This is a genomic window from Paraburkholderia sp. 31.1, from assembly GCF_014397645.1.
GTDB lineage: Bacteria > Pseudomonadota > Gammaproteobacteria > Burkholderiales > Burkholderiaceae > Paraburkholderia > Paraburkholderia tuberum.
Map to the genome: position 1 here is coordinate 57,672 of NZ_VZQN01000022.1, position 54,266 is coordinate 111,937.

At 61.2% G+C, this 54,266-nt stretch carries 59 protein-coding genes and 6 pseudogenes (2 of these 65 cut by a window edge); 32 read left to right on the top strand and 33 right to left on the bottom strand.

The genetic code is table 11. The features are described from left to right. The 4 genes in view from tssF to F6X37_RS18400 are tightly spaced (at most 1 nt apart) and all read right to left on the bottom strand, a layout consistent with a single transcriptional unit that may run on beyond the window. Positions 1-174: the 5' portion of a type VI secretion system baseplate subunit TssF gene (tssF, locus tag F6X37_RS18385; protein WP_090810718.1), read on the bottom strand. It extends 1,707 nt beyond the left edge of the window; the window shows 174 of its 1,881 coding nt (coding positions 1-174); it begins with the start codon at positions 172-174; the stop codon falls past the left edge of the window. Between the two features lies 1 nt (position 175). Next, positions 176-694 carry a type VI secretion system baseplate subunit TssE gene (gene tssE / locus F6X37_RS18390; protein ID WP_187612303.1) on the bottom strand — a complete coding sequence of 173 codons (519 nt, stop codon included), beginning with the start codon at positions 692-694 and terminating at the stop codon, positions 176-178. Next, positions 691-1,527, bottom strand: coding sequence for a type VI secretion system accessory protein TagJ (locus tag F6X37_RS18395; protein WP_187612304.1), 837 nt, complete (start codon positions 1,525-1,527; stop codon positions 691-693). Before F6X37_RS18395 ends, tssE begins: the two co-directional genes overlap by 4 nt. Next, positions 1,511-2,092 carry a TagK domain-containing protein gene (locus F6X37_RS18400; protein ID WP_262419960.1) on the bottom strand — a complete coding sequence of 194 codons (582 nt, stop codon included), beginning with the start codon at positions 2,090-2,092 and terminating at the stop codon, positions 1,511-1,513. Before F6X37_RS18400 ends, F6X37_RS18395 begins: the two co-directional genes overlap by 17 nt. A gap of 654 nt (positions 2,093-2,746) precedes the next feature. Here F6X37_RS18400 and tssH point away from each other — a divergent pair. After that, on the top strand, positions 2,747-5,440 hold the full coding sequence (gene tssH / locus F6X37_RS18405) for a type VI secretion system ATPase TssH (protein WP_187612306.1): 2,694 nt from the start codon (positions 2,747-2,749) through the stop codon (positions 5,438-5,440). 82 nt (positions 5,441-5,522) lie between these two features. Here tssH and F6X37_RS18410 read toward each other — a convergent pair whose 3' ends face one another. Then, positions 5,523-5,741, bottom strand: coding sequence for a hypothetical protein (locus tag F6X37_RS18410; RefSeq protein ID WP_143037291.1), 219 nt, complete (start codon positions 5,739-5,741; stop codon positions 5,523-5,525). Between the two features lie 245 nt (positions 5,742-5,986). On the opposite strand from F6X37_RS18410, the gene F6X37_RS18415 reads away from it, so the two are divergent. Further along, a complete protein-coding gene (locus F6X37_RS18415) occupies positions 5,987-6,370 on the top strand; it encodes an SHOCT domain-containing protein (RefSeq protein ID WP_018422661.1) in 384 nt (127 codons plus the stop codon). Between the two features lie 106 nt (positions 6,371-6,476). Beyond that, the gene (locus F6X37_RS18420) at positions 6,477-7,031 is read left to right on the top strand and encodes a hypothetical protein (RefSeq protein WP_410451380.1); all 555 of its coding nucleotides are present in this window, start codon (positions 6,477-6,479) and stop codon (positions 7,029-7,031) included. An 8-nt stretch (positions 7,032-7,039) separates the two neighbouring features. Here the strand turns inward: F6X37_RS18420 and F6X37_RS18425 are convergent, their stop codons facing one another. Beyond that, the gene (locus tag F6X37_RS18425; protein ID WP_187612307.1) at positions 7,040-8,626 is read right to left on the bottom strand and encodes a phospholipase D family protein; all 1,587 of its coding nucleotides are present in this window, start codon (positions 8,624-8,626) and stop codon (positions 7,040-7,042) included. A 380-nt stretch (positions 8,627-9,006) separates the two neighbouring features. Between F6X37_RS18425 and F6X37_RS18430 the strand changes: the two genes are divergently transcribed. After that, complete coding sequence (locus F6X37_RS18430) at positions 9,007-9,795, top strand: hypothetical protein (protein ID WP_316251984.1); 789 nt, start codon at positions 9,007-9,009, stop codon at positions 9,793-9,795. Positions 9,796-9,834: 39 nt separating this feature from the next. Here the strand turns inward: F6X37_RS18430 and F6X37_RS36950 are convergent, their stop codons facing one another. Further along, entirely contained in the window at positions 9,835-9,966 is a 132-nt protein-coding gene (locus F6X37_RS36950; protein ID WP_262419967.1) for a hypothetical protein, read from the bottom strand. Positions 9,967-10,351: 385 nt separating this feature from the next. Here F6X37_RS36950 and F6X37_RS18435 point away from each other — a divergent pair, with 385 nt between their 5' ends. Further along, positions 10,352-11,425: an AI-2E family transporter gene (locus F6X37_RS18435; protein ID WP_187612309.1), complete on the top strand. Its 1,074-nt coding sequence runs from the start codon at positions 10,352-10,354 to the stop codon at positions 11,423-11,425. Between the two features lie 145 nt (positions 11,426-11,570). On the opposite strand, the gene F6X37_RS18440 is transcribed toward F6X37_RS18435, so the two are convergent. After that, positions 11,571-11,789 (bottom strand): hypothetical protein, encoded by a 219-nt coding sequence (locus tag F6X37_RS18440; protein ID WP_187612361.1) that lies wholly within the window; start codon positions 11,787-11,789, stop codon positions 11,571-11,573. A gap of 243 nt (positions 11,790-12,032) precedes the next feature. Here F6X37_RS18440 and F6X37_RS18445 point away from each other — a divergent pair, with 243 nt between their 5' ends. The 3 genes and pseudogenes from F6X37_RS18445 (at position 12,033) to F6X37_RS18450 (ending at position 13,288) form a co-directional block, all read left to right on the top strand. Next, complete coding sequence (locus F6X37_RS18445; protein ID WP_187612310.1) at positions 12,033-12,566, top strand: helix-turn-helix domain-containing protein; 534 nt, start codon at positions 12,033-12,035, stop codon at positions 12,564-12,566. Between the two features lie 8 nt (positions 12,567-12,574). Next, positions 12,575-12,763 (top strand): annotated as a pseudogene (locus F6X37_RS36400) (amidohydrolase family protein); the annotation flags it as partial. Between the two features lie 111 nt (positions 12,764-12,874). Beyond that, entirely contained in the window at positions 12,875-13,288 is a 414-nt protein-coding gene (locus tag F6X37_RS18450) for a VOC family protein (RefSeq protein WP_090810736.1), read from the top strand. A 115-nt stretch (positions 13,289-13,403) separates the two neighbouring features. On the opposite strand, the gene F6X37_RS18455 is transcribed toward F6X37_RS18450, so the two are convergent. The 6 genes from F6X37_RS18455 to F6X37_RS18480 all read right to left on the bottom strand — a co-directional run bounded on the left by F6X37_RS18455 (position 13,404) and on the right by F6X37_RS18480 (position 20,593). After that, complete coding sequence (locus tag F6X37_RS18455; protein WP_187612311.1) at positions 13,404-13,802, bottom strand: 2-oxoglutarate dehydrogenase; 399 nt, start codon at positions 13,800-13,802, stop codon at positions 13,404-13,406. 51 nt (positions 13,803-13,853) lie between these two features. Continuing rightward, positions 13,854-15,689, bottom strand: a complete 1,836-nt coding sequence (locus tag F6X37_RS18460; protein ID WP_187612312.1) for a S10 family serine carboxypeptidase-like protein — start codon at positions 15,687-15,689, stop codon at positions 13,854-13,856. A 548-nt stretch (positions 15,690-16,237) separates the two neighbouring features. Further along, on the bottom strand, positions 16,238-16,606 hold the full coding sequence (locus F6X37_RS18465) for a DUF2784 domain-containing protein (RefSeq protein WP_187612313.1): 369 nt from the start codon (positions 16,604-16,606) through the stop codon (positions 16,238-16,240). 54 nt (positions 16,607-16,660) lie between these two features. Continuing rightward, complete coding sequence (gene treA, locus F6X37_RS18470; RefSeq protein WP_187612314.1) at positions 16,661-18,334, bottom strand: alpha,alpha-trehalase TreA; 1,674 nt, start codon at positions 18,332-18,334, stop codon at positions 16,661-16,663. 361 nt (positions 18,335-18,695) lie between these two features. Beyond that, positions 18,696-19,496: a transporter substrate-binding domain-containing protein gene (locus tag F6X37_RS18475; protein WP_018422645.1), complete on the bottom strand. Its 801-nt coding sequence runs from the start codon at positions 19,494-19,496 to the stop codon at positions 18,696-18,698. A 341-nt stretch (positions 19,497-19,837) separates the two neighbouring features. Continuing rightward, positions 19,838-20,593, bottom strand: a complete 756-nt coding sequence (locus F6X37_RS18480; protein WP_184045063.1) for a DeoR/GlpR family DNA-binding transcription regulator — start codon at positions 20,591-20,593, stop codon at positions 19,838-19,840. A 79-nt stretch (positions 20,594-20,672) separates the two neighbouring features. Here F6X37_RS18480 and F6X37_RS18485 point away from each other — a divergent pair, with 79 nt between their 5' ends. Continuing rightward, complete coding sequence (locus tag F6X37_RS18485) at positions 20,673-21,272, top strand: NUDIX domain-containing protein (protein WP_187612315.1); 600 nt, start codon at positions 20,673-20,675, stop codon at positions 21,270-21,272. Here F6X37_RS18485 and F6X37_RS18490 read toward each other — a convergent pair. After that, the gene (locus F6X37_RS18490) at positions 21,255-21,989 is read right to left on the bottom strand and encodes a haloacid dehalogenase type II (RefSeq protein ID WP_187612316.1); all 735 of its coding nucleotides are present in this window, start codon (positions 21,987-21,989) and stop codon (positions 21,255-21,257) included. The genes F6X37_RS18485 and F6X37_RS18490 overlap by 18 nt on opposite strands. Before the next feature lie 83 nt (positions 21,990-22,072). Between F6X37_RS18490 and F6X37_RS18495 the strand changes: the two are divergent. Further along, positions 22,073-22,192, top strand: a pseudogene (locus F6X37_RS18495) (IS5/IS1182 family transposase); the annotation flags it as partial. A gap of 36 nt (positions 22,193-22,228) precedes the next feature. Here F6X37_RS18495 and F6X37_RS18500 read toward each other — a convergent pair. Both F6X37_RS18500 and F6X37_RS18505 read right to left on the bottom strand, forming a co-directional pair. Then, complete coding sequence (locus F6X37_RS18500; RefSeq protein ID WP_187612317.1) at positions 22,229-23,383, bottom strand: acyltransferase family protein; 1,155 nt, start codon at positions 23,381-23,383, stop codon at positions 22,229-22,231. Further along, entirely contained in the window at positions 23,383-24,324 is a 942-nt protein-coding gene (locus tag F6X37_RS18505) for a sterol desaturase family protein (protein WP_262419961.1), read from the bottom strand. Before F6X37_RS18505 ends, F6X37_RS18500 begins: the two co-directional genes overlap by 1 nt. A gap of 206 nt (positions 24,325-24,530) precedes the next feature. Between F6X37_RS18505 and F6X37_RS18510 the strand changes: the two are divergent. From F6X37_RS18510 to F6X37_RS18525, 4 genes and pseudogenes are all read left to right on the top strand, one after another. After that, a pseudogene (locus tag F6X37_RS18510) lies at positions 24,531-24,895 on the top strand (transposase); the annotation flags it as partial. A 349-nt stretch (positions 24,896-25,244) separates the two neighbouring features. Beyond that, positions 25,245-25,691 carry an SRPBCC family protein gene (locus F6X37_RS18515; RefSeq protein WP_018422638.1) on the top strand — a complete coding sequence of 149 codons (447 nt, stop codon included), beginning with the start codon at positions 25,245-25,247 and terminating at the stop codon, positions 25,689-25,691. 317 nt (positions 25,692-26,008) lie between these two features. Next, positions 26,009-26,185, top strand: coding sequence for a hypothetical protein (locus F6X37_RS18520; RefSeq protein WP_187612318.1), 177 nt, complete (start codon positions 26,009-26,011; stop codon positions 26,183-26,185). A gap of 10 nt (positions 26,186-26,195) precedes the next feature. Next, positions 26,196-26,357, top strand: a complete 162-nt coding sequence (locus F6X37_RS18525; RefSeq protein ID WP_184061799.1) for a hypothetical protein — start codon at positions 26,196-26,198, stop codon at positions 26,355-26,357. A 162-nt stretch (positions 26,358-26,519) separates the two neighbouring features. Here the strand turns inward: F6X37_RS18525 and F6X37_RS18530 are convergent, their stop codons facing one another. Next, positions 26,520-28,154, bottom strand: coding sequence for an NADP-dependent glyceraldehyde-3-phosphate dehydrogenase (locus F6X37_RS18530; RefSeq protein ID WP_316251985.1), 1,635 nt, complete (start codon positions 28,152-28,154; stop codon positions 26,520-26,522). Between the two features lie 1,014 nt (positions 28,155-29,168). Between F6X37_RS18530 and F6X37_RS18535 the strand changes: the two genes are divergently transcribed. The 3 genes from F6X37_RS18535 to F6X37_RS18545 all read left to right on the top strand — a co-directional run bounded on the left by F6X37_RS18535 (position 29,169) and on the right by F6X37_RS18545 (position 31,135). Further along, positions 29,169-29,609, top strand: a complete 441-nt coding sequence (locus tag F6X37_RS18535; protein ID WP_187612319.1) for a hypothetical protein — start codon at positions 29,169-29,171, stop codon at positions 29,607-29,609. Positions 29,610-29,631: 22 nt separating this feature from the next. After that, entirely contained in the window at positions 29,632-30,720 is a 1,089-nt protein-coding gene (locus F6X37_RS18540) for a hypothetical protein (RefSeq protein WP_187612320.1), read from the top strand. Positions 30,721-30,829: 109 nt separating this feature from the next. After that, complete coding sequence (locus F6X37_RS18545) at positions 30,830-31,135, top strand: acylphosphatase (protein WP_187612321.1); 306 nt, start codon at positions 30,830-30,832, stop codon at positions 31,133-31,135. Between the two features lie 24 nt (positions 31,136-31,159). On the opposite strand, the gene F6X37_RS18550 is transcribed toward F6X37_RS18545, so the two are convergent. Then, a complete protein-coding gene (locus tag F6X37_RS18550; protein ID WP_187612322.1) occupies positions 31,160-31,975 on the bottom strand; it encodes a class I SAM-dependent methyltransferase in 816 nt (271 codons plus the stop codon). Between the two features lie 302 nt (positions 31,976-32,277). Here F6X37_RS18550 and F6X37_RS18555 point away from each other — a divergent pair, with 302 nt between their 5' ends. Next, positions 32,278-32,550, top strand: coding sequence for a hypothetical protein (locus tag F6X37_RS18555; RefSeq protein ID WP_184045046.1), 273 nt, complete (start codon positions 32,278-32,280; stop codon positions 32,548-32,550). A gap of 9 nt (positions 32,551-32,559) precedes the next feature. On the opposite strand, the gene F6X37_RS18560 is transcribed toward F6X37_RS18555, so the two are convergent. Genes F6X37_RS18560 through F6X37_RS18570 form a run of 3 tightly spaced genes read right to left on the bottom strand, consistent with a single transcriptional unit; the run spans position 32,560 to position 34,976 of the window. Beyond that, positions 32,560-33,165, bottom strand: a complete 606-nt coding sequence (locus F6X37_RS18560) for a cation transporter (RefSeq protein ID WP_262419962.1) — start codon at positions 33,163-33,165, stop codon at positions 32,560-32,562. A gap of 16 nt (positions 33,166-33,181) precedes the next feature. Continuing rightward, complete coding sequence (locus tag F6X37_RS18565) at positions 33,182-33,628, bottom strand: type II 3-dehydroquinate dehydratase (RefSeq protein ID WP_090810774.1); 447 nt, start codon at positions 33,626-33,628, stop codon at positions 33,182-33,184. Between the two features lie 4 nt (positions 33,629-33,632). Beyond that, complete coding sequence (locus F6X37_RS18570; protein WP_410451381.1) at positions 33,633-34,976, bottom strand: MFS transporter; 1,344 nt, start codon at positions 34,974-34,976, stop codon at positions 33,633-33,635. A 126-nt stretch (positions 34,977-35,102) separates the two neighbouring features. On the opposite strand from F6X37_RS18570, the gene F6X37_RS18575 reads away from it, so the two are divergent. Next, positions 35,103-35,888, top strand: coding sequence for an IclR family transcriptional regulator (locus F6X37_RS18575; protein WP_187612323.1), 786 nt, complete (start codon positions 35,103-35,105; stop codon positions 35,886-35,888). Here the strand turns inward: F6X37_RS18575 and F6X37_RS37990 are convergent. Both F6X37_RS37990 and F6X37_RS18580 read right to left on the bottom strand, forming a co-directional pair. Continuing rightward, positions 35,789-36,322, bottom strand: a pseudogene (locus F6X37_RS37990) (hypothetical protein); the annotation flags it as partial. The gene F6X37_RS18575 and the pseudogene F6X37_RS37990 overlap by 100 nt on opposite strands. A 304-nt stretch (positions 36,323-36,626) precedes the next feature. Then, positions 36,627-37,595, bottom strand: coding sequence for a PDR/VanB family oxidoreductase (locus tag F6X37_RS18580; protein ID WP_187612324.1), 969 nt, complete (start codon positions 37,593-37,595; stop codon positions 36,627-36,629). 238 nt (positions 37,596-37,833) lie between these two features. Between F6X37_RS18580 and F6X37_RS18585 the strand changes: the two genes are divergently transcribed. The 5 genes from F6X37_RS18585 to F6X37_RS18605 all read left to right on the top strand — a co-directional run bounded on the left by F6X37_RS18585 (position 37,834) and on the right by F6X37_RS18605 (position 42,550). After that, a complete protein-coding gene (locus F6X37_RS18585) occupies positions 37,834-39,180 on the top strand; it encodes an MFS transporter (RefSeq protein ID WP_187612325.1) in 1,347 nt (448 codons plus the stop codon). Between the two features lie 46 nt (positions 39,181-39,226). After that, positions 39,227-40,219: an ABC transporter substrate-binding protein gene (locus F6X37_RS18590; RefSeq protein WP_187612326.1), complete on the top strand. Its 993-nt coding sequence runs from the start codon at positions 39,227-39,229 to the stop codon at positions 40,217-40,219. A gap of 109 nt (positions 40,220-40,328) precedes the next feature. After that, a complete protein-coding gene (locus F6X37_RS18595) occupies positions 40,329-41,399 on the top strand; it encodes a porin (RefSeq protein ID WP_187612327.1) in 1,071 nt (356 codons plus the stop codon). Between the two features lie 89 nt (positions 41,400-41,488). Then, complete coding sequence (locus tag F6X37_RS18600; RefSeq protein WP_187612328.1) at positions 41,489-42,079, top strand: MarR family winged helix-turn-helix transcriptional regulator; 591 nt, start codon at positions 41,489-41,491, stop codon at positions 42,077-42,079. A gap of 69 nt (positions 42,080-42,148) precedes the next feature. Then, entirely contained in the window at positions 42,149-42,550 is a 402-nt protein-coding gene (locus F6X37_RS18605) for a hypothetical protein (RefSeq protein WP_316251986.1), read from the top strand. Between the two features lie 123 nt (positions 42,551-42,673). On the opposite strand, the gene F6X37_RS18610 is transcribed toward F6X37_RS18605, so the two are convergent. Both F6X37_RS18610 and F6X37_RS18615 read right to left on the bottom strand, forming a co-directional pair. Further along, positions 42,674-43,849, bottom strand: coding sequence for a Gfo/Idh/MocA family protein (locus F6X37_RS18610; RefSeq protein ID WP_187612329.1), 1,176 nt, complete (start codon positions 43,847-43,849; stop codon positions 42,674-42,676). Positions 43,850-43,865: 16 nt separating this feature from the next. Further along, a complete protein-coding gene (locus tag F6X37_RS18615; RefSeq protein ID WP_187612330.1) occupies positions 43,866-45,197 on the bottom strand; it encodes a Rieske 2Fe-2S domain-containing protein in 1,332 nt (443 codons plus the stop codon). A gap of 478 nt (positions 45,198-45,675) precedes the next feature. Here F6X37_RS18615 and F6X37_RS18620 point away from each other — a divergent pair, with 478 nt between their 5' ends. The 3 genes from F6X37_RS18620 (at position 45,676) to F6X37_RS18630 (ending at position 46,995) form a co-directional block, all read left to right on the top strand. Then, complete coding sequence (locus tag F6X37_RS18620) at positions 45,676-46,152, top strand: bacteriohemerythrin (RefSeq protein WP_187612331.1); 477 nt, start codon at positions 45,676-45,678, stop codon at positions 46,150-46,152. Positions 46,153-46,299: 147 nt separating this feature from the next. Next, complete coding sequence (locus tag F6X37_RS18625) at positions 46,300-46,599, top strand: hypothetical protein (RefSeq protein WP_187612332.1); 300 nt, start codon at positions 46,300-46,302, stop codon at positions 46,597-46,599. Positions 46,600-46,698: 99 nt separating this feature from the next. After that, the gene (locus tag F6X37_RS18630; RefSeq protein WP_222944876.1) at positions 46,699-46,995 is read left to right on the top strand and encodes an aldehyde dehydrogenase family protein; all 297 of its coding nucleotides are present in this window, start codon (positions 46,699-46,701) and stop codon (positions 46,993-46,995) included. Between the two features lie 178 nt (positions 46,996-47,173). Here the strand turns inward: F6X37_RS18630 and F6X37_RS18635 are convergent, their stop codons facing one another. Both F6X37_RS18635 and F6X37_RS18640 read right to left on the bottom strand, forming a co-directional pair. After that, on the bottom strand, positions 47,174-47,461 hold the full coding sequence (locus F6X37_RS18635) for a high-potential iron-sulfur protein (protein WP_221309201.1): 288 nt from the start codon (positions 47,459-47,461) through the stop codon (positions 47,174-47,176). A 444-nt stretch (positions 47,462-47,905) separates the two neighbouring features. Next, positions 47,906-48,256, bottom strand: coding sequence for a BON domain-containing protein (locus F6X37_RS18640; RefSeq protein WP_187612334.1), 351 nt, complete (start codon positions 48,254-48,256; stop codon positions 47,906-47,908). A 41-nt stretch (positions 48,257-48,297) separates the two neighbouring features. On the opposite strand from F6X37_RS18640, the pseudogene F6X37_RS18645 reads away from it, so the two are divergent. The 5 genes and pseudogenes from F6X37_RS18645 to F6X37_RS18665 all read left to right on the top strand — a co-directional run. Beyond that, positions 48,298-48,426, top strand: a pseudogene (locus F6X37_RS18645) (IS110 family transposase); the annotation flags it as partial. A gap of 38 nt (positions 48,427-48,464) precedes the next feature. After that, positions 48,465-48,734: pseudogene (locus F6X37_RS18650) on the top strand (maleylacetate reductase); the annotation flags it as partial. 45 nt (positions 48,735-48,779) lie between these two features. Next, on the top strand, positions 48,780-49,652 hold the full coding sequence (locus tag F6X37_RS18655) for an intradiol ring-cleavage dioxygenase (RefSeq protein ID WP_090810797.1): 873 nt from the start codon (positions 48,780-48,782) through the stop codon (positions 49,650-49,652). Between the two features lie 5 nt (positions 49,653-49,657). Then, on the top strand, positions 49,658-49,969 hold the full coding sequence (locus F6X37_RS18660) for a YciI family protein (protein WP_187612335.1): 312 nt from the start codon (positions 49,658-49,660) through the stop codon (positions 49,967-49,969). A gap of 3 nt (positions 49,970-49,972) precedes the next feature. Further along, a complete protein-coding gene (locus tag F6X37_RS18665) occupies positions 49,973-50,257 on the top strand; it encodes a Rieske (2Fe-2S) protein (protein WP_187612336.1) in 285 nt (94 codons plus the stop codon). Positions 50,258-50,358: 101 nt separating this feature from the next. On the opposite strand, the gene F6X37_RS18670 is transcribed toward F6X37_RS18665, so the two are convergent. The 5 genes from F6X37_RS18670 to F6X37_RS18690 form a co-directional block, all read right to left on the bottom strand. Then, entirely contained in the window at positions 50,359-51,126 is a 768-nt protein-coding gene (locus tag F6X37_RS18670) for an ABC transporter ATP-binding protein (RefSeq protein ID WP_187612337.1), read from the bottom strand. 37 nt (positions 51,127-51,163) lie between these two features. Next, complete coding sequence (locus F6X37_RS18675) at positions 51,164-51,877, bottom strand: ABC transporter permease (RefSeq protein WP_187612338.1); 714 nt, start codon at positions 51,875-51,877, stop codon at positions 51,164-51,166. Continuing rightward, positions 51,874-52,563: an ABC transporter permease gene (locus tag F6X37_RS18680; RefSeq protein ID WP_090810805.1), complete on the bottom strand. Its 690-nt coding sequence runs from the start codon at positions 52,561-52,563 to the stop codon at positions 51,874-51,876. Before F6X37_RS18680 ends, F6X37_RS18675 begins: the two co-directional genes overlap by 4 nt. 81 nt (positions 52,564-52,644) lie before the next feature. Beyond that, positions 52,645-53,418, bottom strand: coding sequence for an ABC transporter substrate-binding protein (locus F6X37_RS18685; protein ID WP_184069458.1), 774 nt, complete (start codon positions 53,416-53,418; stop codon positions 52,645-52,647). Between the two features lie 286 nt (positions 53,419-53,704). Then, a protein-coding gene (locus F6X37_RS18690; RefSeq protein ID WP_187612339.1) for a LysR family transcriptional regulator crosses the window boundary here: on the bottom strand, positions 53,705-54,266 show its 3' portion. The gene runs 356 nt beyond the window's last position; the window shows 562 of its 918 coding nt (coding positions 357-918); the start codon falls outside the window, past its right edge — the gene reads right to left on this strand; its stop codon occupies positions 53,705-53,707.

The window sequence follows — 54,266 nt, forward strand, 5'->3', positions numbered from 1 at the left end:
CGCCGACATGAAGCAAAACGCCTCGATGAGCCGCTCCACGTAGGGGTCGGCAACGTCGATGCCCTCCATGCCAAGGCGGCGCGCGATTTTCGGGTGCTGGGCGGCGAACTCGCCGGCCATTTCCCGCATGTAGGTCAGTTCGCGGCTGTAGTAGTCGAGAAATCGTGGGTCCATGTCAACTTCCCTTGCCGGAGCCCAGCTCGAACGTGACGTGATTCATTTCGATGTCGAATGCACTCTGGATGCGAAATTCCAGTGGATAGGGCGACCAGCGCATGAGGCCATGAATCTCGAACTCGAGCTGGTTGTAGCGTACCGGGTTCTTGCTATTGAGCGGCCGGATGCGCAGCGACTCCGGAATCAGCCGCGGCTCGAAGCGAACGATCGCGTTGCGGACCGTCTTCTCGACGGTTTCCCAGTTGCGACTGGTGAGGTAGCTACCGGACAACGCGGGAATGCCGTAATTGACGACCGACGCGGCTAGCATGGGGTAGCGCGCGATGTCCATTTCGTCGTCCAGGTTCGTCGTGTTGAGCAGCAGGCCGAGATCACGCTGGATGATGCGGCGCATGCCTTCGCTATTGGGCGCATAGGCCTCCGGCCGCTCGCTGCGCCGCGCGGGCGCATCGTCGAGCAGGCGGTCGATCAGCGACGGCATGTAGGCTTGCCGGTGTCGCGCGTCGGACGTGGTCATACGTGCTCGTCGTGATTGAACCGGCATTCGCCGATGTCGAGCAGGCCGACGTCGCCCTTGTCGGTGCTCCAGGTTTTCTGGCCGAGCGCGATCACGCCGGTTTCCCCTACGTCTTTCCAGGTTGTTTCGCGCGAGAGCCGGGTGGCGGCGGGACCACTTTCCGAGCCGGGATAGCGCACCGGCAGGTAGCCGCGCAGGATAGTCGCGTCGCGTAGGCCCACGACGGCCGAGCGCCAGACGAGGTCGGTCAGCGCGGTGACCGGACCGAGTGTCAGCGATTTCATCGAGTCGAACGGCACCCAGCGATACCCGCCCGCTACGGTCAGCTCACACACGGGGCCCAGCCGGCTATCGCTATCGGTCAGCCACTCGAATGCGCCGATCTGCGTGCTGTCGCCGCGCGTGGCCGGCGCGGCGTTCAACGCGGCGCCGCGCAGTTCGTCGGCGGCGGCGAGGTTGCCCTCGCCCAGCTTGACGTTGGCTTGCAGCAGCGATTTCACCCACTCGGGCAGCGGGTTGATCTCGCCCGGCGCGCGCTGACCCGCGAACACCTCGGCGCGGAACATCTCGCTGCGAATCAGCCCGCGATACATCTGGGCACGCGATGTGCCTTCCGGCTCTAGCGTGGCCCAGGTTCGCAGCTGTTGTAACGCGCGTTTCCATTCACCGTCGAGGCACAACAGCTCGAACAACAGCCAGCGTTCGCGCACGTTCGACGGATGCTTGCGCACGTTGTCGATGGTTTGCTCCTTGAGTTCGCAGTAAGTCTGCGCGTCGAGCAGGCTGCGAAGTGTTGGCGTGTCCGACTTGGGCAGGTCAGCGGTTATTTTCATCTGAAAATTCAGGCTCTTCGTATTCGATCGATTCAGGCATGGCGATGTGGCTGTCCATACTGATCATGTGATGTTCTTCGCGCGCAAGCTGCGCGGTTCTGCTCGCACGGTGCGCGGGAATTCCGCGCGGCGCGAGCAGCGCGAGGATCTCGTGCGTTTCGTCCGCCTCGAAAATCTGCTCGGCACTGAACGAGTCAAGGCTATCGAGCAGGCTGTCGATGTTCTTCCCCTTCGTCAGCAGGTCGAACACCGACGCTTCAGCACGCGACGGATCGACAAGCTCGGCGAACGGATCGTGAGGTGAGCCGATGATCGACCCGCCGTGATCTTCGGCCGACGCCTTGGGCTCGTGCGCATTGCCGCTCTTCTGGCTCAACAGCGCGTGACGATATTCCAGCGTGAGCGCGGCGAGCGGGTCCGCTGCGTCGATGTCGGCTGTCAGAAGCTTTGCCATGCCGTCGTGTGCGCCGGGTTCCGCTGGATGCGGTTCGCGCCGCAACTGCAGCAGATCGTTATCGCCCTCGTCGGCGAGTGCGATCAGGTCGCTGAAGTCATCCGGGTTCATGAGCACGGGCTCGACCCGATCCGCGGCAGAATTCACGCTCGACGGTGGTGCCTGGACAAAGTCTCCAGACGCATTCGCTATTTCGAGAGGCGGGTTCCGTAATAAATCGGGCATAGGCTGAAGGTCGGTATGCGCGCTCGGCCTGGCGCGTGGCGAACCCTCCACGCCGGCGTGACTGTTCTCGCCTACGAAGGCCCGCTGGCTTGCCTCACTCATTTCCGACCGATCGATTCGCGAAACGGTTGGAGCGAGCCGGAAAGACTGGATCGTTCGTGCGAAGGTCCTGAGCGCGCTTGCTTCGAAGGGCGAATGGTCCCAGCGTGCGTGATATCCAGTCATGGCCTGACCCGTATGCAACGGCGAATGAGATTTGCCTGGAAAGCGCGCATTTGTAAAAACTCTCTCGCCGCAGAAATAAAAGGATCACCAACTGAAAATGTGGGTTGGCGCGTGGAAGATATGAATGCTACTTCGCGCTCCCCGAGTGGAATATGGGCGACGGCCCAAATACACGCAGCGATCGACCGGCTATCCTTTGTCGCTCGATCAGTCTGGCTGGCCGGCGCGCTTTTTCGGATACCTGCCCGCGGAGCGCGGGATGCCGACGCGAGGCCACGCCTTTCCGCTACAAACATCTTTACCTGCAACGTCATCATGTCCATTTCACGCCACGCGTTGTTCGGCAAGCTCGGCGCAACGCTCTTCAGGAGCATCGAATCCGCAACGGCGTTTTCCAAGCTGCGCGGCAACCCGTATATCGAGCTCGCGCACTGGCTGCACCAGTTGCTCGCGCAGTCCGATAGCGACCTGCACCGCATCGTCAGACACTGCGGCATCAGCCGCGAACTGCTCGAGCGGGACCTGCAGACCGCGCTTGCCGCGCTGCCGTCAGGCGCGAGCGCGCTCACGGATTTTTCGCATCACGTCGAGACGGCAATCGAGCGCGCGTGGGTGGTCGCGACGCTGGCATTCGGCGACGGTCGGATCCGCGGCGCATGGCTGATGGCGGCGCTTGTCGAGACGCCTGAGTTGCGGCGCTTGCTGCTGGCCATTTCGCCGGAGTTCGGCAAGATTGCCGTCGACGGCCTTCACGATGCGTTGCCGGCGTGGATTGCCGGCTCCCCCGAAGCGGAGGACACCCCGTACGACCAGAGTGACTTTTCGCCGGCGGTGCCGGGCGAGGCGTCCGGTGCGCTCGCTGCGTCGGTGAAGGGCGCGGCACTCGCGCAGTTTTGCGCGGATCTGACCGCACGCGCGCGCGCCGGTGAAATCGATCCGGTGGTTGGGCGCGAAGTCGAGATTCGCACGATGATCGACGTGCTGTTGCGCCGGCGTCAGAACAATCCGTTGCTGACCGGCGACGCCGGGGTTGGCAAGACGGCGGTGGTCGAAGGCCTCGCGCGCGCGATCGCGGCCGGCGAAGTCCCGCCGAAACTTGCCGACGTGCGGCTGTTGAGCCTCGACGTCGGTGCGCTGCTTGCCGGCGCGAGCATGAAGGGCGAGTTCGAGGCCAGGCTGAAGTCGGTACTCGAGGAGGCGGCAAAGTCGTCGGCGCCGGTCGTGCTGTTCGTCGATGAGATTCACACGCTGGTCGGCGCCGGCGGCCAGGCCGGCACCGGCGACGCGGCGAACCTGCTGAAACCGGCGCTCGCCCGCGGCACGTTGCGCACGATCGGCGCGACGACGTGGGCCGAGTACAAGCGGCACATCGAGAAAGACCCCGCGCTCACGCGGCGCTTTCAGGTGCTGCAGATCGCCGAGCCCGAGGAGCCGTCCGCGATCGATATGGTCCGCGGACTCGCGCGCACGCTCGCGAGCCATCATGGCGTCGTGGTTCTCGACGAAGCGATTCGCGCAGCCGTGACACTGTCGCATCGCTACATCCCGTCGCGTCAGTTGCCGGACAAGGCGATCAGCCTGCTCGACACCGCCTGCGCGCGCGTCGCGCTATCGCAGCATGCGCCGCCGCGCGAATTGCAGCGGATACGCGAGCGCTTGCAAGCCGCGCGCGTCGAAGCCGAGCTGCTCGGAAACGAGGTGCGCATCGGGCTCGGCAGCGAGGCTGCGCTGGCCGACGTCAAGGCGACCATCGCGACGTTCGAGCTCGAGGAACGTGTTGTCGAAAACGCCTGGCAGGCCCAGGCCGATGTGGCGAAGGCGCTGGCGCACGCGCGCGAGCTCGAAAGCGAGCGCGCCGCCGCAGCCGGACCTGAGGCCGAAGTGCGCGATCGCGCGGCGACCGCGCTGGAGACGTTGCGCGAGCTGGAGCGGACGTTATCGAACCTGCAGGCGGATACGCCATTCGTGTTCCCGGAAGTCGGCGAAGCGATCGTCGCCGACATCGTCTCTGACTGGACCGGTATTCCAGTCGGACGCATGATCACCGATGAGGTCAGCGCCGTTCAGGTGCTGCCCGCCACGCTGGCAGCGCGCGTGATCGGCCAGCCCGACGCGTTGCAGCAGATCGGCGAGCGCGTGCAGACGGCGCGCGCCGGGCTCGCGGACCCGCGCAAGCCACTCGGCGTCTTCCTGCTCGCGGGGCCGTCCGGCGTCGGCAAGACGGAAACCGCGCTCGCATTGGCGGAGGCGCTCTATGGCGGCGAGCAGAACCTCATCACGATCAACATGAGCGAGTACCAGGAGGCGCATACGGTCTCGGGACTCAAGGGCGCGCCGCCTGGCTACGTCGGGTACGGCGATGGCGGCGTGCTGACCGAAGCGGTGCGCCGACGTCCGTACTCGGTCGTGCTGCTCGACGAGATTGAAAAGGCGCACGGCGACGTGCACGAAATGTTCTACCAGGTGCTGGACAAGGGCTACATGGAAGACGGCGATGGTCGCTATATCGATTTCCGCAATACGACCATCCTGATGACCAGCAATGTCGGCTCCGATCTGAGCGCGAGCCTATGCGCGGACGAAATGCTTGCGCCGGACTTTGACGGTCTGCGTTCCGCGCTTTCGACGGAATTGCTGAAGGCGTTTCCGGCCGCCTTCCTCGGACGCGTGACGCTGGTGCCATATCGTCCGCTGGGCTCGGATTCGCTCGCGCGGATCGTGCGTTTGCATCTCGATCGAGTTGTTCGGCGGATGGCGGACAACAACCGCATCGCGCTGAGTTATGCGGCGGAGGTGGTCGACTACATCGTCGGGCGCTGCCTCGTGCAGGAGACCGGTGCGCGTCTTTTGATCGGCTTCATCGAACAGCACGTGCTGCCGCGCCTCGCCCGGCAGTGGCTCGATGCGTTTGCAGCGAAAAGCGCGCTCACGCATATGACGATCGAGGTGACCGATCCAGCCGCGGCACCTGTTGAAGCGCTCGTGGTTCGGTCGTCCTGCCATGTGTAGTCGGCTTCGCACTCGGTGACCTGCATCGCGAATGACGAGTCGTTGATCGTGCAGCGGCGTGACGAGGCGCATAGCCGGCCGGTCAGGGGCTGCATGGATGCTTCGCAAACGTCTCTTTTGGCATTTTTTTTGCCGGGCAAAAGCGCTGGTTTTTTGACATCATTTTCACATATGCATGTTCAATGCCACGCGGCATGATCGCCACACCACCAGAAATCGTCAATCGAACGGAATCCTTAAAAATTGCTCGCGTTACACGATCGGGATAAGCTATAAAGACAAAAAGATCCGCATCATGCATTTGCGGCGCCCGAAGTGAGGAGCACAAATGAAAGACGTGACGAACAGCGGGTTTGCGGCTTTAAACGAGCCATTGAAACTCATGCATGTCTTTCATACAGTATGAATGCGCGTGCGAATCGACATGCGGTCATGGTAGGTTTTCGGCGCTGCCGTGCTGATCGTATGCGTCATCCATAGCGGGGCAACCATAGCTCGAAATCCGTTAAGCCGTTCAATTGCAACCGGAATGACTGGAGAACAACAATGCTTTTCTTTAATGATGGTTTCACATTCCCGAATTTTCTGGCCGACGTTTTCTCCATCTTCATCTTTATCCTGTGGTTCTGGCTGTTGATCACGGTGTCGAGCGACCTGTTCCGCCGCCATGACGTGTCCGGATGGGGCAAGGTTCTGTGGGTGATTTTTCTCATCATCCTGCCGTATATCGGCATCTTCGCGTATCTGCTCACGCAGCATCGCGGCATGGCGGAACGCGATCAGGCGCGGGCCAAGCAGGTGCGCGAAGATCTGCGCAGTGTGGTGGGCTTCAGTGTCGCCGACGAAATCGAGAAGCTCGACAAGCTGAAAGCGTCCGGTTCGATTTCCGGGGAAGAGCACTCGCGTCTGCGCGCGAAGCTCGTGCAGTAAGCGTCGGTTACCTGACTGCAGCCATGGGCGAGCGGGCGCGCAGCCCGTGTCGCCTCGGCTTTTGCGCGGTGAGGGATCGTGCGATCGAACGTAACGGGAGGAACCCTTGCTTACCCGCCTCGCCCACGTTCGGAACGCTGCCGCGCGAACCGCGCGCGCGCCGCTGGCATTGCGCCGCGCCGCGCTCACGTGTGCGACGGCGTTGATGCTCGCGGCTTGCGCGCAACCGTGGCAGCAATTCCAGGCGGGTCAGGATCAAGCGGCGATCGTCGCCCGCATGGGTCCGCCGCGCGAAGTCTATGACCTGCCGGGGGGCGGCCGCCGACTGATGTGGCCGACCCAGCCGATGGGCTCGACCACCGTCGCCGCCGACATCGACGCTTCAGGCAAGATCGTGGACGTGCGTCAGGTCTTGCAGTTGAGCGAATTCAATCGCGCGGAAATCGGCAAATGGACGCGCGACGATGTGCTGATCAATTTTGGCCGCCCCGTGCAAACGCAGTTCTTCCGGCTCTCGCAACGCGAAGTCTGGTCATACCGTTATATCGAAAGCAACATCCACCACATGTTGTTCAATTTCGCGTTCGACACCAACGGCGTGTTGCGCGAGACGCAGCGCACGCCCGATCCCGTGCGAGATCGCGATTTGCGACGATTCTGAACTGTGAGCTATAGCAGCGACTCAATTGGCATAATCGACAGCATCCAAACACCGAGCCGTGCGTACCACGTCGTATTCGGTTCGGTGTCGTGGCGGGTTTCGACGTCGCCGTTGGTTTCGATCCAGTACAGCTTGCCGTTTTTGTCGAGATGCACCGCGTACGCGACGCTCGGCAGCAGCGCGAGAAACTTGCGATCGACCCGCGTCGCGAGCTCGGTGCTGTCGATGACGAGTCCAAGCTCGGTATTCAGATGCGCGGAGCGGGGATCGAAGTTGAACGAACCGACGAAGACCCGCTGGGAGTCCACGATGAAAGTCTTCGCATGCAAGCTCGACCCGGAACTGCCGAACGGCCCCGGCGACTGTTCTTTCTTGTAGGTGACACCCGCCACGCGCCGCAATTCATAGAGGTGCACGCCGTTTTGCAGCAACTCGACGCGCCGCCTCATATAGCCCGAGTGCACGGCGACGACATCGGTCGCTTCGAGCGCGTTCGTCAACACCCGCACGTCGACGCCCTGGGCGGCGAGCCCGCTCAGATACCGCGTGCCCGTGTTTGCCGGCACGAAGTACGGGGAGACGAGGTCGAGCGACTTCGTCGGCTGGCCCATCACTTCGCGGAGCTGGTGGGAAATCAGCGCTTCCGGCGGCGCGTTGTTCAGGCCTTTCGCGGGGTCGTCGCTGATCATCTTCGTTTTGGCCCAGTCGAGCGGCAGCTTGTCGTCGAGCAGGTTCTGCACGACGCGCGGGCCGCGCAGCGCTTGCTTGTACTCAGCGGCGGCAGGATCCTGCTCGATCGCCTGCGCATTACGCTCCAGCGTGGCCAGCTCATCGACGCTCTCGTGCGGCAGGATCTTCCCGACCGGATACGCCGACGCGCTTGCCCAGTAGCGGTCGAAATCGCGCGAGACGTCGGTCGCGGCCGGTCCGACCGCGAGTACGTCGAGGTCGGCGAAGACGACGCCGTCGGTGGCATCGAAGTACTCGTCGCCGATGTTGCGGCCGCCGAGGATCGTCGCGGTGGCGTCGGCGGTCAGGGACTTGTTGTGCATGCGCCGATTGGCGCGCGAAAAGTCGGTCACGAAGCCGAGGATTTTCGGGCTGCGCACGACGAACGGGTTGAACAGGCGCACCTCGATGTTCGGATGCGCGTCGAGCGCCGCCAGTGTCGGGTCGAGCGCGGAGGCGATGCCGAGATCGTCGAGCAGCAGGCGCACCCGCACGCCCCGGTCCGCCGCTTCGTGGATCTGTTCGAGCAGCAGCGTGCCGGTCAGATCGTCGCGCCAGATGTAGTACTGGATGTCGAGCGTGCGTTGCGCGGAACGGATCAGGTCCATGCGCGCGGCAAACGCGACATGCGCATCCGCCAGCGGATAAATGCCCGCCAGCCCCGCGTGCGCGGCCAGTTCGGGCGCGACCGCGCGACCGAGATCCGTGGTGGCCGCCACCGCGGGCGACAACGCATGCGACGCCTGGCGACCCTCGAGCGACGGTAACGGCGCGCAGCCGGCCAGCAGGCTTGCGCACAGCAGCGCGCACAGCGCGCTTCTCCATCGGCGATGCGGGAACGACGGGTGGTGTATCTGCGCTTGCATGGAGTCCAGGTCTTCGTTTGGGTCGCGCGAGCCGGCCGGTTCCAGAATCGGAACATCGCGTGGCGTTGCTCGACAAAGCTTCGCTCGACCGCCTGTCCTGACGGTGTCGCGCGCATGCTTGCACGCAACTTGCATTGGTTGAGAAGAATACTATGAGCGCATGCCCATCGGTGCGCCGCCCGACGCTCTTGTTGCGCAAAGCGCTTTGTCCGATGATACGGGCAGGCTGCGCGAATTCGAACGGGGGCCAACCCGGCTGCGCATCGACCGCATGGTTTCCATGCAATCGAGCGTGATCCGCTCCGTGTCAGCGTAAAGGGTCATAAAGGGTCCGGTTCACGGCGCCTTCGAGCGTTTCGCCCACTATGGAGTCGAGCAACGTGAAGATCTCCCGCTTGCTGCTTGCTAGCGTGCTGCTTTTCGTGGTGGGCACCGCGCTGCAGATGATATGGCCGCTCGCGCAGCCGGCCTCGTATCACCACTTCGCCGATCAACGCTCGCTGGGGCCGCTGCACCATGCGGCGGACGTGCTGTCGAACGTCGTCATTCTGATCGCCGGTGTGCTCTGTCTGCGTTGGGTCCGGCGCCATGCGTCCGACCAGCCGGCGCAATTTCCCGGCATGGTCGTCGCCGCGCTCGGGCTGCTCTTCACCGCGTTCGGCTCGGCTTACTACCACATGGCGCCGAACGATGCGACGCTCGTCTGGGACCGCCTGCCGATGACCATTGTGTTCGCCGGCATCCTCGCCATGCTATGGACGTCGTGGAGCGGACAGCGCGTCGGCTGGGCGCAGATGCTGATCATGGTGGTCGTGTCGCCCGCCACCGTCGGCTACTGGCTCGTGTTCAACAGCCTGTGGCCTTACGCGATTCTTCAGTTCGGCGGGCTCATGCTGATCGTCGGCCTGACGCTCACGCGTAAGGTGGACGGCGTGATCGCGTGGACGCTCGTGATCGTCTTCTACGGGGTCGCGAAGATTTTCGAAAGCCTCGATTGGCAGATATGGGAGCTGACGCATCACGTGATCGCCGGCCATGCGTTGAAGCACGTGTCGAGCGGTCTCGCCGGCGCGGCGATGATTCTGGTCGCGAACGCGGCGCCGCGCTCAGTCGCGGGCATCGTGCCGCGCGGGCCGGGCGGTATCGGGCATTCGGGTACGTCGCGTTGAAGCCGCGCCATGGCGAAGTGACGCGGCCTCCGGCCGACGTCACTGCGGTTCGTACCACGAATACGTCGCCAACGTGCTTACCGGCGGCGTACCGATTTGCAGCGTGATGTCGCGCAACGACGTCAGCTCGATACTGCGCAAGTCGCCCATATAGCGGCGCGAATCGCCCACGCGCGGCGCGGCTTTACTGCATGGATTCGGCCGTGCGCTGCCACCGCGTGACGCAGGCGCTCGCTTCGGATCACGTCAGGTGATTGAAACCGATTAGGGCAGCGTAGCAGATGGGTTTCACGAGCGAATCCGGCGCATCACAACGTTTCGCGACATTCTGCGGGCGCATTTCGAGGTGTCGGCCCGGAGTTTGCCGGCGGAGCGATCTGGCGCGCTTTTTATGTGAGCTGTCATCGTTCTGTGCGAAGATCAGTGCTGTCCATCGCGCGACCGGCTGGTAAGGGGATCGCACGGCGGGCGCGTGCCCGGCCATCGCCTTCGTCCTCGGGTGACCCTGAGGTGACTCTCTGGCGCACCTGTTTGCGGATTCATGGAGCACTGACCAATGACCGACAGATTGCAAGCGTCCGTATATGTAGTGGTGCTGCTGCTGATTGTGGGCTGGGTGCTGTATATCGGGCGCGCGGTTTTCGTGCCGATCGTGTTCGGCGCGATCGCGGTATACGTGGTGGTCGACTTCACGCGGCTGCTGCAACGCATTCCGGTGATCGGCCCGCGGCTGCCGGTCCAGTTGCGCTACGGACTCTCGATGTTCCTGATCGGTGCCGCGATCTTCTTCGCGGTCGACATGCTCGTCGAGAACTACGACGCGCTCGTCGCGCTCGCGCCGCGCTACCAGGACTCGGTCCTGCTGATGATCCACAAGATTTCGACGCTGCTGCACCTCGAAAGCGAGCCGACGTGGGAATCGCTGCGGCGGAACATGCTCACACAGTTGAATATTCAGGCGATGGTGACCGGCATGCTGGCGTCGCTGTCGTCGGTGATCATCGACCTGTTCGTGATCGTGCTGTATGCGAGTTTTCTGCTGGTCGAGCGCCGGACGTTCGGCGACAAGCTGACGAACATGACCGCCAATTCGACCAACGCGGCGCGTATCCGGGGCGTGGTCACCGACATCAACCGGCGCATTGGCGCCTATCTCGCGCTGAAGACGTTCCTCGGCGTGCTGCTAGGCGGGATCTGCTGGCTCTTGATGCGCAGCGTCGGCCTCGAGTTCGCCGGGCTGTGGGCGATACTGACCGCGCTGCTGAACTACGTGCCCTATATCGGCTCGGTGCTCGCGATCGTGTTCCCGGTGCTGATGTCGGTGCTGCAGTTCGGCGACCTGAATTCGATCCTGGTCGTGCTGGTGTCGTTGACCGCGATTCACTTCGTGATCGGCAATATTCTCGATCCGTATCTGACGGGCAACTCCCTGAACCTGAGCCCGTTCGCGATTCTCGCGAGCATGGCCGTGTGGTCGGCTTTGTGGGGCGTGCCGGGCGCCTTTCTCGCGGTGCCGATCACCGCCAGCATGACGATCATTTTCTCCGAGTTCGAAATGACACGGCCGGTTGCGGTGCTGCTGTCGAAAAACGGTCGGCTCACTTACGGCAAGACCGAACAGACCGCGTGAAGCGCCCACCATGGCGGACATGTGATCGACCCGGCGCATGAAATGAAAACGGCCCGTGCGGAATAGTCCGCGCGGGCCGTCGAATGAAACACGTCTATCTCGACGCGTGCGGCTTGCCGCCGCCGCATGCTGTTGCCATCAGCGTTTAACGCTTGCTGCTTACTGCGAAGAACCCGACCACGTCTGGCTGGTCGTCGCCGGTGCTGATGTAGTTGTAGGCGAACACGACGTTCTCCAGGTAGCCGTCGAACGCGATCTTGCCGGCCGATGAAGTCGTGGTGCTGCCGGTCGTCAGCGCCTGCATGGCCGCCTTCGACGCCGAACCCGGGTCGAACGCGTCGGTGTTCTTCGCGGTATCGTCCACAGCACCGTTGCCATCTCTTATAAATCGAAAAATTTTCGATCGGCCTTTGACGCGAGGTTCACGCAAAGCCGTGCAACAATGGCCTCGGGTTGCGGTCAGGGCCAGGGGCCGCAGCTTGTGCGTCGTTCCATCAACACGAGGCCTGCCGCTCGATGACAAAGCCTGCCTGGACGCTCCTCATGGCCGCGATCGTTCTTGGCGCGGCGGCGGCCGGGCATCGGCTATCGGTTCTAACGCGAACATATGCCCGGCTCACACGACCCTGCAGTCCAGCCGACCCCCGTCTCGGGCGGCGCCGAAGCACTCGAAGACCCGGCGCTGCTGCGTCGCCTGCTGCGTGCGAAAGACCGCATCGACGCCGCGTCGCACGAAGCCTGGCCGGTGCGGCGGCTGGCTGAAGTCAGCGGCGTGTCGGAAGCGCACTTCGCGCGTTCGTTCAAGCGGGCCTTCGGCGTGCCGCCACACCGCTATCTGCTGACGCGGCGTATCGAGCAGGCCACCACACTGCTGCGCGATACCGACCTCGGCATCACCGACATCGCGTTCGCGACCGGCTGGGAAAGCCTCGGCACGTTCGGCCGCGTCTTTCGCGACATTACCGGCCTGAGCCCGAGCGAGATGCGCGTGCAGGCACGCGCCAATCCCGCTGAACTCGATCGCGTGCCCGCCTGCGTGCTGAAGGCCGCACAACGCCCCGATCTGACGACTGCAGTTCTGGAAAAGCGCCGCCGCGTGGTCGGCGACACTGCCGAGCCTCCTACCAGCGAGACGTCGTGAATGAGGGTATCGGTGCATTGAGCCGGGTCGTCGATGGCGTCGACGCGTTGCGCCGCGCCGTGCGCGAAGAACCGCAGATGGGCGCCGACCAGATCAAGATCATGGCCTCCGGCGGCGTCGCGTCGCCGACCGATCCGATCGGCGCGCTCGGTTACTCGGAGAACGAGATTCGCACGGTCGTCGCCGAAACCGGCGCGCCGGCGTGCCGAAGGCCGGGCAAACGCCCGAACCTGCCGATCGCAGTTTTGGAGAAGCGCCGCCGCGTGGCCAGCGATACAGTCGAACCCTCAACCAGCGAGGGAGGAGTCATGAATCAGGGTATCAATGTGGTCGGTTTGTACGTCGACGATCAGGATGCGGCGCTTTCGTTCTACGTCGACAAACTCGGCTTTCGCGTCCACACCGACGTGCGCAACGGTGCTTACCGCTGGCTCACGGTCCAGCACCCGGAACAGCCGACTTTCCAGTTGGGACTGTTCGCGCCGGGGCCGCCGGTCCACGATGAAGCGACCGCGCAAACGCTGCGCGCGATGGTCGCGAAGGGGGCGATGCCGCCATTGGTGCTGTCCGTTGCCGACTGTCGCGCGAGCTACGAGCAGTTGAAGGCGCGCGGCGTGGAATTCACGCAGGAGCCGGTGGATCGTTTCGGCAGCGTCGATGCGGGCTTTCGCGATCCGGCGGGCAATGGATGGAAGATGATCCAGGCGGCAACGGGCAAGTGAGCGTGAGCGATCCGCCGCGCGCGGGCGCGGCGCGCAGCCGCATACGGCCGGCGGTGCGTCGCACGATCGCGACGCACCGCCGGCCGTCATCCCGGACCACTGGACTACCGGACTCTCACTGCTGATGCTGCTGCAGATACTGCCGAACGTCGTTCAACGTCACGCGGCCCGAATGCGCGGTATCGATCTCGTCAAAATGCCTGGCGATATAGCCAAGCCCATTGCTTTGCGCCTGGGCCTTGGTGATCGACGAGCCGTTGCTGAGCACCGATTTCGCGCCCAGTCTGCTCTCCACTTGCTGCTGAGCCTGCTGCTGCAGCGTCGAGCCGGTGGTCGGCGCGACCGCGTTGGCACGGTTACGAGGAAAGAACGGACCGTCCACGCCGTGTCCGCCGTTGGGTAGCGTCACGGGCGCCACCGGCTGGGGCGGCAACGCATGCGCACTGCCGACGATCACACCGAGGACGATCAACGCCAGAGTGCGTCGCAAGATATCGATTGAAGACATGATCATTCGCCATAAAAAGTAGTCAGAGGGTTTCGCGCGAAGCGAAACCACCATCGATCAGGGCGCGGCCGCGGCGAGCGCCTCGCTCGTCGGCGTGGCGGCTGACGCTTCGTCGGCCCACGGCTGAGGCAGCGTCGCGAGCGTCAGCGCGCCCGCTATCGGCGTGCCGCCATAGAAGGCCGCGAGATCCGCCTTCATCTGCGGGCGCGCCACGTCATCCAGATAAATCATATGTCCGCCCTGGAAGAAGTTGACCTGCAGATTCGGGTTGAGACCCTGGACCGTCTTGAGCCGCGCGAGCTCCTTCTCGGTATTGAAGAACGGCGTGGCGAGATCGTGGAAGCCGTTTTCCGCCAGCACCTTCAGTTGCGGATTCAGCTTTAGCGCGCCGAGCAGATCGGGGATCGTGTCGGGCAGCGGCTGGCCGCCGTGCGAGAAATCCCACACCTCGATGATTGCGTCGTTCAGCGGCATGTACGCCGCGTTCGGCGCCGTGTAGCCGAGGTAATCCGGCATCTGTGTCGCCAATGCATTGGTGAATGGCAGTGAGATCAGGATGTCCGACGGGTCGCCGTCGCTCTGCAGACGCGAGTCCGAGTTGGGCAACGACACGCGACCATCGTAGCGGCCTATCGTCGAGCCTGGCACCAGCGTGAGGTTGAACGGATTGATGTTGAAGTAGCCCTGCATCGCCTGCAACGTGAGACCGGATTCGGCGTCCCAGAACTTCTCCAGCCACGTCGGCGGGAAGTTCGGCGGTCCCGCGTAGGTGGGCGCGCCGAGCTGGCTCAAGGTCCAGTACAGCGAATAATTCTTGAACAGGTTGTAGTTGGCGGTCACGAACGCCTCGCTGCGAAGCGCGTAGGTCGCCTGACTCACTGGCGCTGGCGATACCTGGTCGTAGTACGCCGCGACCTCGGCGTAGCCCGGCATGTAGCCGCTCAATGTATCGGTTTCGAGCGCGAGCTGGTCGGGCGAACCCGTGATTGCCACCGCCTCGATCGCGTCCGCGAAGTAGTTCAGGATCGAAGACTGCAGCGTGATCCCCGTCAGTTGCACGCCGGCCGATTCGAGCGCGAGCGCGAGGATGTCGGTGCGAGGCGTGCCGTACGATTCGCCGTACAGATAGATCGGCGAGCTGCTGCGTGAATTGACCGTCAGGTAGCGGATGATGAAGTCGCGCATGATGTTCGCGTCCGCATCGGTGCTCCAGTAGGTCTGGTTCGTGTTCGGCAGGATCGCTTCGGAGAGGCCCGTGCCAGGCGGATCGATGAACACGAGATCGGTCGTGTCGATCAGGCTCTCGGTGTTGTTCACAAGCGGGTAGTTCGGCCAGCTGGTGCCGTTCAGCAGCGGATCGGTGGTCGCGACGCGCGTCGGCGCGAACGATCCGAGACGCAGCCAGATCGACGAAGAACCCGGCCCGCCGTTATAGACGAACGTCACGGGGCGCGGTTTGCCATTCGTGCTCGGCGCCGTGTAGGCCACGTAGGACATCGTCGCTTCGGGTGCGCCGCTCGTCAGATCCATTGCGCTCAGGTGGCCCGTGGTCGTCGTGTAATTGACGGTGGTGCTGCCGGACGTCCATTGGTAATGCATGATCGCCGCTTTCTCCGCGACCAGCGACGCGGCTATCCCGGACGTCGCACTCGTCGAATAGGTGGTGAGATCGGTGTAGGGCTGATTGGCGGATGGCGTCTGCGGCGCCGACGCCGCTTGCGCCTGATTGGCGACCTGCGCCATGCCGCTTGGTACCGCCGACGCCGACGAACCTCCGTCGCCGCCGCCGCATCCGGCGAGCATAACGATTCCGAGTGTCAGCGCGCTTAGCGCGGCGAGCCGGCCATGACGACGGACGCGACCATCGTCGGTACTCCTTCTGTCTGGATTCATCTCGTTCCCTGGTGAGTGATACCGCTACACAAAGGCCGCTTTTCGCAATGCATTAATTCAAAATACTTGCATCAATATTTCCATTCGCTTTCTGTAATTGCTAATTGAATGGATAAAGGAATTCCCTGTCGATTTATCTCGACATTTCAAGGGAAATTAAAAATTGAATCTTTCCGATGCTTACAGCAAGAGTGAAAATAGGATGCGAAATGCGGTCTTGTCAAGGATCAAGCGGCAATTATGCGATTCAGAATAAAGTCGGATCTTGTGGAGGAGTAGCACTTTGAGATCGAGCGCTGGCGCGGTCGCCGCCGCATGGGGGGCAGAAAAACGCTGGCGGATTTATCCGAATTGCATTGAATGGCGACGAGGAACTGCGGATTCTCGTGGTTATGTCGTCGGAATTAATTGCGTTTGATAAATATAACTTAATGGTAAATTTAACCGGTGAAAACGCGTCCTCAATAGAATTAAAAAAAATAGCAGGCTGGGGAATTTCCGTCCGGGCGGCGTCGATCGCTTCGGCGAGCGGGGCGGCGGTACGCCCGTCACGCTCGTGGCCGAATTCGGTACCACGTAACAATCACTGCCAGCAAGAACGCGACATAGGCGACTACGAACACCCAGCCCGGAAAGTCGTAATACAGCCAGGCGCTGACCCAGCGCTGTATGAAGCCCTGCGGACCGACCGTTCCCGTGCGCAGACGATCCTCCAGAACGGTTAACGGGCACGGCACATTGAGCACCGCAAGGGTCGCCACGATACCGATGGCGAGAACATGTACCGTCCGGAATGTGCGATTGCGCGCCCACGGGAGTCCCAAACCGTGGGCGATCCAGATGGCGAATAGTCCGCCGACGATAAACACCACGATCAGCGCGTGCAGCACGAGAACAATATTGGCGAGCCAGATCATCCTGCTTCCATTGGGACTAGCCGCACGACACTCGCTTGACGATGCCGCGGGGACTCACTGCCCATTGCCATACAGATCGAGCAGCATCAAGGTTACGCCATTGGTCCACCCGAAGCCGTCCTGCAGCGGATACTCGCCACCCCCGCCGCCGCCTTCGCCCGCGCCTTCCACGACGTATTTCTCGACGAGCTTGTGCTGCGTGTTGTAGACGTTCTCGACGTCCGCGAGAAAGCGCGTGCCGATCGGCTGCGCGAGGTCGGCGCGTCCGTAGCGCTTGAGGCCCTGAATCGCGATCCAGTGCAACGGCGCCCAGCCGTTCGGCGCGTCCCATTGCTGCGTGGTGTTATAGGTCGACGTCGTAAGGCCGCCCTGCTTGAGCAGCACATTCTGCACGGTCTGGGCGGTCTTCCACGCGCGATCGGGCCACGCCACGCCGGCCATCAGCGGATACAGCATCGCCGGTGTCTGGTTGTCGCGCGACTTGCCGAGTTGCCAGTCGTAGTCGCCGTAGTAGCCGTGGCTATTCCACAGATAGCGGTTGATGCCTTCCGCGCGCCGCGCCGCGTAGCCGATGAACTGCGCGACGCAACGGAAGTCGCGTGTCTCCGAGCAGCCGCGCGCGATCGTCGTCTCCAGATGGAACAACAGGCTGTTCAGATCGACCGGGATGATCGATGTCGTGCGCACCGTTGCGAGCGTCTGGTTGTCGCCGAACCAGCGTGAGCTGAAATCCCAGCCGCTTTCGGCGGTCGCGCGCAGATCGCGGTAGACCTGGTTGGCCGGCCGGCCGCTCGCCTGCGCGGTCTGCACGTCCTCGAGGTACGACTCGTCGCGCGGCGTGTCCAGATCGTCCCAGTAGCGGTTGAGCACGGTGCCATCGTTGAGCACGACCACATTGCGCGTAGCGCCGCCGCTCGGCGTGCTGGACGAGCCTTGCATCCAGTACGCGTACTCCTTGCGCAGCACAGGCAGGTACTTCTGATAAACCTTGTTGCCTTCCTTTTGCGCCGCGAGCTCCACCATATACGAGTAGAACGGCGGCTGCGAGCGGCTCAGATAGTACGTGCGATTGCCGTTCGGTATGTGGCCGAACGTGTCGATCATGTACGCGAAGTTGTCGAGCATATCGTCGACGAGATCTTCACGTCCGGACTCCTGCAGCCCCAGCATCGTGAAATAGGTATCCCAGTAGTAGCCTTCGCGAAAGCGGCCGCCCGGCACGACGTATGGTTTGGGCAGCGGGATCAGCGAGCTGTAGTCGGGCGCGCTCGTCGTCGTGCGCGTGAGGCCGTCCCAGAGCCAGTCGATGTGCTCGCGCAGACTCTGGTTCGGCGGCGGCGTGATGCTCTGATCGGGCGGCGGCGTGAAGTACTGGCTGACGAATTTCTGCAGCGAAAAGCCGGGCTGGTTCTTCTGCGTTTCGTATAGCTGGACGATCGCGGCGGGATTGCCATTCGGCGTCGCGTCGACGAACGTCTTCTGGTCGGCGAAGATCTGCGCGGTTTGCACGGCGACGAACAGATCGCCGTACAGAATGTCGGGCGCCGGCGGCAGCGTAGCGCCCACCTGGATATCGGCCAGACAGCTCGCGGATGCGAAGACGAGCGAGGCGATGCAGGCGACGCCGAGCGTGATCGGCGAACGCCGCGGCACGAAGTACTTACTTGAGCTGGGGAAGAGATGGGCGGTTGATGCGTTGCGGCTGCGAGACAGTGATTGAATGCTCATGATGCCTCCAAGGTTGTGGGCATTTCACTGGTCTCATCGCGTGCCATTCGAGGTCGTCTCCCGGCGACATGCGAGTCCGACACGAGGTGGCCGGATCAATGGCTCCGAAAGCATCGCACGCTTTCGAAGCATCAGGCAACTGCGGCGCAGCAGAGCGTGCATGCATTCAGCACGAAGAATGAAACGTGATGAACGAGGGAGAAGGTGCGCGTAATGGCGTATCCGCGCTTGCTTCGTGATTCGAAGCAATGGAAGCGTTGATCGCGAGCGATTGCGCGGCAGAAACCGCTCAGCGAGCAAGCGGCGTACCCGCGTCGACCATTCGGCAGCTCGGCGCGGGTACGCGAGAACAACGAGAAAATTACTGCGCGATAGGCTGAGTCACGTCCGTGCCGAACCAGTGCATCGAGATCTTCTTGAGCGTGCCGTCCTGCTTCATTTGGGTCAGCGCGTCGTCGAGTGCTTTCGCGAACTTCGGATTGTCCTTGCGGAACGGGATGCCCATTTCCTGCTCGGCGCCTTTCAGCACCGCGCCCGTACGCAACGGCAACTGCGAGTTCTTGATGATGTACGGCAGCATCAGCCGGTCGTCGATCGTCGCATCGATACGCCTGGCGGCGAGATCGCGCAGTTTCTCGGGCGCACCCGGATAAGTTTGCACGTTGATGCCAGGTACCGCGCGGGCCATCTGGTCGTAGTTGGTGCCGAGCGTCACGCCGATCTTCTTGTCGCCCTTGAATTCGTCGAGCGATTTGAACTCACGCTTGTCGTCCGCCCGTTGGATCAGCTGCGCGGCCGAGTACGTGTACGGCTGGCTGAAATCAAGAACCTGTTTGCGTTGCGGGGTAATGGTGACCTGATTGATGATCACGTCGAATTTGCCGCTCTGCAGCGCCGCGATAATGCCGCTCCACTCGGTCGGAATGAATACCGGCTTTACGCCGAGCTTCGCCGCCACGGCTTTCGCGACATCGACGTCGAAGCCTTCGAGCTCGCCGTCCTTGTTGCGCGAGTCGAACGGCGGATAGGTGCCTTCGAGACCGATCTTCAGGACTCCGGCCTGTTTGACCGAGTCGAGCAGATCTTCGGCATGAGCCGCGACCGCGGTAAAGCTGAGAGCCGAGAGCGCCAACGCGTTTATAAGCAGCTTCGAAAGTTTCATTGAGTGTCTCCTCTGTACTTGAGTATCAGGCTGCACAACGCAACGATTTCACCATCGTGTCGGCAACCCGGCAGTGTCGCTTCGTGGAACAAGCCGGGTTGCGCGCGTCATCCTAGCACTCCAGAAGTCGCCTGTTTTATCTTTGTTCGGAAGCGGCCGCGCGCGGATGAAACTCCGGCTTCGAAAAATCGCAGCGGCGCGATCTCGTGGTGGATAGACTGAATGCGATCGATGGATTCTATTGTCCTCGTCCGACCGGCGCCTTCTATGTCTATCCGTCATGCGCGGGTGTGATCGGGCGGCGTACGCCCGACGGACGCGTGATCCAGGGCGCGCCACCCCTACGCTCTCACCACAGTCACCCCAGCCGCTTCGATCGGCTTCGTCAATTCCGCGCGGGTCTTCTTCTCGACCACGATGGTCTGCGCGAGTTTGATCTCGCCGATCACGAACCGCGATGCGGCGTTCAGTTTCGACGATGACGCAAGCACGACCGTTTCCGCCGCCCGCGCGGCGAGCGCGCGCTTGATCGCGGCTTCCTCGAAGTCACCGGTGCTCAGCCCAGCGCTGGGATGCACGCCGGTCACCCCCATGAAGTACAGGTCGGCATGGATGCGCGAAATGCCTTCCATCGCCGCGGCGCCGACGGCCACGATCGAATGTTTGTAAAGCCGGCCGCCAATCAGGATCACCTCGACACAAGGATGCGCGGCAAGCGCCGTGGCGACGCTCGGACTATGCGTGACGATGGTCGCGTGCAAATCGGACGGCAGCGCCTGGACCAATAGCGCCGACGTGGTGCCGCCGTCGACGATCACGGTTTGCCCCGGCGCGATCAGTTCGACCGCTCGCCGAGCGATGCGCCGCTTGGCGAGCGTCTCGATGTCCTGACGCTGCTCGAATGACGCGAGCGCCGCCGACGCGGGCAACGCGCCGCCGTGGACGCGCTGCAAGCGCCCCTGCGCGGCCAGTTCGCGTAGATCGCGGCGGATCGTGTCTTCCGACACGCCAAACGCCGCGCTCAGCTCGCCTGCCAGGACCTGCCCGTTGCGCGCGAGTTCGTCGAGGATCGCTTTCTTGCGTTGGGTCGTCAACATTGCATTGCACGAAATATCTTGAAATTGCACGAAGTTGCACGATACCATGAATCATTGTCCATGGTCGACAGGAGGCGCCATGACCGCAACGAAAGACCGGGTTCGCATCGTCGGAACGACCTTGCTATCCGACGACTGGTACACGCTGAAGAAGGTGACGTTCGATTTCCTGCGTCGCGATGGCAGATGGCAGCGGCAGAACCGCGAGACCTACGATCGCGGCAACGGCGCGACGATCCTGCTGCACAGTCCGCGCACCGGCAACGTGATACTCACGCGACAATTCCGCATGCCCGCGTTCGTGAACGGTCACGACGGCATGATGATCGAAGCGCCGGGCGGGTTGCTCGACAACGCTTCGCCGGAAGAACGCATCCGGCTCGAAGTCGAGGAGGAAACGGGGTATCGCGTGGGTCAGGTCCACAAGATTTTCGAGGCCTACATGAGCCCGGGATCCGTAACCGAAAAGCTCTACTTCTATGTCGGCGAGTACGACGCGTCGATGCGGGTCAACGACGGCGGCGGCGTCGAGGATGAAGGGGAAGATCTCGAGGTGATCGAAATGCCGTTGCACGCCGCGTTGCGAGCGGTCGACGCAGGGGAAATCGTCGACGGCAAGACGATCATGCTGTTGCAGTACGTCGCCTTGCGTGGGTTTGCGTCAGCGCGCGCAGCCTAGTTGCGTCGCGAGTTCGTGCAGATCGTCGACGATGAAGTCCCACGCCTCGTCCGCCTTCAGATCGCTCGTCTGTTGAGGGCCATGCTCGGTGGGCCGCACGACGAACGCGGTGCTCAAGCCGACGCGCCGGGCAGCGGCGAGATCGTTGTTATGCGCGGCCACGAGGCATAATTCGCGTGGCGCAATGCCGAGAATTTCCGCCGTTTCGCTATAGACCAGCGGCGAGGGTTTATAAGCGCGGACGACTTCGGCACCGAGAATGGCATCCCAAGGCAGACCGGCACGCTTTGCCATGTCCACCATCAGGCGAATGTTGCCGTTGGATAGCGGTGCGATGATGAAGCGCGCCTTCAGGCGCCGCAATGCGTCGACGGCATCGGGCCAGGGGTCCAGCCGATGCCAGGCCAGGTTCAACTCATCGATCTCCGGTTCGGGAACATTGGCGATGCCGAAACGCGCCAGCACTTTGACGAGGTTTTCCCGGTGCAGCACGTCGAGACGCACATACGGTCTGCGTCCGCTACGCACTTCTTCCATCGCGGGCGAATACTCGCGTCGCCATGCGTCCGCGAAGTCGGATGCGTCGAGATTCGGCGCGTGCCGCTGCAGAAACGGTTGCGCTTCGCGCGCGACGCCGCTTCGCCAGTCAACCACGGTTCCGAAGACATCGAACACGAAAGCTTTGATGGCGGTTTGATGTGTCGAGTCGATGCCCATGACCTTCCTTTGTGGCTCTGACGGGAACCACCCATCTTAGATGCGTGTTCGGAACTTCGCGCCAGACCTGGTATCCTGGCGGCATGAAAAAACGCAGGCCCTACCCAACGGATGTATTGGATGAAGAGTGGTATTTCGCTGCTCCGTATCTGACCATGATGAGCAAAGACGCACCGCAGCGCCGCTACGAATTGCGCGAGATTGAATCTTTGCGGCTGCCTTTCCCCGCCTTCTGACGATCATTCGAGGGTCGGCGACTTCGTGATTCGGACCGCGGGCGCCGGTACGAGATATCGCCCCCCCGGTACGGCGGCGGCGATATGCAACGCACCGGTTTCGATACGGTCTAGCAAGCCGCGCAGTTTCAGGGCACGCTTTTCGACGCCATGCCACGACATCATTGCAAAGAGAAGTGTGAGGGCGAGGGAAATCGGAAAATGAACGTACCAGGTGAGCGCGGCCGGGGCAAGCATCGCGGCCACAGATTGCTGTATCGGGAAACCGTAAAGAAAGATGCCGTATGAGTAGTCACCGCTTGCGACAAAGCGGTGGCGTCTTGGTTGCGTGAGTCCGAGAAAGACGGTCAGATAGGCGGCGGGCAGCGCCGCGAAGTAATCCGCGCCGCGAACGGATAGGCAAATCACTGCGACGAGGCCAGATAGCACGCCGAGCCATGAACTCCAGACGATCCGGTTGCGGAACTGGTACGCGCAAACGCCATAGAAGAAACAGAGAACGAGCATCGGTCCGTGTACGGTCATACCAGCCGAACCGGAACGGTGCGCAAGCGCAACGAGTAAGACGTTCGCACCAATCGATGCGGCGAGTAAAAGATGCGGTCGTTGTGCCATGCCGGCATACGACGCAATAGTCAATGCGACGTAACAGGCTAGTTCGAACGGTAACGTCCACAATTGCTGATTGATTGCATCCGGCCAAGGATTGTTGGCGAACATACCTGGCAGCTCGAAATGAACGTCTCCGAGAATGTTCAGGAAGTACGCCCGGAACTCGGGATCAGTGAAATATTGATGAAGTGGAAGCGTGGTAAAGAACGGCCCGATCAGCAATGCGGCGATCAGCGTGTCGACCGCCAATGCAGGTAGCAGCCGCAGTACCCGCAGCCCGCAGAAGGAAACGATCGTGCGGCAACGTTCGAAGCTGCCAGCAACCAGGAAACCGCTCAGAGCGAAGAACATTGGCAAAATTAGCGCGAGCGGTGCTCGTGCAGGCCCGGACCATACCGCTTGAGTGAACTTGTGACCATAACAGACGTTAATGGTGTGGCTCGCGACCACGAGGACGGCGAGCACGAGACGCATGTAGTCGAAACCCGATGGCCTGTTTTTCGCATCGGCAAGCCGCGATCCGAGTGTCGTTGCGAGTGGGGACATCACTCCGTCCTCCGTGAGGATGGGTCTTGTACAGCGGTGGCGGGTAGCCTGACGGTGAATGGCATCAGCAGATAATCAACCAGACCGTCAGGTTCATCAGTGTAGTCAAGACCGACATCGGGCCATTCGCCTTTCTTCGGGAAGTGTGCGGTCCCAAACAATACGTCCCATAAGGTCACGACTGCAGCGAAATTTCGGTTGTAATGGCGCAACTCGACTGAATGATGAATTCGATGAAATCGATTGTCTGGGAACAGATAGGAAATCGGGCCAAAGCTGATGCGTGTATCGGCGTGCTCGAAGGTGCCCTGAATGAGTATCACCATGCCAATCAACGACCATAGGAATGGAGGATGGAAGTCGATCAGTAGTGCCATTGGAAGCGTGACAACGAGGGGACGGAGCAACTCCTCCGATACATGCATATTGCAGTTCCACACATTCATCTCGCGAATCGAATGGTGGACCTGGTGGAACCGCCATAAGAAACCGAACGTATGCTGCGCGCGATGGAACCAGTAGTACAGCAAATCACCAATCAGTAACGCCCCAGCGATAGCAAGTGCGATGCCGGTGGCGCGCCAGACTGGCCGCGGCGAATCCAATACGCCGTCAAGCGATATCGAGAAAAGCGGTCGGATATGCAGTGCGACGATCACAGAATGATAAAGTTCGAAGAAAAGCCCACCTATAAACAAATAACAAATGTGAAACAGAATGCCGCGCGCGCGTGATGCAAACGACACCTTGCCATACGGCAGCATTATCTCGACGGCGACGCAGAGAATAGAGGCAACACCTACGCGCTCTCCCGCACGCAAGGTATGAGCAACATAAGTCAACACATCGAACGTTTGCATCTTTTTCCCCGATTCGAGATGTGGAGGTCTTCGAATGCTGTGCTGCACAACGCTGCCATGAGGATGAGGATAGTGGGACATAAAGGCTCTCGGGGGCGCATCACACCGTCAGTTTCGGCCATCATTCAGCGGGTATTGCCTAAACGTAATACGAATTATGTTTTATGGCCGTACGTAAACGGCGGTTTCAAGGTCGAAGCGCAACGGCGGATTTAATGTTTAGAGCCTTGAGGTTGAGCTGCTGAAGCAAGTGTTGCGGCAAAGACCTCGAATGGCGAATGGAAGGCGCGTTTGATCGTTTCGTGACGGTCTACGCGGCGAAATATCCGAAGGCAACGGAAACGTTGAAGAAGGACCGGGAAAGCCTGCTGGCGTTTTACGACTTCCCGGCTGAGCACTGGCAGCATTTGCGGACCACGAATGCGATTGAGTCGACGTTCGCGACGGTGCGACACCGTACGACGCGCACGCGCAACTGTGTGTCGCGACCCACCTTCCTTGGTCTGGCATTCAAGCTGATCGAGGAAGCCGAGAAAGCCTGGCGCCGCGTCAAGGGCCCGAAAAGATCAAGCTGTTGCTGGAAGGCATTGCCTTCAGGGATGGCGAACCGGTGAAAGACGATCAACCGGTTCAGCAGAAACTCGCCGCCTGAAGTCCCTGCTCATCAAGTTGCCTATACACCATGCATGGACGCCCCCGGCTTGCCAAGTTCTCATTTGCAACGGATTGAAGGTAACGATTGCAGCCATGCATCCGGACTTCAATGGCCGGCGTAGGCCGGCGGTCCCTGATGCGTTGCAATCATCGATCATCTAAAAAGGACGGGGACGCTATGGCGACCGGGGACGCTTCGACCGCAACGCAGTCCGTAAGGGGCGATACATCTGCTAAACGAGTGTCAACCGTCTACGGGTTTTGCCTGGTCTCGTGCGTGTCGATTCCCGCAACGCGGGCGCGTCGTGACAGTATGTTCAACCCCTCCAGTTAAAGGCATACTCATCATGGCTACCGGAACCGTCAAATTCCACCGTGTTTTGCGCACGACGCCCGAGCGTATCTATCGCGCATTCCTCGAACCCGCCGCGATGGCGAAATGGCTACCGCCGTATGGCTTCACCTGCGACGTGCATCAGATGGATGCGCGCGTCGGCGGCACCTACAGGATGTCGTTTCATAACTTCGGCTCGGGCAAGGGGCACTCGTTCGGCGGCGAGTACATCGAACTGGTGCCGTTCGAAAAGATTCGCTATTCGGACCATTTCGACGACCCGAATCTGCCCGGTCAGATGCACACGACCGTTTCGTTGCGGCAGGTGTCGTGCGGGACCGAACTGAACATCGTGCAGGAAGGCATCCCCGAGATGATTCCGGTCGAGATGTGTTACCTCGGCTGGCAGGAGTCGCTCGCGCAACTGGCGAAGCTGGTCGAGCCGGAGATTGCGGACTGACATTCAATAACAGCCGCTTGCTCCGCCATCGAGCAAGTGACCCGAGAGCACTTTATTCTCCCCGCCAAACGACCGTCCAGCGTTCAACCGCTTCGCGACGGATTGAATGCTATTCCCCGAGGTTTTCCGACTGGGCGCCGCCGAATCTCCGTTGCGGCGAGGCGTTCTCATCGTTGGCATTGTTTAAGCTTGAATTAAGCCACGCTACGTACTCTTCGGACCGAAGCATGAGACGACAACGGCCCGACGGGGCGCATTCTTTCCGTCGAGGTATGAGCGCGACAACTCGGGGCATTCCCAGACAGAAAGAGGTTGAGATGATGTACTTGATTACCGACCTGAAAATGGTCGAAAGCTACGGTCGCATCAAAGCTGACAGCGGCGATGATGCGCTGCATGAGTTTGCGCTCAGCGAGGGCTTCCTCGACCTGATGGAGTTCGCCTCCGCCCGACCCGCGTTCGCCAACGACTTGCTCGCTGTTCAACTGCAATAAGGGGACTGACGTGGCCATGACTTTGGGGCAGGCGCTGGTGCACGCCGAGCAGCTGGAAGTCTACGGTGTGATTTCCAGGGCGTCGCAGGCGCTCATCCGGCTGATGCAGGAGTACCGAGTCGTAGTCGGTGTGGAACAATACGAGCAGGTCGCAAATATTCGTCGCTTTTAAACCTATGCTTTTCTACGGGCATCGACTGGCCGGACGTCGTGCGAAATCGCCCCAACTGACGAATGGACCCTTTCACTCAACCATGCGCGCAATGCGCTGACCTTTACGGCATCGCGCGCTGAACCTCCGCACCGGGACTCTTGCTCGATACCCATCGAGCCGCTAAAAGATAAAGCCGGTGTTCACGAACTTCGAGTGATGATTCGTGACCATCGTATCGAGCAGCGTCTTGTTCAGGTCGGTCTCTTTGGCCGCGACCATGGAGCGAATCGAGAACGCGCGCAACGCATCGGTGACCGATAGCGTACCTTCCGCAGAATCCTTGCGGCCGGCAAACGGAAAGACGTCTGGGCCTCGCTGGCACTGGCTGTTGAGATTGACGCGGCACACCTGATTGACGAGCGGGTCGACCAGCGAGCCAATTTGGGCAGCGTCGGTGCCGAAAATGCTGACCTGCTGACCGTGGTCCGAAGTGATGACATACTCGAGTGGTGTATCGATGTCATCGAACGGCACGACTGGGATGATCGGTCCGAACTGCTCCTCACGATAGAGCATCATCCCTTCCTTCACGGGGTACACCACGGCCGGATAGAAAAGAGTTTTGCAGAACACGCCGCCACCTTCGTTCACGACCGCCGCGCCTTTCGCTTTCGCATCGTCAATTGCCTGAGTCATGTAGGCCGTGCGATGCATCCCCGGCAGCGGTGTAATGGACACACCCTGTTCCCACGGCATGCCGACCTTGAGATTTTTGAGCGCTGCGTTAAAGCGCTGAAGAAACGTATCGGCGATCGAGCGGTGCACCATCAATATCTTGAGCGCTGTGCACCGTTGACCATTGAACGACAACGTACCGAGCAGACATTCCTTCACGGCGAGGTCTATGTCGGCGTCAGCCAACACAATCGCGGCGTTTTTGGCGTCAAGGCCGAGAACGGCGCGTAGCCGATGCGACTTTGGGTGCTGTTTTTTCAGGTGGTCTGCAACCTTGCTTGAGCCGATGAGGGCAAGCACGTCGATCTTTCCTGAGGCGAGCATGTGTGGCACCACCACCGCACCCGGTGCATAAATCGTGTTGACGACGCCTTTCGGGAAAGCGGAGCGGAAGGCCTCGAGCAGTGGAAAGAACAACAGCGTGCCATATTGGGGCGGCTTGAACACGACGGTGTTGCCCATCAGCAATGCGGGAATGAGCGTCGCGAACGTTTCGTTCAGCGGATAGTTGTAAGGCCCCATGCACAGTACGACGCCCAGCGGGGTGCGGCGAATCTGGCCGATGGTTCCCTCGGCGATGACAAAGCGCGAGTTGCTATTGTCTAGCTCCTTTAGCGCCGAGATAGTGTCTTGCATATAGCTGATGGTGCGGTCGAACTCCTTCTGCGAATCGGCAAGGCTCTTGCCGATTTCCCACATGATCAGATTCACAATCTCATGGCGCCTGGCCGCCATGAGACGAATGAAGTCTTGCATGCAGCCGATGCGCTGCGCGACTGTCATCGTTGGCCACTCACCGCGGCCGTGATCGTAGGCTCGCACGGCCGCGTTCAGCGCGGCATCGCTCTCGACCTCGCCCATGACCGGATAACTGCCAATTACGACCTGTTCAGCGTCGCCGGAGGCTTGTCGCACGCAGACTGGCGACTGCACGTTCTTGCAGGCGCCATCCCATGCTTTCAGTTCTCCATCGACGAGCGAGACGCGCTGATGAATCGGCTCCGCGAGGCGGGCGGAATCGGGAATATCGTCGGTGACTGGAAACAACTGCCAGAGGTTCTCGAAGTCAATATTTGCCACGTTTCGCTCCTATGTTCGTGCAGTACGCGGTGGTCCGCCAGGTGTTGGGCATTGCTCGAACGCAATCAATGCGACCGCGCCTACCCGCTGGTACGTAACGGTACCTGTCGGACCGATCATTGGGTCGTGCGCAAGCGACTGTGCCGGTGTTTGGTGGCTGTGCTTCGCGGCGGGCGCAAGACACAGAGAGAAGCATAGCTAATGGCAGAGAACAGAGTTGAAGACGAACCGTGTTCAACACCTGATGAACGGTGAAGTCGGTTCCGACAGTGATATCACGTGGCGCGGCGCGGCACCGCCGAGCTTGCGGGCGAGCTTAGTCAGCAGTTGCGGAAATGTCCTCGTAACCGGATTCGATTAGATTCGTCATCGTGGTCTGCAGTTCGACCAACGGCGTAGCGGTCACTGCGGTCGCTACCCCGTCGGATTTCGGAAGCAGTCCGGCGAATGCCGCCATTCCCGTCCCGCATGCTGTTAGGAGTATGGTGGCAGCAAGTACGGCTGCACTGCCGCGCAGCGCTTGCTTGGGAGCGAAGTCCGCAAAACATCGCATCATGGCTATCTCCGGTTGACGCAGTTTCTGGATGCAAAGACCGTGCCGACGGAGGGGCTGTCAGGCAAGCGTGCCGCTAACGGGCTGCGTAGGCGTTGAATGCTCGCGTGACAGTGGCGACATGGACTCGATGGTGGGACTCACCCTACACTTTGACCGGGCAGCGACGGTCCGAAACCAACATTTCGCTGCGCAGAAGTGCGCCCGCATGTTCTTGAACATTGCCCGGCAAGCGTTCAGGGATTGTCCTGTGCCGCTCGCTTGACCAACCGTATGTGCGAGGCAGCGAGGAACCCGGCGATAGTTCACTTGTTGCGAAGTCCACGTGACACTTCTGCGGCGTGCGCACCGATATACTGTTTCCTCCTACCGAACAGCTGTACTAACATCGAGTAACGGTTCGAGCATTGACGACCGGGCGGGGCTGGGGAGCGAGTGTGTTTTCCCCTTGGAGAGCCAGGATGAAAGAAAACTCATCTCGTGAAATCGTCGAACTGCTGACAAAAGTGGTCGGGCGCAGCGCCACGCATGTACCTAGGGGGCAGACCCGCCGTAGTGCCTCAAAAGCGATCGACCGGCTTGAAGAGATCAAACGGAACGCCGCGTTTGCTCGCCAATACGAATCAGCTCCGGAACCACTACGCGAATTGGTGATGAGGCGGGCCGTAGAAGTCCACGACCTGGCAATTGCACGAGATTACGCGAGCGCCCTCAATGCCCTCAGTGCGGTTGTCGATTTCCTCTATCAACATCTTGTGGACGACTCCGGCTCAGCAACGCCGCCGAGCAAACTGGCAAGCATCGATTTGAATGCCGTTCACCGGGCTCTTCAATTCGGAGGTCTTCCGGGACAGTCGCAGCAGGACCCAGATGACGACAACCCACCGCCAGTGCGTCGCTGAACTTGCCAAGGGATAATCTCCGATGCTCTCGGGCCTATCGAAACTGCTGGACAAAGCATTTATCCTCGGCTTCTTTTTGCCGGCCCTGCTTGGCTTTACAGGCTTTCTCGCGGCAAACGCCGATATCCCGGCATTTTGCGATTTGCTACACAAAGCGACCTCGGACAGCGACAAGGTTGGAAGCCTGTTCTCTTTCCTCATCATCGTATGGGTCCTATCGCTGATCCTGTTGGTATTGAACAACTGGTTTTATCAGGTCCTCGAAGGATACAAATGGCCATTCAATCGCGAGGCCTGGAAGCGCGATGAGCGAAATCGCCGCAATCGTCAGCTGGACCTCATAGAACGCCTCCGTACGGAACTCGCTACAGAGAACAGTACAATCGAGCGGCTTAAAGCCTCAAAGGAATCATTGGAATACAGAAAGGCTGAATCGAACCGAGCCACCGTAAGGGCGAGGCTGTACCGCAACCAGGAGCGGAACGCCCGTGATTTCCCCCGGCATGAAAATCTCGTTCTTCCTACGGCCTTTGGGAACACGTTGCGTGCATTCGAGGGTTACTCGAGCGAAGTCTATAAGGTTGACAGCATATTCGTATGGCCGCGTCTTCTTGCAGTCATCCCAAAGGACTATCAAGCAATCATTGCGGATTCGAGAGCTCCAGTTGACTTTCTGGTCGGACTCGTCGTTCTGGGTACCTTTACGTCCATCTTTACCTTGGTGCGAGCGATTGACATCTGGCTTGCCGACGGACTGGCCGGTAATTACCTGTTGGCGGATCTTTTTCAGAACGCTGCGATTGCGGCCGCCATTGCGGCAATTGCGTATCGGCTTGCGATTCTTGAGGCAAGAAGCTGGGGCGACGTTGTCAAATCAACGTTTGACCTCTATCTGCCGGCACTCGCTGAGAAGTTAGGTTTTGTTCTCCCGACGTCCCAGGCCGCACAGCGGGAGTTCTGGGCGGCATGGAGCACGCAGTTCCGCTTCCATGCACCGGCAAATACCGCGTGGTGGACACGTATCAAGCCGGTGACGCCAGCAGCAACGACGAAGGCGGATTGGGAGGCGACAGACTCGGCAGGCGAAACCGACGAGGTGCGCGGAGGTTGACTGTCGAACCCGCGATTCGTGTCGAGCAGAGCTTTTGCTTCCGGACTGACAGCGACAGCGTCCAGAGGCAATTGCGCTGCGTCTTATCCGGCCTGGAGTTACGTGCATCATGACGCCACAGTTCGATACCGATTTACGGACCAGACTGGTCAGGGTATATGGCCACGTGCAGGGTGTAGGTTACCGGCAGGCTTGCATCAACGAGGCCACGGCTCGAGGCATCACGGGTTGGGTGCGCAACCGGATGGACGGTTCGGTCGAGGCTGTGTTGCAAGGACACGCTGAAGAACTCGAGCGAATCTGCCATTGGCTGGTTGACGGTGCGCATGCAGCTCTGGTGGACCGTCTGGAAGTCCAGGAACTATCGCCACCAGTAGCCAGGTTCGATGAATTCAAGCTCGCCGCGACGGTCTAGGTGAGTTGAGTCAGCCCGCTCGCCCTAAGGCTTGAGTGCGGAAGCCAGAACGCAGCTCATCGGAAGCCTGAGGTCCCCAGTATCGCTGCGATACGCCTGCGCCTCGTGTGCGACGGCCCGTTCAATAGACGCTAGCGCGGCCGGCGTCTGCGCGTGTAGCAACGCGGAAACCCGCACGCCACCACGCAGGAGTGCATGAAAAGGTGTATTGGGAGCACGAAGCACGAGCGTGAGGTCCAACTCCCGCACCTCCGGTTGGACGAACCCGGCATCGAGTAACAGGTGCTTCGATTCCTCCCAATCGCTGAATCGGAAGAAGGGTGGTCCCGGCGGGACGGGTACGTCGGTCGTCCCGTGCTCCTCGATCGCCTTCAACACCATGCCGAAGCCAACCGCCTTGTTCGGTGTCGCCCAGACCGTGAAGGCGATTCTGCCGTTAGGTTGCAGTACACGAAACGCCTCCGCGAGTGCGCGCTCGGGGTGCGCAAAGTGCAACATTCCGAAGCTGATCCCCACTGCCGAGAAGCTTGCGTCGGGAAATGGCAAATCCTCCGCGTCGCCGACGCGGAACTCAAGTGCCGGAAAGACGCGTCTCGCCTTGTCGACCATCGCGACCGAAAAATCCACGCCGGCGACATCCGCGCCGCTGCGCGCGGCGGCCGCCGCGAGGTAGCCCGGGCCGCAGGCGACGTCGAGAAAACGGGCTCCGCGCCGAATGCAGAGGGTCTCGAGCATGGCCTGATTCGACTGGGCGGTCAAATCGCCAAAATACTCATGATAGGCCTGCGCGACCCGCTCCCAACCTTCGTGCTCGAAGGTACTGAAGTCGAGTTGTCCCATGCTTACCCCCATCGGTTTTACACGTTGGCAACCTTTAGCGCATGCCTATGTTCCTCGTAATCCGTATGTCTGGCTATCGGGGAAACAATCCAGGCCGGCGACGGAGAAAGCGAACGAATGTGTGGTGCGACGCACAACCAACGTCGTCTAAAGCCGCCAGACTTTCGCGCGCGTCGGCGCTGGCTGACGCACCCCCACGAACCGATACGCCTGCTTTCTCTCTGGCACTTCGCATTTCAGCGCCAGGTCGCGAAACGCATCACTTGCGTTAGACTGGCTCGAGCAACCGGGAGGAGACCTGGATGATACGCAAGACGCTTAATGCCTCGCAGCTTCAGCAGGAGGTCAGTCGGCGAATCCATCGACTGCAGGAAATCGTCGAGGATGGCGTGAAGATTCGCGTGCCGCGGCCGCAATTGCAAGAGGCTGACAAGACAGGCTGCAACTGGAACATGACCCACTTCGGTAACGCGATCGGCTTCGAGCGCGACATCGAGGGCGTACTCAAGGCCATGCGTGCGGAATACAACCTCAGTACCGAAGTGAAGGACACCAACAACCCGTTCGGGGACTAGCCGCGAAAGTTACAACCAGCGCGGGTCGCGCATGAACGCCACCGTCAGCCAGCGGTCCGGGCCCGATTCGCCGATTGCGCGCGAGATCCTGTCGCGGATCTGATGGAGCCGGCGGACGCCGGCGTGCTCCATCGCCTCGGGCAACACGATATGCACCTCGACGAACAGGCCGCGGCCGACGCGCGTCGCGTAGTGCGAGTGCTTGACGAAGCCGTAGTCGGCGGTCAGTTGTTGCATCAGGTCGCGCAGCTCGCGCTCCAGATCCGGCGGCGTGATCAGCAACACTTCCTTGACCGCGCCGATCACGGTTCCGATCGGCATCGGGATCAGGACGAGCGTCAGTAGTGCGAGCACGCTGGGGTCGATGTACGGTGTCAGGTGGCCGTGCCCGATTCGTTCGAGCAGCCATGCAATCGAAAGCGCCAGCAACAGCGCCGCGCTGACGCACGCCGACATCAGCCAGCTCTTGATGTCGAGCCCTATCAGCTCGGAGTCGATCGCGCGATTCACGCGCCGCTCGCGCAAGAACATGACGAAGGCGAACGTGGCAACCACCACTGCGTAGAAGACGCCCCAGCCGAACTCGGGCTCCATCGAGGAGCCCGCGTGCTTCATGAATAGAGGAGCCGGCTCAGGTCTGGTTGCCCCACAGATCGTCAATCGCGCGGATTGCTAGCAAGTATCCGTTTGCGCCAGCCCCGCAAATTACCGCGGTAGCCGCCACCGAAATCGTCGAGTGACGATATTCCTCCGAGCGTCGATGGATGTTGGTGATATGCAATTCCACTACTGGTCGGCGGATGAGCTTGACTGCGTCGAGCACCGGAATCCGACCGAATGAAAAGCCGGCTGGATTGATGATCAGCGCGGCGTCCTGCAAGAACGCTTCCTGGATCCAGTCGATCAACTCGCTTTCGCTGTTCGTTTGTCGGAATACGCAGTCGAACTCGAGGGCGTCGGCCAGCGCGAGGCAGTTCTGTTCGATGTCCTTCAGCGTCGTGCTGCCATAAAGATGAGGCTCCCGCGCGCCCAGCATGTTCAGGTTGGAGCCATTGAGGATGTAGAGTTTGCGAGTCATGGTGTCAGTGTGTAGAAGAGCGTTCCAGGGCCGTGTCTCTGGTTTCCCGGGATATTGCGATCATCAGGAAGGAGATCAGGTTCAGCGAGCCGCAGACCGCTACGATGGCCCAAGGGGAACCGTTAAAGGCATTGAGCAGCGCCACGGCGACGATTGGCATCGGGCCGCCGGTAAGCAGGTTGGCTCCCGAGTACGACAGTGCGGACCCCGTGTAGCGCGCATCGGTCGGAAACGACTCGGCGAACCACACCGGCTGGATGCCGCTCTGGAACTGTGTGAAGCCGAGGAAGGCGCCCATCACGGACATCGTCATGGCGATCGAGTTCTGGTTGAGAATCGGAAAGTAGATCAGGCAGCAGATCAGCGTGCAGAACGAGCCGATCATCAGCGCACGTTTGCGTCCGATCCGATCGCTCAGATAACCGCCCGCCAGCGCTCCCGCGATGGCACAGACATTCGCAACCATCAGCAGCATGAAACCGGTCTGCTTTGGTACGCCGAGGTGTTTCGTCAGATAGCTGAGCGAGAAAACCACGATCAGATAAAACAGTGCGGCCGGGCCACAGAAGAACAGCGTCAGGCGAAGCGCGGTGCGCCAGTGATATTTGAAAACGGTGCCTAGCGGATTGGCGGCGCGTGTGGGCGAGCCACTCTTCCTGAGCGCCTCGAAGGCCGGTGTCTCGCTAACCTTCCTGCGGATGTAGATGCCCAGCAGCACCAGCACAAAGCTTGCGAGGAACGGGACTCGCCATCCCCAGGAGTCGAAGTCGTCCGATGAAAGCAACGCGGCCAGTGTAAAGAGCGAGAAATTGGCGAGAATCTGGCTGAGTGGCGAGCAGATGCCAAGCAGGCCCGAATACCAACCGCGTCGGTTGGCAGACGCATGCTCGACCGCCATCAGTTGCGCGCCCGTCGACTCGCCGCCAAGCGCGAATCCCTGGATGATGCGCAGTGTCACCAGCAACGTCGGCGCGAAGATGCCAACCTGGTGGTAAGTGGGCAACAGCCCCATCAGGAACGATGAAGCTCCCATTACCGACACGGTGATAAGCATCAGTTTGCGGCGTCCCCAACGGTCCCCGAGCATCCCGCAGATCACCGCGCCTAGCGGGCGTGCGGCCAGCCCTGCCCAGAAACTAGCCAACGACGCGAGCAACGAGGCGGTCGGGTCCAGCGATGGGAAAAACAGCTTTGGAAAGATCGTGGCCGCGACCACACCATACAGCGCGAAGTCGAACCATTCGAGCGCGGTTCCGACGGTTGCGCCTGCCACCGCCCGACGCGCCATCAAGTGAGCCTGCGCGGACTGTTGTTCCGCGGCAAGGCCTGAATCAGCAAAAAATGACATGTTGTCTCCTGAATTCCTCATATGTCGAACCGTTCGTTCTGGCGACGAACAAGTGCTATTGTTTGCGCTCGGAAAGCTAGGCGTTCCGCACCGGAACTGCATTGCACATAATGAAAATCACGCGAAATGTCGCTCAAAAACGGCCTGAGAATTCTTGATTTCCTGGCGACGCAAGCCGAAGGCGCGGGTCTTCTGGCGATTGCCGACGCTTTGTCCCTGCCCCGCAGCACGTGCCACCGCGTGCTCGCCGAGCTCATCGAAGGCGGCTATGTCAGGCAACTGGTCGATCACAGCCGCTACATTCTGACAATGCGTATGACGTCGAACGGGCTGGAATTCCTGAGCCTGACGGGCATCGCGGATATCGCCCAGCCGATCATCGAACGCGTCGCTGCGCAGACAGGTGAACTGGCGCGGCTGTCGTTGGCGGACGGCGAAGCAATCATCTGGGTGGGGAAGGCGGACGGACAGCGCATCGGCTTTCGCTACGATCCTGACATGGGCCACGCAGCACGACTTTCATGCACGTCGACCGGACACGCATGGCTGATGACAATGACTGACGAACAGGCGGCGGCACTGGTTTTGAAGCAGGGTTTTGGACAGCCCAATGAGTTTGGACCCAATGCGCCGACGACGCTCAAGGCGCTGCTGGGCTTCCTGCACGCTGCGCGCGTGCGTGGCTACGCGATGATCGACGAGGTGTTTGCCCCGCGCATGTCAGCGGTGGCGGTGCCCGTGGTGAGCGGCTCGCGTTGCGTCGGCGTCATCAGTTTGGCCGGTCCGCGGGTGCGGCTGACGACCGAGAAGATTCACGAGTACTCGATGCTGCTGCGCGAGGCGGCGAATGAACTGGCCCAGCTAAGCAATATGGCGGGATTCCCGAGTCGGCCGCCGCTCGGCAAGGGATGACGAGACACACGTGTAAAGCCATCCGACCGGCGAACGTCGTCCGCTTCGCGCCGAACTGCGGTCTCCGATACGTTGGCGCAGATGACCGAACGTCTTCCTGTCGGATGCGCAACTAACGGTCGGGTGCCATGCTGCCATCGCACTCGGGCTTCGCCCCAAAACCCGCTGACAAAGGCGGCCACGACGACTTGCCGTCGCGGCGTTATGTCTGGTTGGCACCGGGATAGCACGCTTCCATCGAAGCGACTTCGCTTTCGTACAGCAAACACGTCGCTCATCTGCCGTGCCCGCTTTACTTCGTCACTGTGCAGATAGATCGACGTCGTCGATACAGACGCGTGCCGCAGATAGCTGAAGTCGAGCAGGAAGCGCAGCCGTTGCGCGGCCGGGGCTGACCAGCCAAACGACCACTCGAATCCATCGGCGATCGTGCGCACGCACGCCCCGCGGCCCCGCGTCGGGCCAACGAGTTTTTCGACCTCAGAACGCAGTGATCTGTTGCCGCCACGATTTTCCCTTCGATAGACGATGAATCGATGCGATGGAGATCGGTGCGTGCGTCCAATCGGCGCCGGAGGAATGTCGTCTCAGGAAATGCTGGTTTCAGCCGTCAGGACTTCCGGAATCGGAACCAGCATGCAGAACGGCATTTAAGGATTTTTGCCCCTCGGCGGGGGCTTTTCTAATTGGGTGCGCTGGAGGCCTTCATGCGACGCGTTCGTACCCAGCCCGCGATGCTCAAAGATCGAGAACCAGCTCCGCGGATTTCGCACGCGACACGCAAACCATGATCTGCGTTTCTTTCTCGTCGTCGCGCAGCACGAGGTCCCGGTGATCCGCCTCCCCTGAGCACAACGCTGTCTTGCACGAGCCGCAGGTGCCGCTTTCGCACGAACTCGGCACGCGCACGTTGGCGTCGCGCAGCACCTCGAGGATCGAGCGATTGGCGGGAATGTCGAACGACGTGCCGCTGCGCGAAAGCCGCACAGTGAACGGCGTGCTTTCGCGCGCATCCGCATTGCTTGCACCGAAGCTCTCGAAGTGCACCGTGCCCGACGGCCAGTGGCCGGTCATGTCCCGCACGGTGTCCATCAGCGCTTGCGGGCCGCAGCAGTACACGTGTTGCGCCGACTTCGACCTCTCGAACACAGGCCAGAAGTCGAATGCTTTCGACGCGTCGCCGTGATCGTGATGAATCTTCACGTCCGAACGCCATTCGTCGCTGGTCAGTTCCTCGAAGAACGCCGTGCCTTCCTGATCGCGGGCGAGGTAATACAGCTTGAACGAGCGCAGGCCTTCCGCCCGCAACTGCCGTGCCATCGACAACATCGGCGTGATACCGATGCCGCCCGCGACGAGAACGAATGACTTTGCGCGCTCATCGAGGGGAAACTCGTTGCGGGGCAAAGAGACGTCCACGGTGTCGCCCTCGGCCGTATCGTCGATGAAGCTCATCGAACCGCCCCGTCCGTTGCTGTCACGCTTGACCGCGATGACGTAGCGATTGCGCTCCTGCGAGTCATTGCACAGCGAATAACTGCGTCGCGAACCGTTGGGCACCACGACGGTCAAGTTCGCGCCCGCCTCGAACGGCGGCAACGGCGCGCCTTGCGGGTCGGTCAGTTCAAAGCGCCAGATGTCACGGGCGATCTTCTCCTTGCCAGCAATGTTCAGACGACGAAAACCGTCTTCCGATGGGGGCGTCATGTCTGTCTCCTTCTGACCAGTCCAGTCTTGCGTTGCATCAACATGGATTGCATATTATGACTAGATCTCTAATTATGCAAGTCAAGGCGCGCGATTTTTCGCGATCTTGCTCTCGGTATAAACCCGTTCTTGCCAGCGACATAAAGCCGCCGTAAGCTGAATATTAGAGCTCTAATTAAACGGTGAGAGGGACGCTGTTCCGGCCGGTATCCAGAGTGAAATTCGGAGAGATTCAGTCATGGCACATTCAACGTTGCACTCAGGGGACCTATCCCTGTCTGCCATAGCCGACTCGGCGGCGGAGGAGGCGACATACCGCAAGATCACGTTAAGGCTAATGAGCTTTCTTTTCCTGTGCTGGGTCCTCAACTATCTCGATCGCGTCAACGTCAGCTTCGCGCAGCTGCAGCTGAAGCACGATCTCGGGCTGAGCGACGCGGCGTACGGGCTCGGCGTGAGTCTGTTCTTTATCGGCTACATCCTGCTCGAAGTGCCGAGCACGCTGTTGCTGCGGCGCATTGGCGCCCGCAAGACCGTCACGCGGATCATGCTGCTGTGGGGTGCCATCTCGACTGCCATGGCGTTCATGACCGCTCCATGGCAGTTCTATCTCGCCCGGACGCTCCTCGGCGCGGCCGAAGCGGGCTTTTGGCCCGGCATCATCCTCTATCTCTCGTACTGGTACCCGTCGAAGCGCCGCGCTCGTATCACGTCGCGGTTCCTGCTGGCGATCGCGGTTGCGGGGATTGTCGGCGGCCCGCTTTCTGGCTTCATCCTGCAAAACTTCATGGACGTATGGGGCTTCCGCAACTGGCAGTGGCTGTTCTTCCTTGAAGGCGTCCCCGCCGTGATTGCCGGTGTCGTTGCCTACTTCTACCTGATCGACCGGCCGCAAGATGCGAGGTGGCTGACCGAGGATCAAAAACGAATTGTCATCGGCGCGCTCGACGAGGAAGGTCGCAGCAAGCCGCATAACTCGCCGAGCACGCTCCTCGCGGCGCTGCGCGACCCGCGCGTGTACGTGATTGCCGCGGGCTGGGCCACGGTGCCCATTTGCGGAACCATCCTCAACTACTGGACGCCCACGATCATCAAACAGGCGGGCGTTTCCGACCTGTTGCAGATCGGCTTCCTGTCGGCGCTGCCTTATATCGTCGGCGCGGTTGCCATGCTGCTGATCGCACGCAGCTCCGACCTGCGGCTCGAGCGCCGCTGGCACTTCGTGCTGTCGACGACAGCGGGCGCCACGGGCGCGGTGCTCCTGACGGTTCTGACGCACAACTCGGTTGCCGCCATCGCGTGCCTGAGTCTCGTTTCGGTGAGCTATTTCGCGGCCGCAGCCATTATCTGGACCATTCCGCCGAACTACCTGAAGGGCACGGCGGCCGCCGGCGGCATTGGCGTGATCAGCAGTCTCGGTCAGGTGGGCGCTTTCTTCGCACCAATCGTCCTCGGCTGGGTGAAGAGCGTGACCGGCAGCTTTTCGGCCGGCATCCTGCTGGTGGCGGCGCTCGTTTTCATCGGCGGCATCGCCGTCTTCTTCGGCGTGCCGCGCGAGCGGCAGGCACAGCAATCCGGCGCGTGACGATGCACGCGACGGCAAGCATTTTGACAGTCAGACAGGAGCAGGAATGAGCAAGCTTCAACTTTCCATCGCGGTGGGCAACTACGACCGGATGCGGCCGCTGATCGACGGCGACGTCCAGATCGACGGTGTCGATCCGGTGTTCATGCTGCAGGACCCGGAGGAAATCTTCTTTCGTGCGTTCCGGCACGCCGATTACGACATTTGCGAGCTTTCGCTCAGCAGCTATTCGGTGAAGATGGCCGCGGGCACGTCGCCCTACATCGCGGTGCCGGTCTTTCCGTCGCGCGCGTTCCGACACAGCTCGGTCTACGTGCGTTCCGACCGTGGGATCGACCGGCCCGAGGACCTGAAAGGCAAACGCATCGGCGTGCCGGAATACCAGCTCACGGCCAACGTATGGGTGCGGCTCTTTCTCGAAGAGGAATATGGCGTGAAGGCGTCGGATATCCGCTGGGTGCGGGGCGGCTACGAGGATCCGACGCGCGTGGAGAAGATTGCGCTCAAGCTGCCTGAAGGCGTCGTGCTGGAAAGCGCACCCGAAGGGCAGACGATCTCGAACCTGCTGGCCGAAGGCGAGATTGACGGCGTGATCGGACCGCGCGCGCCGTCGTGCTTCGACCGTGGGCATCCGAAGGTCAAGTACCTTTTCGATGATCCGCAGAAAAGCGCCGCCGAATGGTACGAGCACAGGCAGCTCTTCCCGATCATGCACACGCTGGGCATTCGCAAGACGCTCGCGGATCAGCACCCGTGGCTGCCCGGCGCGATCGCGAAGGCGTTCGAGCAATCGAAGGAAGTGGCGCTGGCCCGTTTGAGCGACACCTCGGCGACCAAGGTGACGCTGCCGTTCGTCGAGGACCAGTTGCGCAATGCACGGCGTCTGATGGGGCACGACTTCTGGTCGTACGGATTCGCGAACAACGAGCATGTGATCGACCGCTTTCTCGCGCAGCACCACGCCGAGGGATTGTCGAGCCGTCGCCTGCAGGCTGCCGAACTGTTCCACCCGGCCAGCCTGGAGCGATTCAAGATCTGACCTCTCGCGGCGGTTGTTCGTGCCGTCGCGCATCCGGCAGGCGCTGGGTGCGCGACGGATGCGCGGAAGGGGACAATACATCCAATATACTCAGTAATCCAGAAGACAGATGATCATGAAGAGACACACATTCCCGCTTGCCTGCGGCGGGTTGCTGACGCTCGCCTGCACGTCGGCCCATGCGCAGAGTTCGGTCACGCTCTACGGCATCGTTGATGCGGGCGTCGAGTACGTCAATCGGGTACCCCAGGGCAGTCAGACGGGCTCGGTGATCCGGGAACAGTCGGGCAATCTCGCCGGATCGCGCTGGGGGCTCAAGGGATCAGAAGACCTTGGCGGCGGCTACAAGGCCGTGTTTACGCTGGAGGGCGGGTTCAACGTGAACACCGGCGCGCTAGGTCAGAACGGACGGCTGTTCGGCCGCAAGGCATTCGTTGGCGTCTCAACGCCGTACGGCACGCTCACGCTCGGACGTCACCAAAACCTGCTCTACGAGCTGATGTACAAGTACGACGCGCTGACGTTTAACCCCAGCTATTCCGCGCAAAGCATGGACAGCCAGTTCGTGAACCGCGCGGACAATTCGGTGCGCTATGGCGTGCACCTCGGCGGCGTCACGTTCGCGGCACTGTACAGCACCGGGTTCGACGCGACGATTCCGAACGGTGGGAGCGTGCCCGGCGCAACGAAGGTGGGCCGCGAAATGAGCGCGGCGGTCCTGTACGATCGGGGGCCGTTCAGCATCGGGTTGACGTACGACCAGTTGCAGGGCACCTCGATCGCGACACAGAGCAATGCGCAGCAGCGCGCGCTGCTCGGCGTGTCGTACGACTTCGGGCCGGTCACGACGCTGGCCGGCCTGCGCTGGCTGAACACGCGCAATACGGATGTGCCGCCGAGCTCGCTGCTCTATTGGGGCGGCGTGACCTGGAGGGTGAATGCGCCGCTTGCCATTTCCGCCAGCGTCTATCACACGCAGTTTCGCAATCCGCACGGCGGCCCGACGATGGGGGTATTGCTCGTCGACTACTCGCTGTCCAGGCGCACCGACGTGTATGCGGAAGGAGCGTATGTCTCCAATCGTTCATTCTCCAACGTCGGTATTCGTGGCACAGGCGTGGACATTGCGCCAGGCATGGACCAGGCGGGCGTGACCGTGGGCATTCGCCACACCTTCTGAGCGGCCCAGGCGATGCGCTCCAGCGCCTCTCGCGCCGGCTAAAGCGCTATGATTGTCACCGGTCTGGTCACAATAACAGCGAGGAAGGTATGGCAGCAGCACGTACTTCGGGCAAGGGCGGGGGCGCGAGCGAGGACCCCATCCTGCGGCACTGGCGCGAGGCGGTTCCGGATGATCGTCTTGCTCACCTGGTGAAGGATGCAGGCCGCGCGATGATTCGCGGTCTGCAAATGCGCCTGGCGCAGCATGAAGTTTCGTTCGGCCACTGGGCTTATCTGCGTGTGCTATGGGTCACCGACGGGCTTACGCAGAAGGAGCTCAGCGACGAGACCGGCACCACCACGCCCACCACATTCAGTGCGGTGTCGGCAATGGAAAAGCTCGGGTATGTCGAGCGCCGCTATGAACCCGGCAATCGCAAGAACACGCACGTCTACCTCACGCCGCGCGGCCGGAGCCTGAAAAACAAGCTCGTCCCGCTCGCGGAAGAAGTCAACGAAATTAGCGTCAGGGGCCTGAAAACCACCGAGATCAACGTCGCGCGGAAGGTTCTGCTGACGATCATCGAGAACATGGCACGCGACGAATCCGAGTCGGACAACCCGGCGCTGCGCATTCCGTCGACGCGGGAAGTGGGCAATCTGATCGCGGCACGCGGCGAAGAAATCGATCAGGATTGAGGCGCAGCTCAGCGATTCAGGTCCTTCCCGAGTAGCATATTCATTATAGATCTAATAATATAGACGGGCGTGCCAGGTCCACGACAGGCACGACGGCAGACCACCGACGGCATTCTGATCAAGGAAAACCACATCGCGGCGGGCGGCGGCATTGCGTCGACGCTTCGCGCCACTCAAGCATTGGGTGCGGGTGTGCCCGTGCAGGTCGAGGCGGAGACGCTCGATGAGTTAAAGGAAGCGTTGGCTGGGGGCGCCGCGGCGATTCTGCTCGACAATTTCTCGATCGAGACGATGCGCGAGGCTGTGCGTGGCATCGGAGGGCGCGCCGAGCTGGAAGTCTCGGGCGGTGTGGCCGAGCAGACGCTGCGAACCATTGGCGAGACCGGCGTGGACCATATTTCGTTAGGTAAGCTGACGAAGAACGTCGGGGCGATTGATTTTTCGCGGCGCTTCGCGGCGTTCGCCGGGTAACGAGATCGGGGCGCATGTGTGCGCCCCGTAGAAGGAAGCGCTGATAAAAAAATCCCTCGTTTTAACTGTACATGGCTCAGTTCAAACGAGGGCGATGAGGGCTTTTGCGCTTACCGCGAACTATCAAAGCGTTACATCTGCGCCCGTTTTGCTCGACTTCAGAATCGCGATACAGATTTCCAGCGTGCCCTTTGCCCATTCGCCATCGTGAAGGGGCGAGTGTCCGTCGACGACCGCGCCATACAACTCGTCGATGACTTCGGCGCGCGGCACGACGGGCGCAGGCAGTGGCAGCGTTTGGCGCTGCTCGTCGCCGTAGACGACGATTGAATCGGGCAGCGGGCGCAGGTCCGCGCGTTCGCACGAGACGATGATCGGACCGAAATGCTGATGAAAGCGCGGCGGCTCGTCCGCGGCGGCCGTCGGCGGCTTGTATGCCGATCCGCCGTAGGTGCCGGCCGCCTTGAGTCTGGCTTCGTCGCCCGAGGACGCGAGCGTCCCCAGACGGCGGCGGGCGCTCCCGTACATGTCGGGGCTTGTTCGATCACCCATTTCGCCGATCCAGCCGCTCCACTCTTCGGTATTGAAGTGGCCATAGCCGTTGTACGAGAGCGAGGCATAAGCACCGTTCTCGAACCAGATCAGCGCCGAATAAGCACCTTCGGTTGGGCGTGACGAATCCCACCGTCCCACACTCGCGCGCAGCCGCGTCGCGCGCGAGCCGGCGAGCATTCGCACGATGTCGACCTGGTGAGCCGCCTGGCTGAAGACGGCGCCGCCACCTTCAGCCGTGGCCAGCTCCTCGGGCCGGCGCGGGCGGTAAAGGTAGTCGGTGTAGTTCACGGCCTGGATCATTTTCACCGCGCCGAAATCGCCGCGCCTGATCAATTCGCGCGTACACAGGTACGGCGTGTCGAAACTGTGGCAATGCCCGACGATCAGATGCACGTTCGCTGCGCGGCATGCAGCGATCATGCGATCGCAGTCCGCAGCGGCGAGCGCCATCGGCTTTTCGACCAGCACGTGTTTGCCTTTTGCCGCGGCAATTTCAGTGTGCTGCGCGTGGAACTGGTGCGGACTCGCAACGTAGATGATCTCGACGTTGGGGTCATCCGCCAACTCCGCCACGTCCGCATAGGTGGGCGCAGCGAAGTCGGCGGCGAACTGCCGCCGCGCTTCGTCACGCGGGTCGCACGCAGCGACGAGCTGGACTCTGGGGTCGCGCAGGAAGGTCGGCAACATCAGCGAGAATGCCCGTCCCAGTCCTGCGACCCCGATACGCAAACGGCGCTGCTCCATGGCCGTGTGTCTCCCGTTATTGCTTGACCTGATAGTCCGTTGCAAGCGCGGACGGTTGGTCGGCCGGTTCCGGATTCTTTTTGCTGACGTAGCGCGCAGCATACGTGCGCCAGTCGATTTCCTTCGGCACGACAGCCTGGTACGAACACACTTCCCGGGAAATCGCCTTTGCACCGGTGCCAATTGCTTCGCCATCCTTCTCGAATTCGGCGATCGCATCGATCATGCGGCGACGGAATTCGACGATGGCGAGATCGCTCGCGCCGAGGCGCTCGTCCGAGCGGTTCGCAATCGGGCCCATCGTGACCCACATGGCGATGTCCTGGTTCGGGAAGCCCGAAATGCCAGTGAAATTGCCAGCCTTCATCGCCTGGCGGTCCTGCCAGAAGCGGTTGTCGTGATTGCGCAGCGGACGATAGTACTGGTCGAGATCAACACCGACCTGCTGACGCAGGAACTTGCGCCACGTTTCGTTTTCCGGCGTCGTCTCCGGATCGCCCCAGGCGATGAAGTAGAACGCCGTGTTCGTGTCGTCCATCGGCACATTGATGTTCGCAACGTTGTAAAGATTGTTCGGCGGAATCAGCACCGTTCCCGGCGCCACGAACACCGTGGAGCGCACGTAGTCGTGCGTGTTGGAGTTGAAGATCGGGCGGCGCAGCGCGGCGTAACGGAAGCCGTAGTCGGTGCGCTCGACCTGCAGGCGCGGGGCCTTGTCGGTGGAGGGGCGCAACCAGTTCTTCCCGGTCGCTTCGGCGCCGCCGACGCGTGCCGGCACGAAGTCGGACGAATGCAGGCTGGAGCTGTGCGCGGAGTCGATCGCGCCTTCGAGGATTTGCGCCCAATTGCACGGCAGCAGCGCCTTGGCGATGCTCACGCGGGTGTCGGCAGTCGGCGCCCAGGCCGGCGGCACGAATTCGGGGATGGCGTCTTGCGGGCCCATATACGCCCACACCATGCCGCCCCATTCCTGCACTGGGTAGGCCTTGTGCTTGACCTTGTCGGTCATGCAGCTCGCTGCCGGCTCGGACACCATTTCAAGCACGTTGCCCGCGACGTCGAACTTCCAGCCGTGATACAGGCAGCGCAGGCCGGAGTCTTCGTTGCGGCCGTAGACGAGCGATGCGCGACGGTGCGGGCAGTACTCGTCCAGCACACCAACGCTGCCTTCCGAGTCCCGGAATACGACGAGGTCTTCGCCAAATACGCGCGCTTTGACCGGCGCACCATCCGGCTCGCTGACTTCTTCGATGAGGCAAACCGGCGTCCAGTGCCGTCGCATCAGTTGGCCCATCGGGGCATCGCCTTCGACGCGGCACAGCAATTCATTTTCTTGGTGGGTCAGCATGTAATGTCTCCCGGCGACAGGTCGCCTTCATCAACAGGTGTTACTCAACTATATTAGATATCTAGTGAAATTGGCAAGAACCTTTGGGGGCATCCGGGAAAGTACGTATGGTCGGAAGTGCCGCAGGACTAGGAATATTCGATCTCTAATATAAAGGGACGGGATTCATCGCCGATGGATCTAATTTGTGAGGCGCTGGCTGTGCTTCGGTCGGCAATTTTTTCGGTGACTACACCGGCGCGAAAGGGAGCGCAACGGCAAGCGGCGACCGGGTGCCGCAGATCGCGGTATCGACGAGCCTGAAGATTTGAAGGGCAAGCGCATCGGCGTGCCCGAATGCCGGCCGAATTGTTCCACCCGGCTAGCCTCGAAAGACTTAAGGATTTAAGCTGCGCTGACGGTGGAATGCTGGGAAATTCGCGGCGTTCTACATGTCGCGGCTATGATTTAGATCTTGATAAAGCCAGATTGATCGAACATGACAGCCTCTGTATTGAAAGATGTCGAAGCCCCTGTGCGGGAAAGTGACAACAGCCTTGTGTGGTCGGACGCACGGCTACTCGGCTTCACGCCGATGGATGACGTGCATAAGGAATTCTATGAAGTTGCGCTACGGCTCGTGACCTGCACCGATGCGAGCGCCCTTGCCGCAATCGACGAATTCGAAAAACACGCCGTCAGCCATTTCGAGCAGGAAGACGAATGGATGCGCACGACAAACTTTCCCCCGCGCGACTGCCACATCGAAGAGCACGAAGCCGTGCTGAATTCAGTCCGAGACGTTAAAGCCGCGGTCGAAGCAGGGCAGGCCGGTTGCGCGTTGGTGCAAGACATCGGCATGCATCTGTACAACTGGTTTCCGGGACACGCCGACTACCTGGATTCGGCGCTTGCTGCATGGATGACGAAACAGACGATGGGTGGAAAGCCTGTTGTCTTAAGACGGACGATTTGAAGAAAAAGCTGCAGGGATTTCTCTCTGCAGCCCTTCAGCTCTCCAAGCGTTTATGCTTCGCGCGTTCGGAATTCTTGCTGACCTGTGGCTTCCGTCAACGCATCGTCGCTACCTTCCTCCAGCGAAATATTCCGGGTTTCGCGTCCCTTGACCCACCAGATCGCGGCGGGCAACCGGACCGGACCGGGCAGCGCAGGCGCCAGCAGTACGAGCAATGGTGCGGAAGGTGCGCCCGTCGTGCTGAAGGCACTCGTCAGCAGCGGGCGATACGGAACGGGGGCTGCGGATGCGCTCGCGAAGGCGCACGCCCACCCTGGCCTGAGTCTGATTCACGTGCCGGTCTATTACGGTGCGGATCCCGCAGGCGGGATGGGTGCGTATGGGCAGTGGAACGTCGGCCCGTGGTCCGACAGCGTTCAGGAAACTTATACGAAGACGCTTATCTGAAGGGGCGGGCATGTACGAATCTTGTGGCCCGCTGATTGATGGCGCGTGGCGCGGTGCGTCCGACGGTGCATGTATCGTGGTCAGAAGTCCGGCGACAGCGTGCCCGCCGCGACCGAAGCGGACGAAGCGGACGAAGCGGCTGCGCTTGCGGCGGCCGAGCGCGGTTTCGCACTGTGGTCGAAGACGCCGGCGTGGGAGCGGGCCGCGGTGCTGCGCCGTGCTGCGGATCTTCTGAGAGCCCGGAATGAAACGTATGCCTTCCTGATGAGCGGCGAGACCGGCAAGCCGTTGCTCGAGGCGCGAGGCGAGGTCAATGCGAGCGCGCCGAAACAACGTTCCGGATGTGATTCCCGACTATGGCGGATTGCCTGGGCCCCAGTGTTTCGAGGCGTGTAACGCCCATTGGTATCGCGGCTCAATCTCGCAAGTGGCCGGACTAGACCGTCGATCCTGTTGGATATGACCAGGTGAGATGGTGCTGAACGGAGGCTAGCTTGTTATTCCTTGTCATAACGGCGCACTGGAACGCGGCTATCGGCGCGAGCTACGATGAAGCACAACGACGGCGTGTAAATTACGCCTTTTTCACGTAGGCGTTACACCACCCTTTTGCGTCGACCAGCTTGCCCCCGTAGGTCGGACACGGCCCATTCGTGGAACCGGGTTTGCCTTGATACAGTTGGCAATTGGCGCAGGTCTGCCCTGTCTGGTACCGAGGGAATTTCGCCTTGTCGACCTTCGATGCGTCCATCTTGTATCCGAGGGCCAGTGCGGTCGGATCGTTTTCGGACAGCACAGGCGCGTCCGCGTTTGACTTTGTCGAGAGAACCGTCGTTGAGGCGACGGATGCGGCAAGTATCATGAAATGACGGCGAGAGAGCGACACGATCGAAACTCCTTTCGAGACCCAATCAGACGGTGGCAAAGTGACGGTGAACCGGTCAATCGCAAACCGCCTCGTCATAACATGAGCAATCAGCATACCTGTCGATTGTCGAACACCAGTTTCGCAGCCGGCCTGTTGGTTGAAATATCACATGCGATATATTGAAAGCCGAGGCATGACCGAGCCACGGAGGGTCGATCGTGGAACTGGATGTGACGCAGAAGCTGATCGGTACGAGGAGCACGATATGAAGATGACCTTGCGCGGCCCGCTATCGTTGTGAACCGGACCAAAGCGAAGTCCGGAGAACTCCAGAAGCGGCCCTGGGTCTCGCGCCGAGTTTTCGGCTGTGAGACCGCGCTCGCTTGAGTGCGCTGTGCCGCGTTACTCTCGTGTCATCCGTCTACCGGCGAACGCATGTCATTGCGGCTTGAGGTGCAGATCGTTGCTCACGGATTGCACCCCCGGCACGCCGTGGGTCACCGCAAGTGCTTCCAGAATCTGTGCCTCTGAATCCACGTATCCCGACAACTGCACGACGCCTCGATACGTTGCCACGCTTATCGGTAACGATCGTAGCGCGGGGTCCGCGACAAGCGCCTGCTTCACCCGGCGGGCGAGCGTAGCGTCGTCAGTGGTGATTGCCCCCGGCGCGGTCGCGGACGGTGTCGCCGTCGCCGTCGACTTACAGCCGTTGGTGAACACGAACGCGGGCAACGCGAACATCGCGACGATCAGCAACCGGCCTTTGATGTGTGGCGCGTTTCGCATGTCGGTTATGACATCCAAATCCGTTCATTCGTACATTCAAACGTCGACACAAAAACATCGCTGCCGTGGCGCTCGCGGCAAAGAATGCACGGACGGCATGGGCCATGCTGATACGAAACCAGGCCTTTCAGGCTAGCCATGTACCTGCACGATCCAGCGTGACGGATTGACAGATTCAGCGATTAGCAGCGAAACAGCGTTCACTTACCATCACAAGCTGTGTCATACGTTGGGCGGTACGTTTAACCTGCCGCATACGGCACACTACACCCACAGCGCCGCGCCCGATGCGCTTGCGCGCGTCGCACGCGCGCTCGGCATTCCGATGGCGCTCGCGCAGATCGGCATGCCCGAGCAGGGACTCGACGAAGCGGCCGATCTCGCGTGCAAGAATCCGTATGCGAACCCGCGTCCCGTGGCGCGCGACGCGATCCGCGCGCTGCTGCAACGTGCGTGGCAGGGCGCCGAACCCGCCTGAGCATTGGCCAACGCAGCGCCGCCAGAACAATCGATGGAGGAAGACATGTCGACAGACAGCAAAGAAGCCGAGCAGGCCCTGACCGAGCAGGTGGTAGCAAGCTTCGCGGGCACGCCCGACGAACGGCTGCGCACGCTGATGCAAAGCCTCGTGCGGCACATGCATGCGTTCGTGCGTGAAGTCGAGCCGACCGAGGCCGAATGGATGTCGGCCATTCGCTTTCTGACCGACACCGGCAAGATGTGCGATGACCTCGTGCGTCAGGAATTCATCCTGTTGTCGGATACGCTCGGCGTATCGATGCTCGTCGACGCGATCAATCACCGTCTCGCGACGGGCGCGACCGACACCACCGTATTCGGTCCGTTCTATATTCGCGGCATGCCCGAGCGCGCGTACGGCGAGAACATCGCGTTCACGCCGGGCACGCCCGCACTCGTGCATGGGCGCGTGCTGTCGACGGACGGTGAGCCGCTTGCCAACGCGGTGCTCGACGTCTGGCAGACCGCCGATAACGGCATGTACTCGGGGCAGGACACCGAGCAGCCGCACGGCAATCTGCGTGGACGTTTTCGCACCGACGCCGAAGGCCGCTACGCGATTTCGACGATCGTGCCAGTCAGTTATCCGATTCCGACCGACGGCCCGGTCGGCCGCATGCTCGAAGCGACCGGACGGCATCCGTGGCGACCCGCGCATCTGCACTTCATGATAGATGCGCCGGGGCATCGGACACTGGTCACGCATGTGTTCGATCGCGAGGATCCGTATCTGGATTCGGACGCGGTGTTCGGCGTGAAACCCTCGCTGATGGTCGACTATCGCGAGTGCTCCGCGGATCACGAACTCGCGCGCCGCTTCGGTTTCGATGGACCGTTCCGCGAAGCGCGCTACGACTTCATCCTCGATCGGAGTTGATGACGATGGCACGTTTTTTCGCGGTATTCGCGACCGACAAGCCCGGCATGCGCGAAGTGCGCGAACGGGTGCGTCCGGTGCATCGGACGTGGTTGCGCGGCAATACGCATCGTGGCGTGTTCGTGCGCCTCGGCGGTCCGACGCTCGCGCCGCAATGCGATGCGATGAACGGCACGTTGCGGGTCGTCGAAGCGGAGCGTATCGACGATGTGATGGAGTTCGTCAGCAACGATCCGTATATGCAGGCGGGGCTATTCGGTTGCGTCGAGATCCGTCCGTGGGACTGGAGCCTCGGCAATCCGGAACGGAGAGTCTGAGCGATGAACGAAACACCGCTGTGCCCGCTTGCCGACGTGCCCGATGGCAGCGCGCGGGTCGTCGATGCTACGGCCGCCGGCGTGCCCGTCGTGGTCGTGCGGCGTGGCGAGCAGGTGTGGGCTTACGCGAACCGTTGCCCGCATTTTTCGGTGCCGCTCGATTTCGAGCCCGGCGATGTGCTGTGCTATCGCGCGCAGGTGTTGATGTGCGCGCATCACAGCGCGCTGTTGTCAGGCGTGATCCTCGTGCTGCCGGAGGGCGAGAGCGAACACACGGTGTATCTGTGAACCGCGCGCAGACCAGTGCGATCGGGTGAGTGGGCGCAGTCGTTCTGGAAATGATTCGGGGTAAGGCGCGAGGCTGAACGACGCGCCATACCCCGCCGCCGCTACTTCAACCGCCCCGCCAAAAACTGCTGCAACCGCTCGCTGCGCGGATTCGTCAGCACCTGATGCGGATGCCCTTGCTCCTCGATCTTGCCCTTGTGCAGGAATACGACATGATTCGACACGTTGCGCGCAAAGCCCATTTCGTGCGTGACGACGATCATCGTGCGGCCTTCTTCGGCGAGCGCCTGCATCACACGCAGCACTTCGCCGACGAGTTCGGGATCGAGCGCCGAAGTCGGTTCGTCGAACAGCATCACTTCCGGCTCCATCGCAAGCGCGCGAGCAATCGCGACGCGCTGCTGCTGACCACCGGACAGATGCGACGGATATTTTTTCTCCGTGCTGGCCGGCAAACCGACCTTGGTCAGATACTTCCGGGCGCGTTCCTCGGCTTGCGCGCGGCTCAATCCCAGCACGCTGATCGGCGCCTCGATGATGTTCTCGAGCGCCGTCATATGCGCCCACAGATTGAAATGCTGGAACACCATCGACAGACGCGTGCGCATCGTTTGCAACTGCTTCGGATGGGTCACGCGTAGCGAGCCGTTGCGATCCCTGCTCGTGTTGATTTCCTCTGCGTTCAGCGTGATGCGCCCGGAGCACGGCGATTCGAGAAAGTTGATGCACCGCAGGAAGGTGCTTTTCCCGGAGCCGCTCGACCCGATGAGGCTAATCACGTCGCCCGCCTTCGCCTTCAGCGAGACGCCCTTCAATACCTCGTTGTCGCCGAACTTCTTGTGCAGATCGTCGACCGTCAGCTTGTACATGCTCGTATGCTCCATCATGACGCGAATGCGTCCGGGTTTAATGCGCTTGCGGTTGCAGATAAGCCAGCAATCGGATTTCCATCTTGCGGAAGCCCCAGATCAGCGCGAACACGATCGCCGCATACAGGATCGCCGCGATGCCGTACGCCTGGAACGTCGCGTAGGTCGCGGAGTTGACGTCGCGCGCCACTTTCAGAATGTCGGGGACGGTCGCCGTGAACGCGAGTGTCGTCGCGTGCAGCATCAGGATCACCTCGTTGCTGTACGAGGGCAGTGCCCGGCGCAGCGCCGAAGGCAGGATGATGCGCGTGTACAGCTTGAACTTCGACATGCCGTAAGCCTGGGCCGCCTCGATTTCACCGTGCGAGGTCTCCCGGATCGAACCCGCGAAGATCTCGGTAGCATACGCGCATTCGTTCAGCGCGAACGCGAGCAGCGTGCAGTTCATCGCATTGCGAAAGAAGCTGTCGAGCATCTGGTGCGAATGGACGAAATGCAGACTGTAGAGGCCCGTGTAGATCAACAGCAACTGAACGTATAACGGCGTGCCCCGGAAGATGTAGGTGTAAAGCCAGACGGGTCCGGAGATGTAGCGGTTGCGCGACGCGCGCGCGATCGCGAGCGGCACGGCCAACACGAAACCCAACACGATCGACGCAACCAGCAACCACAGCGTGATGACGAGGCCGGTGTAGTTGAAGCCGTCCGTGAACAGGTAGTTCTGCCAGTATTGACGAGTCAGTTCGATCACAGCGTGGCCCTCCGTACGCCGATCGAGTAGCGCTTCTCGAGGCGGTTCAATAGCAGATTCGAAATGGTGGTGATGGCGAGGTAGATGGCCCCGGTCGCCAGCGTGAAGAAGAAGAACGACTGCGTGCTCTTGCCGGCGTCCTGCGATGCCTTGACCACGTCCGCGAGACCGATGATCGACACGAGCGCGGTGGCCTTCACGAGCACCTGCCAGTTGTTGCCGATGCCGGGCAGCGCGAAGCGCATCATCTGCGGGAACAGGATGCGCGTGAACACGCGCCGCGCGCTCATGCCGTACGCGAAGCCCGCTTCGATCTGCCCGCGCGGCACGGAGAGAAACGCGCCGCGGAAGGTTTCGGTGAAGTACGCGCCGTAAATGAAGCCCAGCGTGATCACACCGGCGAGAAACGGATCGATGTCGATCTGCTCGATGCTGAACATGTCGGTCAGATCATTGAGCCAGATCTGGATGCTGTAGAACAGCAACAGCATCAGCACGAGATCGGGCACGGCGCGGATCAGCGTCGTGTACATCGTGCCGATGCGCGAGATCGCACGGTTGGTCGACAGCTTCGCGGCGGCGCCGAGAAGTCCCAGCGCAAACGACGCCGCGAGCGACAGCACCGCGAGCTTGATGGTTACCCACGTGCCCGCGAGGAGCAGCGGACCGAAGCCTTGAAACAGCATGGGAGTGTCCTTGATGGAGCGAGCCGCGCGCATGCGCGCGGGGCCTGGCGATCGGGTGGAGCGGGCTTGTGGGGGGCGGACTCAACTGCCGTACACGTCGAAGTTGAAGTACTTCTGCTCGATCTTCTTGTAGGTGCCGTCCTTGATCATGTCGGCGATCGCCTTGTCGACCTTCGTCTTCAGATCGGCGTCTTCCTTGCGCATGCCGATGCCCGCGCCGTTGCCGAGGATCTTCGGATCGTCGATGGTCTTGCCGACGAAGTCGAAGCCCGCGCCGCGCGGCGTCTTCAGGAAACCCTGGTCAGCCTGCACGGCGTCCTGCAGGGCTGCGTCCAGACGGCCCGACTGCAGGTCGGTATAGACCGCGTCCTGGTTCTGATACGGCACGACCTTCACGCCCTTGGCCTCCCAATAGGTCTTCGCGTAGGTTTCCTGGATCGTGCCCTGTTCGACGCCCACCGTCTTGCCCTTCAGCGAGTCGGCCGTCGGCAGGATGCCCGAACCCTGCTTCGCGACGAGACGTGTCGGCGTGTTGAACAGCTTCGACGAGAAGGCGATCTGTTCGGCGCGTTGCGGTGTCATCGACATCGACGACAGCACGCCGTCGAACTTCTTTGCCTTCAGTGCCGGAATCATGCTGTCGAAGTCCTGCTCGACCCACACGCACTTCGCGTTCAAACGGCGGCAGATTTCAGTGCCGAGGTCGACGTCGAAGCCGACCAGCTTGCCATCGGTCGCTTTCGATTCGAACGGCGCGTAGCTCGCATCCACGCCGAAGCGAACCGTGGACCAATCTTTGGCGAAGGCGCCGGTGGCAGCGAGCGCGAGGGCGAGGGACAAGGCGAGTTTCTTCATAAAGTCTCCGGGAGGGAATGCTGCGAGGTGCGATGTTGTATAGACAATTATCCCGTACGAGCGATGAGCGACAATCAGGGTTAGTGCTTACGGGCACCCGGGAAGGAGACAGGGAATAGGCGTGAAAGCCTTTGTGGACAAGCTTGAAAGGCTAATTGAAGGGCTGCGGGCGCAGCCGGAATTTTCGCGTATACCCGCGGTCTATACCGTGGCGAATATCTTGTCCATACAACTTCGTTGCGGCGACGCCCGCGTAGGCGTCGGGCCGCGAACCGCGCAATCCGCTCTACGAATGCGCAGGCGGCAGATACGTCATCTGCTCTTCGTCGTACAGCGCATAGATCAGTTCGAGCATTCGCTGGATATCGGCCGATTCGTCGAGCATGCGCATGCTCATGATGATCGGCGACACGAGGTTCTGATCGTCGAGGTCCTTGTAGGCGACGTCGCCGCGCTGCAAGCCGTACACGCTCGCCGGCACGATCGAGATGCCTTCGCCCGCGCCGACGAGGCCGAGCGCGATCTGCAATTCGCGCGTCTCGTAGAGCCGCTGCGGCTTCAGACCGCGATCGTGAAACGCGGCGAGCACCTGGTCCGCGTAACTGGGCCGTGGCGCCTTCGGGAAAATGATCAGCGTTTCGCCGGTCAAGTCGTGCAGCGACAGCACCGGCTTCGCGGCGATCAGCGGATGGCCGAGCGGCAGCGCGACGATCATCCGTTCTTCGCGCAGCACGACGCGCCGGATGCTCGGGTCTTCATGACGGATGCGGCCGAAGCCGACGTCGATGCGGCCTTCCTTGAGCGCCCTGATCTGATCCATCGTCGACATCTCGTGCAGGCTCAACTCG

What these genes read in the sequence shown, in the direction of transcription:
- tssE (WP_187612303.1), bottom strand. Translation starts at nt 694, where the DNA reads ATGACCACGTCCGACGCGCGACACCGGCAAGCCTACATGCCGTCGCTG.
- F6X37_RS18395 (WP_187612304.1), bottom strand. Translation starts at nt 1,527, where the DNA reads ATGAAAATAACCGCTGACCTGCCCAAGTCGGACACGCCAACACTTCGC.
- F6X37_RS18400 (WP_262419960.1), bottom strand. Translation starts at nt 2,092, where the DNA reads ATGAACCCGGATGACTTCAGCGACCTGATCGCACTCGCCGACGAGGGC.
- tssH (WP_187612306.1), top strand. Translation starts at nt 2,747, where the DNA reads ATGTCCATTTCACGCCACGCGTTGTTCGGCAAGCTCGGCGCAACGCTC.
- F6X37_RS18410 (WP_143037291.1), bottom strand. Translation starts at nt 5,741, where the DNA reads ATGCATGATGCGGATCTTTTTGTCTTTATAGCTTATCCCGATCGTGTA.
- F6X37_RS18415 (WP_018422661.1), top strand. Translation starts at nt 5,987, where the DNA reads ATGCTTTTCTTTAATGATGGTTTCACATTCCCGAATTTTCTGGCCGAC.
- F6X37_RS18425 (WP_187612307.1), bottom strand. Translation starts at nt 8,626, where the DNA reads ATGCAAGCGCAGATACACCACCCGTCGTTCCCGCATCGCCGATGGAGA.
- F6X37_RS18435 (WP_187612309.1), top strand. Translation starts at nt 10,352, where the DNA reads ATGACCGACAGATTGCAAGCGTCCGTATATGTAGTGGTGCTGCTGCTG.
- F6X37_RS18445 (WP_187612310.1), top strand. Translation starts at nt 12,033, where the DNA reads ATGCCCGGCTCACACGACCCTGCAGTCCAGCCGACCCCCGTCTCGGGC.
- F6X37_RS18450 (WP_090810736.1), top strand. Translation starts at nt 12,875, where the DNA reads ATGAATCAGGGTATCAATGTGGTCGGTTTGTACGTCGACGATCAGGAT.
- F6X37_RS18455 (WP_187612311.1), bottom strand. Translation starts at nt 13,802, where the DNA reads ATGATCATGTCTTCAATCGATATCTTGCGACGCACTCTGGCGTTGATC.
- F6X37_RS18460 (WP_187612312.1), bottom strand. Translation starts at nt 15,689, where the DNA reads ATGAATCCAGACAGAAGGAGTACCGACGATGGTCGCGTCCGTCGTCAT.
- F6X37_RS18465 (WP_187612313.1), bottom strand. Translation starts at nt 16,606, where the DNA reads ATGATCTGGCTCGCCAATATTGTTCTCGTGCTGCACGCGCTGATCGTG.
- treA (WP_187612314.1), bottom strand. Translation starts at nt 18,334, where the DNA reads ATGAGCATTCAATCACTGTCTCGCAGCCGCAACGCATCAACCGCCCAT.
- F6X37_RS18475 (WP_018422645.1), bottom strand. Translation starts at nt 19,496, where the DNA reads ATGAAACTTTCGAAGCTGCTTATAAACGCGTTGGCGCTCTCGGCTCTC.
- F6X37_RS18480 (WP_184045063.1), bottom strand. Translation starts at nt 20,593, where the DNA reads ATGTTGACGACCCAACGCAAGAAAGCGATCCTCGACGAACTCGCGCGC.
- F6X37_RS18485 (WP_187612315.1), top strand. Translation starts at nt 20,673, where the DNA reads ATGACCGCAACGAAAGACCGGGTTCGCATCGTCGGAACGACCTTGCTA.
- F6X37_RS18490 (WP_187612316.1), bottom strand. Translation starts at nt 21,989, where the DNA reads ATGGGCATCGACTCGACACATCAAACCGCCATCAAAGCTTTCGTGTTC.
- F6X37_RS18500 (WP_187612317.1), bottom strand. Translation starts at nt 23,383, where the DNA reads ATGTCCCCACTCGCAACGACACTCGGATCGCGGCTTGCCGATGCGAAA.
- F6X37_RS18505 (WP_262419961.1), bottom strand. Translation starts at nt 24,324, where the DNA reads ATGTCCCACTATCCTCATCCTCATGGCAGCGTTGTGCAGCACAGCATT.
- F6X37_RS18515 (WP_018422638.1), top strand. Translation starts at nt 25,245, where the DNA reads ATGGCTACCGGAACCGTCAAATTCCACCGTGTTTTGCGCACGACGCCC.
- F6X37_RS18520 (WP_187612318.1), top strand. Translation starts at nt 26,009, where the DNA reads ATGATGTACTTGATTACCGACCTGAAAATGGTCGAAAGCTACGGTCGC.
- F6X37_RS18535 (WP_187612319.1), top strand. Translation starts at nt 29,169, where the DNA reads ATGAAAGAAAACTCATCTCGTGAAATCGTCGAACTGCTGACAAAAGTG.
- F6X37_RS18540 (WP_187612320.1), top strand. Translation starts at nt 29,632, where the DNA reads ATGCTCTCGGGCCTATCGAAACTGCTGGACAAAGCATTTATCCTCGGC.
- F6X37_RS18545 (WP_187612321.1), top strand. Translation starts at nt 30,830, where the DNA reads ATGACGCCACAGTTCGATACCGATTTACGGACCAGACTGGTCAGGGTA.
- F6X37_RS18550 (WP_187612322.1), bottom strand. Translation starts at nt 31,975, where the DNA reads ATGGGACAACTCGACTTCAGTACCTTCGAGCACGAAGGTTGGGAGCGG.
- F6X37_RS18555 (WP_184045046.1), top strand. Translation starts at nt 32,278, where the DNA reads ATGATACGCAAGACGCTTAATGCCTCGCAGCTTCAGCAGGAGGTCAGT.
- F6X37_RS18560 (WP_262419962.1), bottom strand. Translation starts at nt 33,165, where the DNA reads ATGAAGCACGCGGGCTCCTCGATGGAGCCCGAGTTCGGCTGGGGCGTC.
- F6X37_RS18565 (WP_090810774.1), bottom strand. Translation starts at nt 33,628, where the DNA reads ATGACTCGCAAACTCTACATCCTCAATGGCTCCAACCTGAACATGCTG.
- F6X37_RS18570 (WP_410451381.1), bottom strand. Translation starts at nt 34,976, where the DNA reads ATGTCATTTTTTGCTGATTCAGGCCTTGCCGCGGAACAACAGTCCGCG.
- F6X37_RS18575 (WP_187612323.1), top strand. Translation starts at nt 35,103, where the DNA reads ATGTCGCTCAAAAACGGCCTGAGAATTCTTGATTTCCTGGCGACGCAA.
- F6X37_RS18580 (WP_187612324.1), bottom strand. Translation starts at nt 37,595, where the DNA reads ATGACGCCCCCATCGGAAGACGGTTTTCGTCGTCTGAACATTGCTGGC.
- F6X37_RS18585 (WP_187612325.1), top strand. Translation starts at nt 37,834, where the DNA reads ATGGCACATTCAACGTTGCACTCAGGGGACCTATCCCTGTCTGCCATA.
- F6X37_RS18590 (WP_187612326.1), top strand. Translation starts at nt 39,227, where the DNA reads ATGAGCAAGCTTCAACTTTCCATCGCGGTGGGCAACTACGACCGGATG.
- F6X37_RS18595 (WP_187612327.1), top strand. Translation starts at nt 40,329, where the DNA reads ATGATCATGAAGAGACACACATTCCCGCTTGCCTGCGGCGGGTTGCTG.
- F6X37_RS18600 (WP_187612328.1), top strand. Translation starts at nt 41,489, where the DNA reads ATGGCAGCAGCACGTACTTCGGGCAAGGGCGGGGGCGCGAGCGAGGAC.
- F6X37_RS18610 (WP_187612329.1), bottom strand. Translation starts at nt 43,849, where the DNA reads ATGGAGCAGCGCCGTTTGCGTATCGGGGTCGCAGGACTGGGACGGGCA.
- F6X37_RS18615 (WP_187612330.1), bottom strand. Translation starts at nt 45,197, where the DNA reads ATGCTGACCCACCAAGAAAATGAATTGCTGTGCCGCGTCGAAGGCGAT.
- F6X37_RS18620 (WP_187612331.1), top strand. Translation starts at nt 45,676, where the DNA reads ATGACAGCCTCTGTATTGAAAGATGTCGAAGCCCCTGTGCGGGAAAGT.
- F6X37_RS18635 (WP_221309201.1), bottom strand. Translation starts at nt 47,461, where the DNA reads ATGATACTTGCCGCATCCGTCGCCTCAACGACGGTTCTCTCGACAAAG.
- F6X37_RS18640 (WP_187612334.1), bottom strand. Translation starts at nt 48,256, where the DNA reads ATGCGAAACGCGCCACACATCAAAGGCCGGTTGCTGATCGTCGCGATG.
- F6X37_RS18655 (WP_090810797.1), top strand. Translation starts at nt 48,780, where the DNA reads ATGTCGACAGACAGCAAAGAAGCCGAGCAGGCCCTGACCGAGCAGGTG.
- F6X37_RS18660 (WP_187612335.1), top strand. Translation starts at nt 49,658, where the DNA reads ATGGCACGTTTTTTCGCGGTATTCGCGACCGACAAGCCCGGCATGCGC.
- F6X37_RS18665 (WP_187612336.1), top strand. Translation starts at nt 49,973, where the DNA reads ATGAACGAAACACCGCTGTGCCCGCTTGCCGACGTGCCCGATGGCAGC.
- F6X37_RS18670 (WP_187612337.1), bottom strand. Translation starts at nt 51,126, where the DNA reads ATGTACAAGCTGACGGTCGACGATCTGCACAAGAAGTTCGGCGACAAC.
- F6X37_RS18680 (WP_090810805.1), bottom strand. Translation starts at nt 52,563, where the DNA reads ATGCTGTTTCAAGGCTTCGGTCCGCTGCTCCTCGCGGGCACGTGGGTA.
- F6X37_RS18685 (WP_184069458.1), bottom strand. Translation starts at nt 53,418, where the DNA reads ATGAAGAAACTCGCCTTGTCCCTCGCCCTCGCGCTCGCTGCCACCGGC.